This is a genomic window from Streptomyces sp. NPDC003248 (genome assembly GCF_055563235.1).
The window spans coordinates 342903-397989 of record NZ_JBVHDT010000002.1 but is presented as its reverse complement, the minus strand read 5'-3'; the positions used below and the strand labels follow the sequence as shown (position 1 = coordinate 397989).

Below are 55087 nucleotides of genomic sequence, written 5' to 3'. Positions count from 1 at the left end.
AGGTGCCGCGGGCGGTGCGCTACTGAGGGTGGGGCGGGCGGTCAGCCGCGGTCGTCGAAGATGTCCTCCGCCTTCTCCGCACGCATGGCCCGGTCCTGCCACAGGGCGAGTCGGTCGGGGTCGTAGCAGGACTCCACCCTCTCGCGCACCGCGTCGGAGACCGGAATGCCACGGAAGCCGAGAATCCAGACGACCCCCTCCGCCCGCACCTCGATAAGGCCTTCCTTGAAGCCTTCCTCATACGCTTGCCTGAAGGCTTGCTCGCGGATCTTCTCGGCCAGCGGGTGCCGCCAGTCGTTCTGCATCGGCATCAGCTGGGGTCCTCGACGAAGATGTCCTCAGCCTTCTCCACGTGCAAGGCCCGCTTCTGCCACAGGGCGAGTCGGTCGAGGTCGGAGCAGGACTCCACTCGCGCGCGGACGGCGTCGGAGACGGGGACGCCACGGAAACCGAGAATCCGCACGACCGTATCCGCCCTCTCCTGAACACGGACTTCCTCGCGCCCCTCCACTCGCCCCTCCTCGCGCACCTGCTCGGCGAGCGGGTGCCGCCAGAAGTACTGGATCGCCGTCATCAGGTCCCTCCACATCTGCCGGGCCTGGTCGTCCGCCAGGCACGAGTCGACGAACTGCACGAAGACCGCGGCGGTGTCGCGGTCGATGGTCCGCAGGGCTGCCGCCAAGGAGTCCAGTATGGCGGGGGCCTGCCGTCCCCGGCCGTGTGTCATGGCCGAGAGCACCGCGAGGGGGACGTCCTGTCCGGCCTCCCGCTCGTCCTTGATCACCGGCACGTTGTCCGGACCGAGGACGAACGGGCGCACCGTCAGCGACGGACACCCGGTCACCCCGAGGTGAATGGGCTCCGCCGCCCAGCGGGCCGTCGCGCTGTTCTGCGTGACGACGATGAGCACCGGCTCACAGCGGTACTTCTCGTACAGGTAGCTGAGGTAGTACGGCCAGCTGCCGCGCTTCCTCTCGTCCGGCTTCCCCTGCGACTCCACGACCAGCAGGTACGTGCCCTCACCGGTCTCCGCCCGCAGCAGCGTGTCCACGCGGCGTTCGACCGGCTCGATCTCGGTGAGGTCCACGTTCATCGCCGCGAAGTCGTACGGGTCGGGGAACGGGACCTGCAACACCTTCTGGAGGGCACGGGTCAGCAGTGCCGGGTCCTTCTGGAAGATGCGGTGCATGGCCTCGTGCGACGAGCCGACCATCGGCTCTCCTTTCTGTCCGACGTGATCAACGAGCTACGCGGTGACGAGGTCACACCACACGTACTTGCCGCGCCGCCCTAGGCGGGACAGCGGCTGCCAGCCCCACACGTCCGCGCAGGCCCGGACCAGGGCCAGGCCCCGGCCGTCCTCGGCATCGTCGGCGAGGTCGTCGAGCTTCGCGGGCGGATCCGGGGGTTCGGGGTCGGCGTCCCAGGCCCCGACGCGCAGGACACCGTCGGCGTAGCGGATGCGGAGGGCGGCGGGGCCACTGGTGTGCCGCACGGCGTTGGCGAGCAACTCGCTCGCGATCAGCTCGGCGGTGTCGGTGAGGTGGGCGAGGCCGTGCAGGGTGAGGATCAAGCGCAGGGTGCGGCGCGAAACGGGGACGGCTCTCGGGTCGTTGTGCGTCCCACTACGCCTGCACGGACGCCGAGTTCGTCGATGCCCTGGTCGCGATGGCCACCGACCGGACGCGGGGCTGGTGGGAGGAGTACCGCGGCTTGCTGCCGACACCCTTTCTGGACATGTCGGAGCTGGATCACCACGCCACCTTCCACGAGGAGGTGGCCATCCTGCACGTGCCGGGCCGCTTGCAGACGGAGGAGTACGCCCGCGCCATCTTCTCGTCCAGGGTGCCAGAACTGACTTCTGAGGAGATGGAGTTGCGCGTACGGCACCGAATGGCCCGCCAGCAGTTCACCATCCCGTACGAGGTGGTGATCCACGAGGCGGCCCTGCGTATCAGGGTCAGTGACCGCGCTACCTCACGGGCTCAGCTCGCCCGGCTTGCCGCGTTGTCCGAAGCGGACCACATCACTCTGCGCGTCGTTCCTTTCGACCTGGACGGCTTCTCCAGAGCTTCGAGCACCATGATGTACGTGGGTGGCCCGCTGCCGAAACTGGACACGGTGGTGCGTGACACGCCCCACGGCTCGGTCTTCATCGACTCGGAAGCCCAGCTCAGCACCTATCGAACACGCTTCCGTAAGGTGCATGCTGTATCACTCGATACCCAACGGTCCCGCGACGTCATCCACGCACTCGCGAAGGAGCTGTGAGGATCTGCATGACCAGCCCTCGTAACTGGCAGAAGTCGTCATACTCCGGCGAAGGGGACGGCAACAACTGCCTCGAACTCGCCTCCACCCCCACCACCCTCCACCTCCGCGAGTCCGACGACCCCGCCACCGTCCTCACCACCACCCGCACCCCGCTCGACCACCTGCTCAACGCGGTACGCTCCAGGGCCATTTGAGGACCAGCCCGCCAGGAGCGACCGCCGACATGATCTCCCTGCGCGAAGTGCGCGACAGTGACCTGCCCGTCTTCTGGGAGCACCTGTCCGACCCCGCCGCACAGCACGTGGCCGCCGTGACCAGGAGGTACCACTACGACCGGGAGCAGTTCGACGGCTACTGGGCGAGGATCCGCGCCAACCCGGACATCGTGATCCGCACGGTGCTCGCCGACGGGGAGGTGGTCGGCCACGCCTCGGTGTACGGGCCGCCGGACGAGCGCTCGGTCACGTACTGGATCGACCGGTCCCACTGGGGACGCGGCATCGCCACGGCGGCGCTCACGGCACTGGTCGGCCTGGTCGGCACCCGGCCGCTGCACGCCCGCGCGGCGGCCGACAACGCCGGTTCGATCCGGGTGCTGGAGAAGTGCGGCTTCGTCGTCACCGGGCGGGGCAGGGGCTTCGCCCAGGCTCGCGGCGGCGAGATCGACGAGGTCGTCCTCCTCCTGAACTGAGACAGGCTGTGAACTCTCCTGACGCTGAGGCCGAGGAGGCGGGCACGGCCTGTCTGCTCGGTCTCGTCCGTTCACTCGTCACCACGCACGTGTCGTGGAAACCGCTGTTCATCGGTGCGGTCATCACGGACGGCGAACGTATTCGCCTCTATTTCCGTTCGCCCGAGCGGGACCGTACGTACGGTGTGGACGTGAAAATCAGCAATGCCGGACCCGGCCTGCTCGGCGCTCTGGTGTCCCCGGCCTTCCTGGCGAACAAGCATCTGCACCGGCCTTCCGACGATCCGCACTGTGACGTGGTCGTGGATCTCACCGAATACTGAGCCTTCTGCATGGCCACCGATCGGGTGACGCCGACGAGGTGGCCGTCAACACATCGCCGTCAACCCCGCTCCGTCACCACGTCCCCCACCGCCACCTCCCCCTCCCGCACCACCGTGAAGTACGCCCCGAACGCCACGCCCTCCAGCTCGCGCCGATAGGTGGACAGGGTGCGGAGGGGTTCCGGGCCGGCCCGGCGGCCCGTCTCCTGGTCGACCATGGTGACGGCGCAGCGGATCGTGCGTTCGGTGAAGGTCAGTTCCGTGCCGGCGATGGACAGGTGGGCGGTGGTGTCCTCGGTGTGGGGGGCGGTCCAGCCGTCGATGACGAGGTTGGGGCGGAAGCGGTTCATGGGGAGGGGTGGGGCGCCGCGCTCGTGGAGTTTCCGGTTCAGGTGGTTGAGGCTGGCGCGGGAGACGACGTGCAGGCGGTTCATGGCGCCGGTTCCGCCGTCGGCGTCCGGGCGGTCGCGGCGGAGCCGGGTGGGGCGGCCCAGGAGCCGGGTCAGCCAGCGTGCCGCCGCCTCCTCCTCCTGCCCGTCCTTCTCCGCGTCGTGCACGCGCAGTGGTTCGTGGCCGGGGGCCCGGAGGGTCAGGATGCCGGTCGCCGGGTCGTGCTCGGGGGTGATCAGGGCCAGCGCCGGGTCGCCCCACTGCCAGCGCGGCTCCCCGGCCTCGTCGACGATCACGTACGCGCGGTCGTGGGCGAGGCCGGCGGAGGTGAGCCGGGCCCGGGGGACCGGTATGCCGGCGCAGCCCTTCACCGGGTAGTAGGTGAGTTCCGTGACCCTCGCCGTCGTCATGGGCGACGCCCCCTCGGTTCCGTCGGCCGAAATTCCCGCGCGGACCGGTGAATTCCCGCGGCTCCGCGTCCGTACTCCTGTGTGTACGGCCCCGCCGAGCACGGTGTTCGCGTGGCGGGCATCCCCGACCGGGCAGGAGGAACGGTGCGCTTTTCGCGGAACACGGTGGGAACCGCCTTCGTGGGCGGCGCTCTGAGCCTGACCCTCGTGGCCCTCGCCTATCCGTCGATGCTGGGGCTGGAGACGGTGTCCACCTCGAACGACCGGATCATCGCCAACACCCAGTGGGGGCCGCTGACGGAGGGCGACCGGGACTTCGTGGTCAAGGTGCGGGCGGCCGGGCTGTGGGAGTACCCGCTCGGAGTGATCGGGTTGCAGAAGGGGCAGAGCGCGGCGGTCAAGACCGCCAGCGAGCACCTGGTCGACGGGCACGCGGCGCTCGACACGACCTGCCGCAAGATCGCGCCGATGCTGAACATCACCCTGCCCAACGTGGCCAGCCCGCAGCAGGTCGGCTTCGTCAACCAGATCAACGCGAAGACCGGCAAGGACTTCGACGTCGAGTTCGCCAACATCCTGCGCCAGACGCACGGCTCCATCTTCAACACCGTCGCGAAGATCCGCTCCACCACCAAGAACTCGCTGGTGCGGGCGCTGGCCGACCAGGCCAACGACACCGTCCTCGACCACATCACGGTGATGGAGAAGACCGGCCTGGTCGACTTCGACCAGTCGCTGTTCCAGCAGACCAGCCCGCCGAAGCTGCCCGCGTCGGACCTCACCCCGCCGCCCCCGGCCGCCGGCCAGCCGACCGTCGTCCTCACGCCGCCGCCGACCGCCACGTCGACCCCGGTGGACATCGACGCCGCGGCCGTGGTGGGCGGGGCCACCCCGGCGCCGACGCCGACGCCGACGGCCGGGTAGGCCCCTCTCCCGCTACGCCAGCCAGACCGTTGTTACGCCAACCAGACCGTCGTGTCCGGTCCGAGCCGCCCGTCGCCGTCCAGGGGCCCGCTGCTCAGCAGCACCTCCCCGGGCGGCAGCGGCACCGGCGCGTCCGACAGGTTGGCGACGCACCGCCAGCCGTCGGAGCGGGTGAAGGCGAGCACACCGGGCGGGGTGCCGTCCGCCCAGACGAGTTCCTCGCCGTCCAGCAGCTTGCGGCGCAGTCGCAGGGCCGTGCGGTAGAACTCCAGGGTGGAGCCCTCCGCGCCGTCCTGCGCCGCGACGGCGTACCGCGCGAACGACGACGGCTGCGGCAGCCACGCCCCGCCCGCGCCGAAGCCGTACGACGGACCGGACGTCGTCCACGGCAGCGGCACCCGGCAGCCGTCACGGCCCTTGCGGACCCGGCCCGACTGCTCCCACAGGGGATCCTGGAGGACCTCCACGGGCAGGCCGGCGACCTCCGGCAGCCCCAGTTCCTCACCCTGGTAGAGGTACGACGATCCCGGCAGCGCCAGCATCAGCAGGGTGGCCGCGCGGGCGCGGCGCAGGCCGGCCTCCTCGTCGACGGGCGGGGCGTGGCCGGCGGACAGCAGCCAGGCGTTCGTGTCCGTGCCCGGCGGGAGCGCCAGGCGGGAGGCGTGCCGGACGACGTCGTGGTTGGAGAGCACCCAGGTCGCGGAGGCGCCCACGGCGCGGGCGGTGGCGAGGGAGGACGTGATGACCTCGCGGACCGCCGCCGCGTCCCACGACGCTTGCAGGTACTCGAAGTTGAAGGCCTGGTTCAGTTCGTCGGGGCGGGCGTACAGGGCGCGGCGGGCGCCCGGGACCCAGGCCTCGGCGACCGCCGTGCGGGGCGGTGAGTAGGCGTCCAGGACGCGCCGCCAGTCCCGGTAGACGTCGTGGACCTCGTCGCGGTCGTAGAAGGGGTGGGTGCCCGGTTCCATCCCCTCCAGCGCGTCCTCCGCGCTCAGCGCGGGCGCCCCCAGGTCGCGCAGCGGCTCGCGCAGGTCCTTGACGAGGGCGTGGGCCACGTCGACGCGGAAGCCGTCGACGCCCCGGTCGGACCAGAAGCGCAGGGTGGTGCGGAAGTCCTCGCGGACCTCCTCGTGACTCCAGTCGAGGTCGGGCTGCTCGCGCGCGAAGAGGTGCAGGTACCACTGGCCGTCGGGCACGCGCTGCCAGGCGCTGCCGCCGAAGACGGACTGCCAGTCGGTGGGCGGGAGTTCACCGTGCTCGCCCCGCCCGTCGCGGAAGACGTAGCGGGCGCGGGCGGGCGATCCGGGGCCGGCGGCCAGCGCCTCCTGGAACCAGACGTGCCGGTGGGAGGTGTGGTTGGGGACGACGTCGACGATCACCTTCAGACCGAGCCGGTGCGCCTCGGCGACCAGCGCGTCGAAGTCGTCGAGCGTGCCCAGGCGCGGGTCGACGTCCCGGTAGTCGATGACGTCGTAGCCGCCGTCGGCCAGTTCGGAAGGGTAGAAGGGGCTCAGCCAGAGCGCGTCGACGCCCAGCGCCCCCAGGTGCGCTAAGCGTTCGGTGACGCCCCTGATGTCCCCGAGCCCGTCGCCGTCGGCGTCGGCGAAGCTGCGCGGGTACACCTGGTAGACGACGGCCTGGCGCCACCAGTCGGGGTCTCGGGAGGACAGGTCGGCCATGGGATCGGCCACGGGAGCTGTGTCGTAGTCGGTCACGCACAGAAGCCTGTCCACTTCGCCGGGAAGGACAACGTCCGCGCCGCCGCGCGCGCCCTCCCGGCGCTGCCGTGCGCACCCCCTGCGCGGGGGGCGTGGGGCGTGGGGCGCGCGGGGGCGCGGGGGTCCGTCGTCGGGTGCGGGTCGTGGTGGGGTGCTCGCGCAGTTCCCCGCGCCCCTGGGTGGGACGGGCGGGCGCCGGCTGTGGGGTGCGGGGGCGCCTCCGGGAGGCGGTGGGCCTACGGCTTCTCCACCGTCGTCAGCCACAGGCTCACGTACCGCTCCACGTCCACCCCCAACGCCACGTCCACCAGCCTCCGTTCACGGGCGCCCCCGTGGATCTCGGCCTCGCCCGGCCGCGGGCGGCGGTCGACGACCGTCTGGCCGCGGGCCGGGCCGGGCGCCAGCGACACCTCGACCGGCAGCGGCTCGGTGGTCAGGCCCGCCGGGTCGGCGACCGCGCAGACCGCGCCCGCGTCCCCCAGACCGCCCGTGGGCGTGGGATCGCCGGACGTCGCCGGGTCGCGGTGGGCGAGGAGCTCCCCCGCCAGCCGCAGCCGGGGCTCCGCGCTCGCGCGCAGCCGCTGGACGTCCGCCGCCGGGACCAGGACCTGCCGGAACACGTCCAGGCCGTACATGGTGATCGGCACGTCGGCGGTGAGCAGGATCGCCGCGGCCTCCGGATCGTGCCACACGTTGAACTCCGCGACCGGCGTGGCGTTCCCGGTCTCCACCGCGCCGCCAATGAACACGATCCGCTCGATGTTGCGCACCACCTCCGGGTGCGTACGCAGCAGCAGGGCGATGTTGGTGAGCGGCGCGGTGGGGATCAGCGTGACAGGACGCGGCGAGGCGAGGATCTCGCGGCGCAGCAGCGTCACCGCGTCCACGTCGACCGGGACCCGGGTCGGCGCGGGCAGCCCGAGGTCGCCCATCCCGTCCCGCCCGTGCACGTGCCGGGCGGTGCGGACCGGCTCGATCAGCGGACGCTCGGCGCCCCGGGCGACCGGGATGTCACCCGCGCCCGCCTGCTCCAGCACGGTCAGCGTGTTGCGGACCACCCCGTCCACGTCGGTGTTCCCGGCGACGCAGGTCACCGCCCGCACGTCCAGACCGGGGTGCCGTACGGCGAACAGCAGGGCCAGGGCGTCGTCGACGCCCGTGTCGCAGTCGATGATCACCGGGACGGGGTGGTGACGGGTCACGGCGGTGCTCCTCCCACATCGGGATCGGTATCGGGCTCGGGGTCGGACTCGGGGGTCGGGCTCGGGGTCGAGCTCGGCGTCCGGCGTCCGGCATTACGTAAGTGACCTTACGCAGCCGCCCACAGTTCCGGCCCGCGCGCCGCGACCCGGCCGGTGATCCGGCGCAGCACCTCGTCCACCGACAGTGCCCCCGGCCGGCGCCCATCCCGCAGCCGTACGGCGACCAGCCCGCCGTCGGCCTCCCGCTCGCCGAGCACCGCCTGGTACGGCACCCGGCGCGCCGCCCGGATCCGGGCGGCGAGGGTGCCCTCGCGGGGGCCGTGGACCTCCGCCCGCAGCCCGCGCGCCACCGCTTCCCGCACCACCTCGTGCGCCCGCTCCTCCTGGGCCCGCGCCACCGGCAGCACGGCCAGCTGCACGGGCGCCAGCCACGCCGGGAACGCGCCGCCGTGCGCCTCGACGAGATGGGCCACGGCCCGCTCCACGCTGCCGATCACGCTCCGGTGGACCATGACCGGCCGGTGTTTCGCGCCGTCGGCGCCGATGTAGTGCAGGCCGAAGCGCTCGGGCTGGTGGAAGTCGATCTGGACGGTGGACAGGGTGGCCTCGCGGCCCGCCGGATCGGTGATCTGCACGTCGATCTTGGGGCCGTAGAAGGCGGCCTCCCCCTCGGTCGCCTCGTACTCCAGGCCCGAGGCGTCCAGCACCTCCCTCAGCAGCGCGGTCGCCCGGCGCCACAGCTGCGGGTCGGCCACGTACTTGCCGCCCCCGCCGGACAGGGAGAGACGGTGCCGGGAGGCGCGGATGCCGAGGTCGGCGTAGGCGCGGGCGATCAGGGCGAGCGCCGCGCGGGCCTCCTCCACCGCCTGCTCCGGGGTGCAGAAGACGTGCGCGTCGTTGAGGGTGATGGCCCGCACGCGGGTCAGCCCGCCGAGGACGCCGGACGGTTCCGCGCGGTACATCCCGCCCAGCTCGGCGATCCGGAGCGGGAGGTCCCGGTGGCTGCGGGCGCGGGAGCGGTAGATCAGGGCGTGGTGGGGGCAGAGGCCGGGCCGCAGCACGACCTGCTCGGAGCCCAGCTCCATGGGCGGGAACATGTCGTCGCGGTAGTGGTCCCAGTGGCCCGAGATCTCGTAGAGGTCGCGCTTGCCGAGGACCGGCGAGTACACGTGCCGGTAGCCGGCCGCCCGCTCCAGCTCCCGGACGTACTCCTCCAGGGTGTGGCGGACGACCGCGCCGTCGGGCAGCCAGTACGGCAGGCCCGCGCCCATGAGGGGATCGGTGTCGAACAGGTCGAGCTCACGGCCGAGTCGGCGGTGGTCGTGCATGGCTGCTCCTCCTTGGAGACCAGGAGGGACGAGCACCCACGACGAAGCCCCGGGGCACTCGCCCCGGGGCTTCGGACATCCAGTGGTCAGCGCGCCGGGACACTCTCCGGCGTCGTCGTGGCGGTGGCGGACGGAAGGGCGCGCTTCATGGGGGGAACGTAGCAAGGGGGGCGGGGAGGGGGCGACGGGTTTTCGGGCGGGCGGCGGCACGGGGTCGGGCAGGGGCCCGCTCGGTTTCCGGTCGGCCGGCGGCGGGGGATTCTCGCGGCTCCCGGTCGGCCTTCCGGCGGCGACGCCTCCCGTCCGCCCGCGTTCACCCGTCCGCACCGGCTCCCGTCATCCGGACGGCTCCGCCGCGTGGTCGGGCCGCCTCCTTGATGGTGCCGTGAAGAGGAGGCAGCCCTGCTGACCGCCGGGCCGCCGACCGCCGGCCCGGCCGGGTGGCCGCACGCCCGCACGCCCGGCCCGCCGCCGACCGCCGACCGCCGACCGTCCAACAGACCGCCCTCTCCCGGCAGACCGCCTTTCCCCCGGCAGACCGGCCTTCCCCCGGCAGACCGTCGTTCCTCCAGGAGGCACGCCCCGATGACCCGCCGTCCGCTCCTCGCCTCCGCGCTCTCCGTCACCGGGCTGCTGCTCACCGCCAGCGCCTGCGCCACCCTCGGTCTGGAGCATCCCCCGACCGCGCGGCAGCCGCTCCCCACCGTGGAGAAGCCGTCGGGCAAGCCCTCCACGCCCGCGAACGTCCCCGTCCTCACCGAGGACCAGGCGCACGCCGCGCTGATCACCGACACCGACCTCGGCGCGCCCTGGACGCCGACGCGCGGCACCGCCGCCTGGCGGGACGGCATGCTCAAGGCGACCACGCCGACCGCGGACTGCCAGAAGCTGCTCGACGGCCTGTACACCGACGAGCTGCTCGGGGGCCCCGCCCGCGCCGTCGTCGCCCTCGACGACCCGGACAGCGAGGCCCAGCTGCGCTACCAGCTCGGCGGCCTGCGCCCGGCCGAGGCGGACCGCGTCCTGGCCTGGCTGCGGACGCTGCCCGAGAAGTGCGCGCGGTTCACGGCGACGGCACCGGACGGCACCGTGCTCGACGTGTCGGTCAGGGAGCTGCGCCTGCCGGAGGTCGGCGACGCCCGGCAGGGCCTGCGGGTGACGCTGACCGACTGGAGCACCGACGGCGACCCGGTCTCCCTCGACCTCGACGTCGCCGCCGTCCGCGCCGGCCAGGACACCTTCGCCCTCACCAACGGCAGCCTCAACGACGTGCCGAACGAGGCCACGCAGGCCGCCGTGCAACTGGGCGTGCGGCGGCTTACGGAGGTCAGGCAGCAGGGCCGGGCCCAGGTCTGAGGTGTGCGGGCCCGGCGGGCCTGGTCAGTCCGCGTCGAAGCGGGTCGACCGGGCGACGACGTCGTGCGCCATGTCGAGGACCGTGCGGCCCTCCGCGAACGCGTGGGCGCGCAGGAGGTCCAGCGCCTCGTCGGCGGGGACCCCGCGTTGGGCCATGACCATGCCGACGGCCTGGTACACCTCGTCGTGGCCGGTCGCCAGGGGGCTCAGCCAGAGGCCGTCGCCGAGCCGGCCCGCCTCCTCCCCGCGGGGCAGCGCCATCAGCGCGACCGTGACGACGTCGGCCACGTAGCGGGCCGTACGGACCTCCTGGGGGTCCAGTTCGCCGGGGGCCTCCCGGTAGAGGTCGAGGGTGCCCACGCACACCGCGCTGTCGCCGAGCGGCAACGCGTACACGGCCCGTACCCCGGCGGCCGCCGCCTGCTGGGCGAACACCGGCCAGCGGCCGGCGTCCCGGCCCGCCGTGAGGTCGGAGGCGAACACGGGCGCACCGGTGTCCGCGGCCCGCTGGCAGGGGCCGTCCCCCAGCGTGGCCTGCACCTCCATGAGGTGCGCGGCCAGCTCGCTGCTCGCGCTCAGCGGCACGAGCATCCCGTCCCCGCGCAGGGACACGCTCGCGCCGCTCACCGGCAGCAGCCGCACCGCCGCCGCGCACAGCCGCTCGGGAACCTCTCCGGGTTCCGCGTCGCGTACCTCCTGGGCGATCACGTCGGTGATCCGCTCCCGGTCCCGATCGCGCACGCCGACCACCTCCGCGTACGCCTGCCGCACTGCCCTCTCCGTCGTCCGGCCGGGTACCCCCCGCCCGCCGCGGAAACCGGCGGTCCTACGCGTCCTCGTACGGATCCGCGGGCTGCTCGATCCGCTGGACCGACACCGCGTCGATGACCGGCGGCCAGGCCTTCTCCGAACCGAGGGTGCCCTTCGGATGCCAGGTGCCCGTGACCGTGACCCAGGTGTCGACGGTCGGCGCGTCCGCGTCCCGGACCTCGGCCTTGCCGGTGGTGGCGTCGGCGGCGCAGCAGGCGACGGCGAGGCGGGTGACGTACCAGGCGCCGTCGTCGCCGCGCGTGACGAACCCGGTCAGACGGACGGTACGGCCCTTCAGCGAGCGGTCGCTGTCGTAGATCGCGCGGGAGCTGAACTCGGAGAGAGTGAGGTCCAGCGGGTCCCCGGCCGGGAGCGCGGGGAAGGTCCCGACGCCCTGCGCGGCCTGCTGCGCGGCCTCCCGCTCGGCGCTGTAGGAGCCGAGGGCGGGCGGCGGGAAGAGGAGGAGGGCCAGGGCGGGGAGCGTGAGGAGCCAGGCGATACGGGGGCCGGCGGGGTGATGGGCGTGACCGTGGCCGCAATCGTCGTCCTCGTGGCCGTGGCCCTCCCCGTGTCCGCCGTCCTCGTCGTGTCCGCCGTCCTCCCCGTGTCCGCCGTCCTCCCCGTGTCCGCCGTCCTCGTCGTGACCGCCGTCTTCGTCGTGACCGCCGTCTTCCCCGTGACCGTCCGCTGTGCGGCGGCCGCGGAGCACCGCCGTGACCAGTCCCAGCAGGACGAGCGCCGCCCCGGAGACGATCAGGTAGGGCCGCAGCCCCGCCTGCACGTAGCGCAGGTACAGCTCGCTGAAGAGCGCGATGCGCAGGACCGCCCCGCCCGTCAGCAGGAGCAGCACCGCCGGTCCGTACCGCCGCATCACAGCAGCCACCACCCCACGAGCACACTGGCGGCCACGGCCACCACCCAGGTCACGGACGCGAACCGCACCGCGAAGGCGCGGCCGAAGGTACCGGCCTGGAGAGCGATCAGTTTCAGGTCGACCATCGGCCCGACCACCATGAACGCCAGCCGCGCGGTCGCCGGGAAGGCGCTCAGCGAGGCGGCGACGAAGGCGTCGGCCTCGCTGCACACGCACAGCACCACCGCCAGCAGCGCTAGCAGCAGCACCGACAGCCACGGCGAGCCGGTGAACAGGTCCAGCACGGAGCGCGGGACGGCGATGTTGAAGGTCGCCGCGGCCGCCGCGCCCAGCACGAGGAAGCCGCCGGCGTGCAGGAAGTCGTGCTGGAGGCCGATGAGGAAGGCGCGGGCGCCGGTGGCGTGCGCGGCGGGCCGGCGCGGCAGGCGCAGCCACTTCTCCTGGCCGAACCGCGCCCACAGCCAGCCCATCACCACGGCGGTGCCGAGCGACGCGACCAGCCGGGCCAGGACCATCATCGGCTGCCCCGGGAAGGCGATCGAGGTGGCGACGAGCACGACGGGGTTGATCGCGGGCGCCGAGAGCAGGAAGGCGAGGGCCGCCGCCGGGGCGACCCCGCGCCGCATCAGGCTCCCGGCCACCGGCACGGACGCACACTCGCAGCCCGGCAGGACGACCCCGGCCACCCCGGCGACCGGCACGGCGAACGCCGGCCGGCGCGGCAGCAGCCGTCGCAGCACCCGCTCCGGCACGAACGCGCCGATCGCCGCCGAGACGACCGTACCGAGGAGGAGGAACGGCACGCCCTGGACGGCGATGGCCGTGAAGACCGTCCACCAGGCGGCCACGGGCGGGGTGTACAGGTCGAGCGCGAGCGTCGGGCCGAGCACGGCCACGACGGTCGCGACGGCGAGCAGCGCGGTGCCCCCGAGGACGGCGTACACCAGCGCGCGCACGCCGAGGCGCAGCCCGTCGGCCACTGTTCGTTCGTTCTGCACTCTCCGGTCCCGCCCGTCGTCGTCGCGGGCACGCTAGCCACGGCGACTGTGCGGACCCTCGGAATCGACGAAGAGAACCCTGTGCACACCGCACATCTGCTACGACAGCGGACGTGCGGGTATCCGCCCCAGGGGCGTGGGGAACTGCGCGAACAACCCACCACGACCCGCACCCGGCAGCGAGGCGCGGGGCGCGGGTCCGCCGAGAGCAGCAGCCCGGCACCCGGCAACAGGCGCCCGGCCACCCCACCCAGGGGCGCGGGGAACTGCGCGAACACCCCCCCACAACCCGCACCCGGCCCCGGCCCCGCCCAGGGCAAGCGCGCCGCCGTCCGGCTACAGCGGCGGCTGGGCCGGGGCCGGCCCGAGCGTGGTCGTCCCCGGCGCCGTACGGTGGCCCAGCCCCGTCCGGTACGCGTCGAGGGCGGCCTCCACCCGGCCCGTGCGCCGCAGCAGGTCGCCGAGGAGCCGGCACAGGTCGGCGAGGTCACCGGCGGCCCCGGCCCGCTCCAGCAGGCTCAGCGCGCGGACGTAGTGCTCCTCGGCGGTCTCCGTGTCGCGGGCGTCCTCGGCGATGATGCCGAGCAGCCGGTGCGCGCCCGCCGCGTGCACGGCCCCGCGCTCGGAGGACAGGTCCCCGAGGACACCGTGCAGCAGCGCGGCCGCCTCCTGCGACCTGCCCCGGCGGTGCAGGACGTCGGCCAGCTCGACGGCGACCTGGCTGCTGTAGAGGGCGGCGCGCTGCGCGGAGAGCATCGCCTGCGCCTGCCTCAGCTCGTCCTCGGCCCGCTCCAGCTCGCCGTTCTGGGCGCAGACGTAGCCGCGCATCCAGTGGCAGTTGGCGAGCTCGGTGCGCAGCTGGAGCTGACGGTAGAGCTCGGCGGCCTTGGCGAGGGAGGCGTCGGCCTCGGCGACGCGGCCCTCGGCGAGCAGGGTACGGGCGACGGAGCGGTGCATACGGGCCACGAGGGCCGGATCGCCGACCTTCGGCGCGAGGGCGAGGGCGAACTCGGCGGCCTGCGCGGCACGGGCGTGGGCGCCCATGTCCATGTAGGGGCCGATGACGGAGGCGTAGAGCAGCAGGAGCGCGTCGGGGTCGTGCAGGCCGCCCCGGTTGAGCTCGTCGAGGGTGGATTCCAGCAGGTACACGGCGTAGCGGAGTTCCCCGGCGAGGTAGTGGGCCACGGCCCGGCCGCGCAGGGCCGGCACCCGCGCGGTGAGGGACGCCCCGGCCAGGCACGTCTCCGCCCGCTCGAAGAACCCCCGGGCCGCCTCCAGGTCCCCCGCCTCGATGCCGCACTCGCCGAGCCCGAGCAGGGCGGTGGCCCGTTCCTCGACGAGCACGTGCTCCTCGGCCTCCGCGAGCAGCCCGTCGTACTGCCGGGCCGCCTCCTCCGCCGCCCCGGTGGCGAGGACGCGCTGGGCCTCGGTGAGGCGGAGCCTCAGGTCGGTCACGAGCCGGGCCGGCCGCCCGGTCGCCAGCTCGTCGAAGTCCACCCCGAGCCGCTCGGCGATGTGCCTGAGCGCGTCGTCGGAAGGGCGCACCCGGCCCGCCTCCAGCGTCGAGACGTAGGCAGGGGTGTAGGTCGGCTCGGCCAACTGCCTCTGTGTCAGCCGGCGTTCGACCCGCAGCCGTTGCACCCGGCGTCCGATGACCTCCGGTTTGTCCCGCTCGCGCACGCCCCGACTCCCCCCAACTCCCCCTAGGACCCTTGCCGTTGGGCTTTCCCAGCCCCTAGGTTAAACAGCGAATTAACCATGCTTAATACACGGTTGACAGCAGCAGCCGTGGCAGGAATCGCTTTTTTGCCCGCCGAAGAAGCCGACGTTGCGAGGTTGCCGTGCCCGGACGCACATCCGCACCCTACGGCCGCTCCTCCGGTCGGTACGCCAGGGCCCTGGCCGCGGCCGTCGTCGCCGTGGCGGCCCTCGTCACCGCGGCCAACGCGATCCCGGCCCAGGCGACGTCCGACCGCCCGGTCCCCTCGGCGGCGGTGGAGGACGGGGTGCGGGGGGCGGAGTGACGGGCGGCCGGAACGCCGGGTCCTCCGCCTGACCGGAGGCCCGCTCAGCCCTGGATCTGCAACTGGCGCAGGTGCTGGCGGACGTGGTCCAGGGCGCCCTCGCGGCGGCCCGGGACCCGGCCGCGCAGGTCGGCGAGGTCCGGGCCCAGTTCCCTGGCCCGGTCGGCGTCCGGGATCCGGCCCCACTGGTGGTGCGCCCGGTCCACGGCCGCCTCCACCGCGGGCGCGTCGGCCGGCTGCCCGGCGGCCAGCCGCGCGCTCGCGACCGCCATCCACGTACGGCAGCTGCGCTCCGCGTCCCCCGCGAACATCGCCAGGTCCGCCCGCACCTCGGTCCAGTGCAGCGCCTCCTCCGAACCGGGCCCGTGCGCGGCCGCGGCGGCCCGCTCGCAGCGGGCGGCGAGGGCGTCGGCGTCCGTGTGCTGCCCGGACTGGACGGCGGTGGTGATCGCGGCGTGGGGGTCGTCGTCGGGCGCCGGGGCCGCCGGATCCGGCGCGGCGCTGACGGGGGGCGCGTCGTCCGGGGTGACGTCCGGGGTGACGTCCGGGGTGACGTCCGGCTCGGTGCCTTGCGCGGCGTCCTGCGGAACGTCCGGCGCGGTGTCCTGCACCGTGCCCAGCTGGACGTCCCGCGCGCCCTCCGGCGTCCAGGTGGTGCCGGTGACCGCCGGGACCGCCGGGGCCGGGGCGGGAAGCGCGGAGGCGGGCTCGGGGGCCGCCGGGACGGGCGCCGTCGGAGGGGCGGGGGCGGGGGCGGGGAGCGTGGGGTCGGCGTGGACGGCCGACGGAGAGCCGGGCGCCGGGAAGCCGGGGAAGGCGGAGGCCGGAAGGCTCTGAGCCGCTACGGCGGGGGAGTCCGGGGCCGTGGCCGTGGCCGGGACCGGGACCGGGACCGGGGCCGGGACCGGGGCCGTGGCCGTGGCCGGGACCGGGGCCGTGGCCGGCACGGCACCGCCGGGGAACGGGGAGCCGGGGAAGGGAGCCGCGGCGAACGGAGCGGAGGGGGCGGAGGGGGTACCCGCGGGTCCCACTCCGGACACCACCAGGTCCCCCACCTCCCCCTCCGACGCGATCCGCGCCAACGCCATCTGGTGCAACTGTTCCGCCGGCGGCCGCCCGCCGCTGCGCAATATCGTCGCGACCGCTCTCATGTACGTCGGCGAGGCCACCCGCCGCCGTCCGGGCGGCGGCGCGATCCGCCCGTGCACGGCGACCGACGGCCCGCAGTCCAGGCCCCGCCCCCGCAGCCACTGCCAGGTCTCCGCGTCCGCGTGCAGGTCGACCAGCAGCGTCGTCGCCCCGGCCGGCCGCAGCCGCAGCTCCTCCCGGAACCAGTGCCAGGGGAACGCCGTGTACCGGACGGTCGCCGGTGTCGTACGCGCCAGCGCGAGATGGGGCAGCCGCTGGCGCCGGTCGAGCTGGAGCTGACCGGCGACGAACACGGTCAGCGGCCCGGGGGCGGCCGCGGCGGCCCGCAGCCGGGTGAGGACGGCCTGCGGTTCGAGCGGATCGGCGAGCTCGACGACGTTCGCGGTGTCGGTGCCGGCCAGCACCGCGGGCGGCACCGCCGCGAGCACGGGAAGCACGGAGGCCGCCTCCACCAGGCATCCCTTGCCCACGGGTGAGGCCGCCAGCAGCAGCACGGTTCCGGGCATCGTCCCTCCCCCTGTCGATCACGTACGGCAGCACCGTAACCGCTGCTGCTGCAAAGGTGGGGCCCAGGTCTGCATACGTCCCCGTACGGGGCCTTCGTCGGTCTCGGGCCCCGCACGCCGTACCGCGGGGATCGGCGCCCGGCCCCGAGCGACGGCGGACGACGGCGAACGACGGCGGACGACGGCGGGCGACCGGCCGACTTGCCACCGCCCGCGCCCAGGTGTGCCCTGGAAACCGGGGGCGAGGAGAGAGGAGTGCTCCCATGGCTCATGCGGCACCCGCACCGAGCGTGCGGCCCACGTCCACCGTCACCACCACGACGCCCGACGTCTTCGGGGCGCGGACCCACCAGATCGCGAAGTGGGCGCTACCCGTCACCCTCGGGCTGGTCTACGGCTACTGGGCCGCCGCCAACCAGCGCCACGGCGGCCCGGTCACCGGCTGGAACATCCTGTTCGGCTTCGTGACCGCGCTCGTGTTCGCCGGGCTGTACGCCGCCGTACGCGCCCTGGCCTCGCGCATGCGGCGTGAAGTGCACGCCCTGCTGTGGGCGGCGTTCACCGGCTGCGCGGTGGGCTTCCTGATCAGCCAGACCGGCGCGAGCGTGCTGAACTCGGCGGGCATCGCCGTGGCGTGCGCGGCGGGCTGGTTCGGGGTGCTGTTCTACCGCTACTACACGCACGAGGACGCGGAGGGGCACCGTATCTTCTGACCCGGTCTTCTGACCCGCGGTCCGACCCGTGAGGACATGCGTGGGCCCCGGCGGGTTGTCCGCCGGGGCCCACTTCCCTCATCCCTCCACTCACCGGGCCAGTGGGGTCCACTCCCACTCGCCCGACGAGGTACCGGACGTATCAACGGAGGCCTCGCAGACGCCGACGGTCCAGGAGCTCGAGTAACTGAAGGCGTCGGCCAGGGTGGCACTCCAGTCGTGTCCCAGGACCAGGCAGTCGACGCTGTTCGCTCGTGCTTCGGCGGTGGCCCGCGGGGCTGCCGCCGCCGTGGTGCCCGCCGCCGTGACGGCGAGGGCGCCCCCGGTGAGCAGGACCGCGGCCAGAGCCCGCAGGATCGGAGTGGTGCGCATGGTCACCTCCTTCTCCCCTGATCCATGAGACACCCGTTCGGGTGAACCCTCCACCGGAGGCCGCAAGACCGCCCGCCACCTGCGCGGACGTCAGGCCGACCGGCCGGTCGGCGCTCATGACGGCGGGGCAACCGGCCGTCCACGGGCGGCCGTCACCCCGAGCGGGTCCATGGGCCGCCGTCACCCCGAGCGGGTCCATGGGCGGCCATCACCCCCAGCGGGTCCATGGGCGGCCATCACCCCCAGCGGTTCCGTGGGCCGCCGTCACCCGAGCGGCCCCGCTCCGGTGGCGCACCCGCCGCCGCTCCCGTTGTCTGAGGGCGTGTCCCGACGCCTGCGCACCGCCGTCTCGGCCGTCACCATCGCCCTGGCCTGCCTCCTGCTGCCCTTGGGCGCATTGGCGGCCTGGGCCGCGTACGGCCTGACGGACACGGGCCGTTACGTCACCACGATGGCACCGCTGGCCTCCGACCCCGCCGTCCGGGACGAGGTCGTGGACGCGGTGGCCGCCGGCATCCTGCGGGAGGCCGCCACCGACCGCCACCGCCCCCTGCACCCCGAGGTGACGCCCTTCGTGCACGACGCGGTGCGCTCCTTCACCCGGACCCGCGCCTACCGCCGGGCGTGGGACGCGGGCAACGAGGAGACGCACAAGGCCGTCATGACGGCGCTGCACGACGAACGCGCCCGCGGGATCTCCGTGGACCTGGCTCCGGTGACCACCCGTCTCAAGGCGCAGCTCGTCGCCGACCGGGTGCCGTTCGCCGAGAAGGTGCCGATCCGGCACACCAGCGTCGCCCTGCTCCCGGCGAACGACCTGGCCACGCTCCGGAAGGGCTACCACGTGCTGGACGTCGCCGGTTTCTGGCTTCCGGTCGCGGCGGTGGCCCTGGCCGCCACGGGCATCGCCGTCGCGGTGCACCGCCGCCGCGCCCTCACCGCCACCGCCCTCGGCACGGCCCTCGGCGGCGCGTTCCTGGGCCTGGCGGTGGCGCTCGGCCGCCGGCTCACCCTCGGGGACCTCCCCGACCAGACCCACCGCCCGGCCGCGGCCGCCGTCTACGACGCCCTCACCTCGACCCTGCGGACGGTGTCCTGGCTGCTGCTGGCGGCGGGCCTGACGGTGGCGGGCGCGGTGTGGCTCACCCGGCAGATCCGCATCCGCCGCACGGCACACTCCCGACGGCCGCCGACCGGGCCCACCCCGGCGCCCCCCACCCCCGGAACCCCGCCCACACCCCCGTCCCCGCCCCCGCCCCAGACACCGCTCACGCACCCGCCCAGCCGCCTCGGCTGAACCACCCCCACGCCCCCACGCCGCCTCTCACCCGCCCCCTGACCGCGGCTCACCTCGGTCACGTCCCCGCGCCACCTCCGCCAGAACGCCCAGCGCCCGCCCCAGCTCCCCCTCCGCCGCCGACGCGAGGCCGAGCCGGACCGCGGTCGGGGTGCGGTGCGCGGCGACGGCGAAGGCGGTGCCCGGGGTGACGGCGATGCCGCGGGCGGCGGCCGCGGCGGTGAAGGTGTCCGCCCGCCAGGGCGCGGGCAGCTCCCACCAGGCGAAGTAGGCGTGCGGATCGGTCCGTACGGCGAAGCCGCGCAGGTGCGTCACGAGGAGCCGCTGCCGGCGCGCCGCGTCGGCCCGCTTGGCCGCCACCAGCCGCGCCACGGTCCCGTCCCCGGCCCACCGCACGGACGCCTCCAGCGCGAACCGCCCCGCGCTCCACCCCCCGGACCGCACCGCGCCGGCCACCGCCTCGACCCGGTGCGCCGGCACGACGAGGAATCCGACGGTCAGTCCCGGCGCGACCCGCTTGGACAGGCCGTCGACGACATGGGTCAGCTCGGGGGCGTGGGCGGCGAGCGGAGTGGCGTCCGGCCGCAGGAAGGACCAGATGCGGTCCTCGACCACCGGGAGGGACAGCTCGCCGGCCAGCCGCGCCAGCTCCACCAGCCGCCGGTCGCTCGTCGTCAGCGACGTCGGGTTGTGCAGGGCGGGCTGGACGTAGAGGGCGGAGAGGGGGGCCGCGCGGTGGGCGTCGGCGAGGGCGTCCGGCCGCAGTCCCTCGGCATCACCGGGGACCGGCACCAGCACGATCCCCAGCCGCGCGGCGATCTCCTTGACCAGCGGATACGTCAGTTCCTCCACACCCACCCGGCCGCCCGGCCGGACCAGGGAGGCGAGCACGGCGATGATGGCCTGGCGGGCGTTGCCCGTGAAGAGGAACCGCCCCGGGTCCGGACGCCACCCCGGGAGGCCGAGCAGCCCGGCCGCGGCCGCGCGGGCGGCGGGGGTGCCGTCGACGGCGGCCGGCCGCATCGCCTCGCCCAGCACATCGGGCCGGAGCAGGGGCGCGAGCGCCGGCCCGAGCAGCTCCGACTGCCCCTCGGCGGTCGGGTAGTTGAGCTCCAGGTTGACCGGGGCCGCCGTCGCCGTCTCCACCAGCGCCCGCCCCTGCCCGACGGCCGGCGCGGCCCGTACGAAGGTGCCGCGGCCGACCTCGCCCACCACCAGCCCGCGCCGCACGAGTTCGCCGTAGACCCGCCCGGCCGTCGAGGCGGCGATCCGGTGCCGCCGGGCGAACCACCGCTGCGGCGGCAGCCGCTGGCCGGGGACGAGCCGCCCGGCGGCGATGTCGTCGGCCACCCGGTCGGCCATCCGCCGGTAGTCCTCCACGAGCCCCACCTCCCGCCCCCGCCCCGGCCCCCGCCCTCACCCGCGGCACAGGCACAGGCACAGCACAGGCGCAGACATAGGCATCGACATTGCACCGAGGGCAAAGATCTTATTGCACCGAGGAGTTGGGGGGACCTACCGTCGACCCCATGGCACCCTTCCTCGCATACGTGGACAAAGGCACCGATCGCACCCGTACGCCTCTCGTCCTCGTCCACGGCCACCCCTTCGACCACACCATGTGGGCCCCGCAGACGGAGGCCTTCGCCACCGGCCGCCGTGTCATCGCCCCCGACCTGCGCGGCTACGGCGCCTCCCCCGTCACCCCGGGCATCACCCCGCTCTCCCGCTTCGCCCGGGACATCGAGGAACTCCTGGACGACCTGAAGGTGGACGCCTTCGTGCTGGCCGGCCTGTCGATGGGCGGCCAGATCGCGATGGAGTGCTGCGCCCGCTTCGGGGACCGGGTGCGCGGCCTGGTCCTCGCCGACACCTTCGCGTCCCCCGAGACACCCGCCGGGAGGACCGCACGCCACGAGACGGCCGACCGCCTGCTGCGGGAGGGCATGCGCGGCTACGCCGACGAGGTCCTGGACAAGATGGTCGCCCCCGCCGCCGACGCCCGGGTCCGGGCCCACGTCCACCGCATGATGACGGCCACACCCCCCGAGGGAGCCGCCGCCGCCCTGCGCGGCCGCGCCGAACGCCCCGACTACCGCCCCCTCCTGACCCGCCTCACCGTCCCCACCCTGATCGTCGTCGGCGCGGACGACGAGTTCACCCCCGTCTCCGACGCACAGACCCTGCACGCCCTGGTGCCGGGCTCCGACCTCCGGATCATCGAGGGCTGCGCGCACATGCCGAACCTGGAACGCCCCCAGGAGTTCAACGCGGCCCTGACGGACCTCCTCACACGCGTCGACGGAACCACAGCAACCACACGAACCGGTGAACGCTCCACGGAGCGGGTGGCGGGGCCGGTCGACGGGTAATCCCTTGGCCTGGCCGGCACCCGCCCGGCTACCGTCACCGGGCATGCCCAGCACGACGACGCTCTGGCGTCCCACCGGCCCGGAAGAACTGGCCCTCGTCGAGGCGTCCGGATGGACCGCCTGGCCGCCCCGGCTGCCCGAACAGCCGATCTTCTACCCGGTGCTGAACGAGGACTACGCGGTGCGGATCGCCCGGGACTGGAACGTGCCCGCGTCCGGGGCCGGGTACGTCACCCGGTTCGAGGTCGACAGCGCCTTCCTCCAGCGGTATCCCGTACGGCAGGCCGGGGGAGGGACCATTCTGGAGCTGTGGGTGCCGGCGGAGGAACTGGATGAGTTCAACGCGCACATCGTCGGACGCATCGAGGTCGTACGGGAGTTCCGCTGACGTGCCCGGCGGGCGGCGGTGGTGGACGTTGTCCGGTCGCTGGTGCGCGGGGGCGCTGTGCGCCGGGGTGAGCCTGGTCGTGGCGTGCCGGGCCGCGGACACCGACGCCTTCACGCCCGTACCGCAGCTCCTGGCGTTCCTGCCGTGGCTGCTCGTGCCGGCCGGGCTCGGGCTGGCGCTGTCCCTGCTCGCGCGCTGGTGGACCGGGCTGGTGTGGGGTGCCGTGCTGCTCGCCCTGCTCGCCTGGTTCACCGAGCCGTACGGGAAGGGGAGCCGGCCCGCGGGGGTGCCGGTCGCCCGGGTGCGCGTCCTCACCTCGAACGTCGAGTTCGGCCGGGCGACCGGCGCGCTGATCGCCGCCGTGCGGCGGGAGCGGCCCGACCTGGTGTTCGTCGAGGAGTGCGAGTACGGCTGCCAGGCGGCGGTGGTGCGGGAGCTGGGGGGCGGCTACCCGCACCGGCGGGCCGTGCCGGGGGACACCTCGGTCGGGTCGGTCATCCTCAGCCGGTTCCCGCTCACGCCGGCCGCCGGCGTGCCCGGCCGGATGGGCATGCCCGGGGCGGTCGCCGACGTCGACGGGCACCCCGTACGGCTCCAGCTCGCGCACCCCAAGCCGCCGCTGCCCCGCCAGGTCGCCCTGTGGAAGCGGGAACTCGGCCGGCTGGCGGACTTCGCCGCCGCGCACCGCGCCGACGGGCCGCTGATCCTCGCCGGGGACTTCAACGCCTCCCAGGACCACGCCGCGTTCCGCCGCGTCCTCGACACCGGGCTGCACGACGCCGCCCGCCTCGCCGGGGCGCACCGCGAACCCAGCTGGCCGACCCGGACCACGCCCGCCCTCGGCGCCCAGATCGACCACGTCCTGGTCTCCGGGGAGTTCTCCGCGCGCCGCGCCCGCTTCCTCGACCTGCCCGGCACCGACCACCGCTCACTGCTGGTGGACCTCACGCTCCACCGGCCCCGCTGAACCGGGGACGGTGGAGCGCGAACGGCACCGGCCGCTAGACGCCGATGTCCTCGCCGTCCTGGCGCCACACGGCCACGACCGCCGGGCGGACGATCTTGCCGGCGCCGTCCGGCCAGGTGCTGGCCGGCTTCTCCACGGACGCGCCGTCCACCTCACCCGGGTGCTGGACGGCGACCAGGACACGGCGGTCCTGGATGAGCGGACCGCAGGTCTCGGCGCCGGTCGGCACGGTGAGGAACTGCTTCAGCTCACCGCGCCGCGCACCGCGCGTCGCCACGCCGAACAGACCGTCGTGCGAGCCGAGCTGCGCGCCGTCCGTGGAGATCCACAGGTTGCCGTGCGGGTCGAAGGCCACGTTGTCCGGGCAGGAGATCGGGCTGACGGAGTCCTTCGGGAAGCCCGCGAAGTACGTCGCCGGGTCCTCCGGGTCACCCGCGACGAGGAACAGCGACCAGGCGAACTCCGTCGCCTCCGCGCGGTTGCGGCGCTCGGTCAGCTCCAGGACGTGCCCGTGCTTGTTGGCGTTGCGCGGGTTGGCCTCGTCCGCCTTGGCGTTCGAGCCGACACCGCGGTTGGAGTTGTTGGTGAGGGCGACGTACACCTTGCCGGTGACCGGGCTGGGCTCGATGTCCTCGGGCCGGTCCATCTTCGTCGCGCCGGCCTTGTCACCGGCGAGCCGCGTGAAGACGAAGACCTCCTCCGCCGTCATGCCCTCGACGTGCGAGACGGCGCCCTCGGCGGTGGCGGTGGCCAGCGGGATCCACTCGCCGCTGCCGTCGAACTCGCCGTCGGCCGGCAGCGTGCCGGTGCCGTCGATCTCCACGGCCGGGGAGTCGCCGGTGAGCCTGGCGACGTACAGGGTGCCCTCGTCGAGCAGCGAGAGGTTGTGCTCGCGGACGGCGCGGGAGCTGCCGTGCTTCATCCGCTTGCTGCCGACGAACTTGTAGAAGTAGTCGAAGCGCTCGTCGTCACCGGTGTAGACGACGGGCCGGCCGTCGGAGGTCAGCCGCACGGTCGCGGCCTCGTGCTTGAACCGGCCGAGGGCGGTGTGCTTGCGGGGCGTGGACGTCGGGTCGTACGGGTCGAACTCGACGACGTACCCGAACCGGTGCACCTCGTTCGGCTCCTGGGCGACGTCGAACCGCCTGTCGAACCGTTCCCACTTACGCTCGGTGGCGCCGGTGCCGATGCCGTACCGCTTGTCCGTCGTCCGGCTGCTGTTGGCGAAGTACTGGTTGAAGTTCTCCTCGCCGTGCAGGGTGGTGCCCCACGGGGTGGTGCCGCCGGAGCAGTTGTTGAGCGTGCCGAGCACCTTGGTGCCCGTCGGGTCGGCGGACGTCTTCAGCAGGTCGGAGCCGGCGGCGGGACCGGTCAGGCGGAACTCGGTGGTGGCGGTGACGCGCCGGTTCAGCGAGTGCCGGGGGACGGCGACGAGCTTGCCGGTCCTGCGGTCCTCCTCCACGACGACGGCGGACAGGCCGTGCGCGGCCCAGGCGATCTCGACCTGCTGCCGGGTCGGGTTGGCGGCGTCGTACCCCCGGAACATCAGGATCTCGTCCGTGTACTCGTGGTTCGCGACGAGCAGCTGCCTGTTCCGCTCCCCCGTCAGCGGCAGCAGCGCGAGGAAGTCGTTGTTGTAGCCGAACTGGCCCGCCTGGGCGGCCGGCGTCTGGTTCTCCGGGTCGAAGGCCGGCGCGCCCCGCAGGATGGGCTCGCCCCAGCGGATCACGACGTTCTGCCCGTACCCGTCCGGGACGACCACGGCGTCGGTCGTGTTCGGCGCGACGCTGCTGTAGCGCAGCCCCTTCGCGGCCTTGCCGCCCGGTTTCGAGGTCTTCTGCGCCGCGGAGGCCGCGGACGCCGCGGACGACTCCTGGGCCGCCGCGGCGGCGGGACGCGCCCCGGCGACGCCCGTCGCTCCGGCGGCGCCCGCGACGGTGACGACGGCGGCGGCGCGCATCATCGAGCGGCGGCTCAGGGCGCCGGCGACGACGTCACCGACGTATGCGTTGGCGCTGGTGTTGGGCACCTCGTGGAAGCAGGCGTCACCACACCGGAAACGGCAGGTCATGGCGGATCGTCCGCCGGGATGCGACTGGGACGGCGTTCCGATCAGCGGCAGAAGCTTGCGCACCTTTACTCTCCCCTTGCGTGCCCGTGGTGTGACCGTGACGGTAGGGGTACATATGTGCGGAAGCGCTGACGCTGAGTGAACGGCGGGTGAATCCCCGGCCGCCACAAGGAGGTTGACGGAATGCCGAGGCGGTGTTGACACACCTACCTTCCGCCCACTCACCCCTCCCCAAGATCACCGCTCAGGGCCGCTAACCTTACGTGTCCGTCCTGGCCAGGGATTGACGGGCATCAACTCACGCGAAGGGTTGCGCATATGGGCATTCTCACTCTCCTGCGGAACGCGTTCGGCCGCTCACGCAAGACGCGCACGGCCGAGGCAGAGGGTGCGGAACGGGTTCCTTCGCAGGAGGCGCCGAGGCAGGAGGCACCGGCGCAGGAGCCCCCCGCGCAGGAAGCCCCCGCCACCCCCGAGGCGACCGAGCCGGCCGCCCCCACCCCCCACGTCCCCGAGCCCCGCACCGCGTCCCACGCCGAACACGACCTGGTCGCAGCAGCCTTCGACAACGTAACGGTCCCCAAACCGTCCCGCCCCGCAGAGGACACCCCCTCCGCGACGGAGAAGCGGGAGGAGACGCCGGCGGAAGCGGCGGAGGAACCGGCGGCGGAAGCGGCGGAGGCGGAGCCGACGGCTCCGCCCGCGACGGCTCCGGCCGCTGAGGCCGTCGAGGCGGCTGAGGCGGCTGAGGAGCCGACCGTGGTGGAGGCGGAGCCGGCTCCGGTGACGGAGGAGACGGCTCCGGTCGCGGAGGAGGCCACGGCGGTCGCGTCGGAACCGGCCCCGGTCGCGGCTGAGGCCGCACCGGTGACGGAGGAAGCCGCTCCGGCCGTGGAGGAGCCCGCTGCGGCGGTGGAGGAGTCCGCTGCCGTCACGGAGGAACCGGCCCAGGCCTCGGAAGAGCCGACGCCGGTCGCCGGGGAACCCACTCCGGTGGCCGAAGAGGCGGCTCCGGCCGTGGAGGAGCCCGCTGCGGTCACGGAAGAGCCGACGCCGGTTGCGGACGAGGCCTCGCCCGAAATCGAGGCCGAGGCCGAGACCGAGCCGACGGCGGTCTCAGAGACGGCCGCGCCGGGCACCGAGTCCGGCGCGGAGGAGACGACCGACGCGCCCTCCACCGAGCCGGAGGCCGAGCCCTTGGTTGCCGCGGAGGCCGCGGAAGAGCCGGAGGCCGCACCGGAGACGGAGCCGGTCACCGAGGCTCCGGCGGCGGAGCCGCAGCCCGAACCCGAGACGGCTCCCACCGCCGAAGAGTCCGCCCCGGCGACCAGCCCGGAGACCGAGCCCGAGCCCTCCGCCGAGGAGCCGGCGCCGACCCCCGAACCGGAGCCGGTCGCCGAGAACCCCGAGCCCGTCACGGAGCCGGCCGCCGAGGAGGCCACCCCCGAGCCCGTCACGGGGGCGGCCGCCCCCGCAGCCACCGACGGCGAGGAAGCCCCGCAGGGGCCACCCGCACCCGACGACGAGACCCGCACGGGTGGTGCGGGTGGGAACGAACCGGCCGAAGGCGAAGCCGAGGCCGAGACCGAGCTCCCGACAGCCACCCCCGGCACCCCCCACACCACCCTCGCGAACCTCAACCTCACCGGCACCCACGCCGACGTCTACCTCGTCCTCGACCGCTCCGCGTCCATGCGCCCGTACTACAAGGACGGCTCCGCCCAGGCCCTCGCCGACCAGACCCTCGCCCTCGCCGCCCACCTCACCCCGGAGGGCACGGAGCCCAAGGTCCACGTCGTCTTCTTCTCGACGGAGGTCGACGGCACCGCCGACCTGACCCCCGCCGACCCGGAGAACAGGATCGACGAGCTGCACGCCGGCCTCGGCCGCATGGGCCGTACCAGCTACCACGCCGCCGTGGAGGCCGTCGTGTCCCACCACGAGCGGCACCGGGCATCGGCGCAGTCCCCCGCGCTGGTGATCTTCCAGACGGACGGCGCGCCGGACGCCAAGACCCCCGCCACCCAGTCCCTCACCGACGCCGCGAAGAACCACCCCACGGTCTTCTTCTCCTTCGTCGCGTTCGGCGAGCACGACAACAAGGCCTTCGACTACCTGCGCAAGCTGAAGACCCCCAACACGGCGTTCTTCCACGCGGGCCCCACCCCACGGGAGCTCACGGACCAGGAGCTCTACGAGGGCGTCCTGGCGTCCTGGCGCCCGTAACCACCCGCCCGCACCCGCACGACCACCCACCCCACACCAGCCCCCGGGGGGTGGACGGACCGCCGCGCAGGCCCCGTCCACCCCCCAAACGCAGGTGAGTGGACCTTCCGGGGGCCAGTAGGATTCCGGGCATGGCGGCCACTGGAACCGAGAAGCAGGGGACGAAGGCTTACTACGTCTCGACCCCCATCTACTACGTCAACGACGCTCCTCACCTGGGCCACGCCTACACGACCGTCGCAGGGGACGTGCTCACGCGCTGGCACCGTCAGCGCGGCGAGAAGGTGTGGTACCTCACCGGCACGGACGAGCACGGTCAGAAGATCATGCGCACGGCCGAGGCCAACGGCGTCACCCCGCAGGAGTGGGCGGACAAGCTCGTCGACGAGGCCTGGCGCCCCCTCTGGGAGCACCTCGAGGTCGCGAACGACGATTTCATCCGCACCACGCAGAAGCGGCACACCGACCGCGTCCAGGAGTTCGTGCAGGACCTGTACGACAAGGGCGAGATCTACAAGGGCGGCTACGAGGGCCCGTACTGCGTGGGCTGCGAGGAGTACAAGCTCCCCGGCGAGCTGCTCGACGGCGAGGGCGACTTCGCGGGTCAGAAGCTCTGCCCGATCCACAAGAAGCCCGTGGAGATCCTCAGCGAGGAGAACTACTTCTTCAAGCTGAGCGAGTACGGCGAGAAGCTCCTCGCCCACTACGAGGCGAACCCCGGCTTCATCCAGCCCGAGTCCGCGCGCAACGAGGTCCTGAATTTCGTCCGGCAGGGGCTCCAGGACCTCTCCATCTCCCGCTCGACGTTCGACTGGGGCATCCCGATCCCCTGGGACACCAAGCACGTGATCTACGTGTGGGTCGACGCGCTGCTGAACTACGCCACGGCGGTCGGCTACAACGAGAACGAGGAGAAGTTCGAGGCCACCTTCCCGGCCGACGTCCACCTGGTCGGCAAGGACATCCTCCGCTTCCACGCGGTGATCTGGCCCGCGATGCTGATGGCGCAGGGCCTGCCCCTGCCCGGCAAGGTCGCCGCGAACGGCTGGCTGATGGTCGGCGGCGAGAAGATGTCGAAGTCGAACCTGACCGGCATCAAGCCGCAGGACCTCACCTCGCACTTCGGCGTGGACGCCTACCGCTGGTACTTCCTGCGCGCGATCGCGTTCGGCCAGGACGGCTCCTTCTCCTGGGAGGACTTCTCCGCCCGCTACACCAGCGAGCTGGCGAACGACTACGGCAACCTCGCCTCCCGCGTCGCCGCCATGGTCGGCAAGTACTTCGACGGCCGGCTGCCCGAGGCCACCGCCGACGGCGAGGCCGAGAAGGCGCTGCACGACGGGCTGGCCAAGGCGGTCGCCGAGGCCGACCGGAAGATCGGCGACGAGCTGGACTTCCAGGGCGGCATCCTGGCCGTCTTCGACTTCGTCAAGCAGGTCAACGGCTACATCACGGAGCAGGAGCCGTGGAAGGTGGCCAAGGACACCTCGGACGAGGGCCAGGCCCGCCTCGCCACCGTCCTGTACACGGCCGCCGAGTCGCTGCGCGCGGTCGCCGTCCTGCTCAACCCCGTCATGCCGGACACCTCCCAGAAGCTCTGGGACTCCCTGGGCGCCGAGGCGACCCTGGGCGCGCTCGCCGAGCAGCGGGTGCAGGAGGCCGGCGCGTGGGGCCGGCTGCCCGCCGGTTCCACGGTCACCAAGGGCGCGGTGCTCTTCCCGCGCCTGGAGGAGAAGCCCACCGCGTAGGCCGTAGGGCCGCGGTGGACAGGGCCCGGGAAGCGTACGGCTTTCCGGGCCCCGCCCGTTCCGCGCCCCGCGCTCCACGCCCCCCGGGGCCCGAAGCCCGCGCCCCCAGGACCCCGCGCCCGCGAGCCTGCCGGGGCCCGCGTTTCGCCATGTTCCCGCCAACCCGTATGGTTTTCGCCATGGCAGTCCCCGACGTCATCCCGATCGGCTACCGGCCGAAGCAGCGCACCGAGTCCATCGGCCGGTACGCGGACGGTCAGTTCCTCGCGTCGATCACGTACGCCTTCCCCGAGGGGTTCGGCCTCGACGAGGGGTGGGAGGAGCACAAACGCCTCTACACGGTGCTCCACACCTTCGACGCCGACGGCCGCTACCGCGACTCGCAGTTCCGGTGCGCCGGCACCTGGGCCGACCACCTGCGCGACCCGCACGGCGAGGACTCGGTCCTCACCCGCGCCCGCGTCCACCTGGCCCACCTGCTGCGCAGCCTCCCGGGCCGGTCCTACACGGACATCGCGATCCGTCCGTTCCAGGTCACCCACGAGGACGTCGTGTTCGGCCTGGTGGTGAGGAAAGACGAGGACGAGAGCTGGGCCGAGCTCTACCCGGACCGCCTGGCCTTCGCCGCACCGTGGGACGGCACGTACGACACCTGACCGCCCGGCGCCGCACCACCCGGCGCCGCACCGTCCGGCACCTGACCCGTCGGCGGCTCACCGCCCGGCGGCTCACCGCCCGCCCGGCGCCGGATCCGCGTCCGGCGCCGCGGGCCCCGCAGCCCCCTCGCCCGGCGCCGCCCCCTCGCCCCGCGTCTCGCCCTCGCCCCGCGCCGCCGCCCGCCGCGCCCTGATCCGGTTGGCGGCGACCCCCGCCACGGCGAGCAGGACACCCGCACCGAGCGAACCGAGGAACTCCGGCAGGGCGTCGCGCACCAGCGAGTGCTCGGACGTCACCGGGGCCGGTGCCGTCACCGAGGACCGTGCCGGCGTCGGGGCCGCGGGAGACGCCGGTGAGGCGGCCGTCGCGGGCCCGGCGGCGAGCCACAGGAGCCCGAGGGCGCAGAGGAGGGAGGAACGGTACCGCAGAGCCGCCTCCCGGCCACCGCTTTGGCGGGGAACGGCCCCCCGCGCACACGTCCGCCGTAGCTTGAACATATCGCCCCTTTGAATGAAGTGGGTGGGAGAGACCGGGCCGTCGCGGACCAGCAGGCAGCAGGAAGCGCGGCCCGGTCTCGGCCGACCGGCCCGCCGATGACCAGCCGGTCTCTCCAGTCGACACCCACCGGCAGGGGCACTGACGCGTCTGACGGGGCAGATCTTCCGCCGTCGCGCTCTGACACACGCCCCCGTGCGCCGTCTGCCGAACGGCTGACATATGGGATGCTCTGGCCCTCTCATCTGACACAGCCTTGACACAGCGGAGGAGCCGCGGCCATGACGGCAGGGGCGCCGGACGACCAGGAGCCACAGGGCGCGCTGCACCGCATCGCCCGGGAGGTGGCGGCCCTGCGGGCGTCCGCGGGAAACCCGTCGCTGCGCCGGATCGAAGACCGTGTCAGAGCGGACGAGAAGGAAGCGACCGCCAGCCGTCAGACGATCTCCGTCATCCTCCGCGCCAAGCAGCGGACGAGACTGGACACGCTCCGCGCCGTCGTGCTCCACCTGGTGCGGCTGGACGGCACCCGGGGCACGCCCGAGGAGGAGCAGCGCGTCTGGTCCAGGATCGAGGCCCTGTGGTACGACGCGCTGCGGGAGGAGACGTCGGAGGCCGACCCCGAGGCCACCGCCGCCGTCCAGCGGTTCGCCGCCCGGCTGCGCGCGAGCGTCCTCACCCCGCTGGGCGGCGACTTCGACGACATCGGCGGCAGGCTGCGCCCCCTGCTCGCCGACGGGGAACCGGACGACGGGGTGACGCCGGCCGCGCTGTCAGCGGTCGCCCAGGGCACTCGGACACCGCGGCACCGGGAGGTCGCGCTCCTCCTCGACCTGCTGGCGCGGGACGGCCGGCCCCTGTCCCCGCGGGAACGCCAGTCACTCATGCTCGACTACGTCGAGGTGCTCCGGCGCCGCGCGCCGGCTCTGTACGACCGGTTCATGACGGACGAACTGCTCGACGCCTACCGCGACCACGCCGCACGGCTCGGGGAGCGGGCCCGTGCCGCGGACGCCGAACGTGAGGAACGCCGACGTCAGAAACTGTCACACCGCGCGGACCAGGCGCGTCTCGCCGCCCGTCTGAAGCGCCTGGAGGGCGACGCGGCCGCGGCCCACGACCGGGCGACGCGGGCCGACGTCGCCCGCGAGGAAGCGGTGGGGGCCCTGGTCAGCCTGCGGGAGGAGCGGGACAAGCTCGCCGCGCTGACGACGGCGCAGCAGCCGGCCACGCACACGCTGCCGTCGTGGAACAGCCTCGCGCCCCAGGCCGTCATCGCGGACTTCGCGGACCCGGACGCGCAGTACGGCTACTCGGCCGCCCAGTACGACCGGTCGTCCGCGCCGTACGACCACGCGCCGTACGACCACGGGCTGTACGACCACGCGCCGTACGACCCGACACCGTTCGCCCTCAGCCGGCCCTCCTACGACCCTTACGCCCCGTACGACCCGTACGCCCCGTACGGGTCGTACGGTCCCGGTGCCGGCCATGAGTTCACGAGCCATGACACCGCGCCCTACGGCCTCACCGCGTCCACGCACCAGACCGTCCGTCCGAGCACGCCCGTGCCGACACTGCCCGCCCCCGCGGCCGCCGTCCCCTCCCGGCGCCTGGTGATCGTCGCCTTCCCGGAGGTGCCGCTGCCGGACGTCCGGCCGCCGGCCCCCGCCCCCGCGCCGCCCACCTCCCGCGGCTTCCTGCGCACCGTCGTCGCCCACTTCCGCCGCAGTCACGGGCGTCACGCGCGCGGCCGTCAGAACTGACCGGCGGTGGAACGCCGACGCGGCCGGGGCGCACACCCCGGCCGCGTCGACTCGCCGGACCGGCCGGGCCGGACCGGCCGGCGGGTCGGACCGGCACCGCCGTGCCGGATCAGCTCGCGGAGGACGACGGGGACGCCGTCGCGCCCCCGCCACCCGGCTGGACGGCGTCGTCGGTGCCGTCGTGGGTGGCGTCCGGGTCGACGCCGACGGTGATCGACGCCCGCACCCCCTTGGCGATGTTCTTCTTGTCGTACTTGAGGGTGAGCAGGCCGCCCGCGGTGCCGCTCTGGTCGTAGATCGTGTCCTCGGTGAGCGTGGTCCGCTCGGTGGTGCTGGTGGAGTACGGCTCCACCTCGGCGGAGGCGAGGACCGACTCCTCGTCGAAGAAGAACTGGCCGGTGTGGCAGGTGTGGCCGCCCTCGTACCCGGCGTCGGTCCACTCGCCGTCCACGTGCACCTTGGTGTGGATGTGCACGCAGCGGCCCTGGTACCAGCCGGGGAAGACGGTCGTGAAGGTGACCCGCCCCTGCTTGTCGGTCTTCCAGGTGCCGCGCAGGTACCGCTCGTCGTCGGTGGGCTCCTCGTGGATGCCGCCACCGCCGGTCCCGCCGGACGGCGCACCCGTCGGCGGCTCACCGGTGGGGCTGCCCGAGGGGGCGCCGGACGGCAGGCCGCCTCCGCCCGTGGACAGGCTCTCGTAGCCGGAGTAGATGCCCAGCGCGTCGCAGTGCCAGATGTCCACGGCCACGTTCCGCAGCGGCTTGCAGGTCTCGGAGTCGATGACCTTCAGGTCGAGGGTGAGGGGGATGCCCTCCTTGTCCTCGGTGATGTCCTGGCGGAGCTTGTCCGCGTCGATGTAGTAGGGGCCCTCGGTGGTCTCGGAGGTGAGCCGGTAGCAGACCTCGGAGTCACTGGCGCTGCTGGTCGCCGAGGCGCTCTTCGCCTTGCCGTTCTCCCCGGCGAAAGCACCCGCGGCGAGCGTGGCGCCCGCGCCGACGGCCACAGCCGCACCGGCGCTCGCGACGACCACCTTGCGGCGGGTCAGATCGCGTTTGTGCTTGGGTCCCTGCTCGTTCTCAATGTTTCCCGTCATGGGCCAGGAAACTAGGAGGCGGGCCTGTCAGAGACGTGGGAAAGGCCTGTGCAGTCCCAGAATTCAGCGCCGTCCACCCGGAAACACACAGCTTTTCGGCCGACGGCCGACAACACGTCACCAAATCCACATACGGCCTGAACAATTTCCCGTCCCGGGTAAAGCACGGGAAAAGGGGAGCGCCCTAAGCAGCGGCCGGGCGGCTGACGGTCGCCGGGGTCATGTCGTCGGCCGGGGGCCGGTCGAGGCCCAGTGCCGTGCGGGCCGTGCGCAGGTGGTCCAGGCCCTCCCCGGCCAGCCGCGTCACCTCGCCGTACTCCTGTGCCGTCCGCGCCGCCGCCAGCCGGGCGCGAGCCGTACGGTGGCACTCAGCCGCACGGCTCAACGCCCGCCCCGCCGCCTCGTCCGCCTCGGCCCAGGCGCGGACGTCGGTGGGGACGAGGCCGCCGCCGAGGCGGACGAGCCACTGGTTCGCCTCCGCCTCGGCGTCCAGGTCGGACAGGTGCGCGGACGGCCGGAGGCGGGGTGCGGCCCGGCGCAGGGCCACCACACCGGCGACCGCACCGGCGACCGCACCGGCGATCAGCAGTACCGCGATCACGATCATGAGCCCCATGGTGGCTTCCTCCCTGCGCGCAGACCTGTGCCGACTCACGTCGGCTCCGTCCGGTTCCGTCCGGTTCCGTTCCGTCTCCACCATGAGACGACAGGCCGCTGTGGGCTCCATCGGGATACCTGTGGGGCGCCGGTGAGATGCCGGGAAGGGCCGTCCGGACGGTCGGGCGCGCCGCCGGGCGGGCGGCCGGGAGGAGGGGCGCGTGCCGTCAGCTCGCCGAGGCCGAGGGCGAGGTGCTCGGAGCCGGTGTCCCCGGGGTGTCCTGGCCGTCCTCCGTCGCCTCCGGATCGACCCCGACCGTCAGCGACGCGCGCACCCCCCTGCCGATGTCCTCCTTGTCGTAGCGGAGCCTCAGCAGACCGCCCTGCGCACCGCTCTGGTCGTAGATCGTGTCCTCGGTGAGCGTGGTCCGCTCGGCGGTGTTGCCGCTGTAGGGGGCGAGCTCGGCGGAGGCGAGGACCGACTCCTCGTCGAAGAAGAACTGGCCGGTGTGGCAGGTGTGGCCGCCCTCGTACCCGGCGTCGGTCCACTCGCCGTCCACGTGCACCTTGGTGTGGATGTGCACGCAGCGGCCCCGGTACCAGCCCGGGAAGACCGTCCGGAAGGCGACCCGGCCCTGCCGGTCGGTCCGCCAGGTGCCGCGCAAGTAGCGGGTGTCGTCCGTCGGTTCCTGGTGCCCCCCGCCGGGAGGCGCGCCCGTGGGGGCGTCGGTCGGGGTGCCGGTCGGGGGCTCGCCGGTGGGAGCCGGGCCGCCCCCGCCGCCGTTGCCCTGGTCCTCGTACCCCGAGTACACGCCGACCGCGTCGCAGTGCCAGATGTCCACGGCCGCGTTCCGGATCGGCCGGCACGTCTCCGAGTCGATCACCTTGAGGCTGAGCAGCAGGGGGATCCCCTCGCGGTCCTCGGTGATGTCCTGGCGGATCTTGTCGGCGTCGATGTAGTACGGGCCCTCGACCGTCTCCGAGGTCAGCCGGTAGCAGAGATCGGCGTCGGCTTCGTCGCCGGCGGTTCTCGTGCCGTCACCGGCGAACGCGCTCGTCGCGAAGGCGCTGCCGCCCAGTCCCGCCACGGCGAGGGCGCCCGCGCCCACGGCCACCACTTTGCGGCGCGTCAGTGCATCGGTCGTGTCGTACTCGTTGTACTCGTTGTTCTCGTTGTACTCGTTGTTCTCGGTGTTCTCGTTGCGCTCCTGAGGCTGTTCCTTCGCTGTCATGGCGCTGGAAGCTAGGCAGGAAGCCTGTCAGCGAGCTGAGAAAACGGCCTTCTTCCGCCGCGCATGCGAAAGGGACCTGAAATCGACGTCGACTTCAGGTCCCTTTTCACGGCGCTATGCGAAAGGCTTGCCTTACTTCGGCTGCGGCTTGCGCACCGTCAGGTGCAGCTCGCGCAGACGCGCCTCGTCCAGTTCGGTCGGCGCGCCCATCATCAGGTCCTGGGCGTTGCCGTTGAGCGGGAAGGCGATGGTCTCGCGGATGTTGGGCTCGTCGGCCAGCAGCATCACGATGCGGTCGACGCCCGGCGCGATGCCACCGTGCGGCGGAGCGCCGAAGCGGAACGCGCGCAGCATGCCCGCGAACTGCTCCTCGACGGTGTCCCGGTCGTAGCCGGCGATCTCGAAGGCCTTGAGCATGATCTCCGGCTCGTGGTTCCGGATCGCGCCGGAGGACAGCTCGACGCCGTTGCAGACGATGTCGTACTGCCAGCCGAGGATGTCCAGCGGGTCCTGGGTCTCCAGTGCCTCGAGGCCGCCCTGCGGCATCGAGAACGGGTTGTGCGAGAAGTCGATCTTCCCGGTGTCCTCGTCCTTCTCGTACATCGGGAAGTCGACGATCCAGCAGAACCGGAAGACGCCCTCTTCGAAGTGCCCGGCGCGCTTGGCGGCCTCGACCCGGACGGCGCCCATGATCTTGGAGACCTCGTCGAACTCGCCCGCGCCGAAGAACACGGCGTGGCCGGCGGCCAGCGACAGGCGCTTGGTCAGCTCGGCGACGTTCTCCTCGGTGAGGAACTTGGCGATCGGGCCGGTCAGCGAACCGTCCTCGGCCACGCGCACCCAGGCCAGGCCCTTGGCGCCGAGCGAGACCGCGAAGTCACCGAGCTGGTCGAAGAACTTCCGCGGCTGGTCCTGCACGGCGGGAACGGGCAGCGCGCGCACGTGCTTGCCGGCGAACGCCTTGAACTCCGAGCCCTCGAAGACGTCGGTGATGTCCACCAGCTCGAGCTGGGCGCGCAGGTCCGGCTTGTCGGAGCCGTACTTCAGCATCGCCTCGCGGAACGGGATCCGCGGGAACGGCGAGGTGACGTGACGGCCGTTGCCGAACTCCTCGAACAGCTCCGTCATGAGCTTCTCGATCGGCTGGAAGACGTCCTCCTGCTCGACGAAGCTCATCTCCACGTCGAGCTGGTAGAACTCGCCCGGCGAACGGTCGGCGCGGGCGTCCTCGTCGCGGAAGCAGGGCGCGATCTGGAAGTAGCGGTCGAAGCCGGAGATCATCAGCAGCTGCTTGAACTGCTGCGGCGCCTGGGGCAGGGCGTAGAACTTGCCCGGGTTCAGGCGGGAGGGCACCACGAAGTCGCGGGCGCCCTCGGGAGAGGTCGCCGACAGGATCGGGGTCGCCATCTCGTTGAAGCCGAGGGCCGTCATCTTGTGCCGGATGGCCGAGATGACCGCCGTGCGCAGCATGATGTTGCGGTGCATGCGCTCGCGGCGCAGGTCCAGGAAGCGGTACTCCAGGCGCCGCTCCTCGTTGACCCCGTCCTCGGTGTTGATGGTGAAGGGGAGCGGCTGGGCGGCGCCGAGCAGCTCGACCTCGGCCACCTCGACCTCGACCTCACCGGTGGGCAGGTCCGCGTTGACGTTCTCGGCGCCACGCGAGACGACCTTGCCGTCGATCCGGACGGTCGACTCCTTGGTCAGCTTGTCGAGGGCCTCGTACGCGGGCGTGCCGGGACGGGCGACCAGCTGCGTGATGCCGTAATGGTCGCGCAGATCGATGAAGAGGATGCCGCCCAGGTCGCGCCGATTGTGCAGCCAGCCACTCAGCCGGACGTCGGTGCCGACGTCAGAGGCGCGGAGCTCGCCGCAGGTGTGGGACCTGTACCGATGCATCGTCGTTCATCCAGTCTTCGCGGATCGGGGTCTGTGGATCGGCCAGTGCTTCAGGCCGGTGTTTCACGTGAAACACCCCCAGCGTACCGGGCAGGCCACCATCGCCTCTCCCCACTTACAGCGCTGATGATCAGCCGTCGGCCGGGGACACCCCACAGACCACGATCAGTGGCAGACGTCGTTCGCATGTTCTTAAAGTGGGGCAATGCGCACTGGTGAGCCCCTGCCCGCCGTGGAGCAGGTCCTCGCCTCCCTCGCGACCGGCCTGTGGCACTGGAGCACGGCCTCCGGGCTGGTCACGGTCGACGCCGAGGCCGCCCGGCTGCTCGGGCTGCCCGCCGAGGCGACCGTCCTCACCGAGGTGCGGGCCCGAGCCCGGATCCACCCGGTCGACTGGAACGAGATCACCGGAGTGATCCAGCTCGCCGTCGCCGAGGGCACCCTCGCCGAGGTCCGCATCCGGATCGTGGACGACCAGGGCCGGACCCTGCGGGTGGTCCGCAGCCGGTCCAAGCCGTCGTTCGACCCGGTGAAGAAGGCGTACGAGCTGACCGGCACCCTCCAGGAGGTCACCGAGCCGCGTCCCGGTACCCCGTCCGACCGCACCGCCGTCACCGGCGACTGGCGGCGCTCCCGGGAGGCGTTCCTGCTGGACGCGGGCCGGGCGCTGGCGGAGGCCCGCTCCACGGAGGAGGTGCTGCGGGTCGCGGCGGGGCTGTCGATGCCGGGCTTCACACCGGACGGCCTGACGGTCTTCGGGGTGGAGGGCGACCGGCTGACGATCATCGGCCACCACGGACAGCCGCCCGGCGACATCCCCTTCACCCAGTTGTCCCTGCGGACGGACTATCCGGCGGCCGAGGCGATACGCACCGGCCGGGCCGTCTACCTGTCCTCGCCCGAGCAGTACCGGGAGCGCTACCCGCTCATCTGGCCGCGGATCGCGCACTACGGCCGGCAGTCCTGGGCGTACCTGCCGCTGACCGTGGGGGGCCGCCCCATGGGCGCCTGGATGGCCGCCTTCACCTATCCGGTGGCCTTCACCCCCGACGAGCGGTCCGTCCTGACCACCGTGGCCCGCATGCTCGCCCAGGCCCTCAGCAGGGCGGGCGCCGCCGAGACCCAGCGGGAGCTGACGGACGGCCTCCAGCGCACGATGCTGCCCACGCTCGGCCCCGAGATCCCGGGCATGACCCTCGCCGCCCGCTACATCCCCACCGGCGGCGGCCTCCAGGTCGGCGGCGACTGGTACGACATGATCCCGCTGCCCGGGGGCAGGTTCGCGCTGGTCATCGGGGACGTGCAGGGGCACGACGTGCGCGCCGCCGGTCTCATGGGCCAGCTGCGCATCGCCCTGCGGGCGTACGCCGCCGAGGGCCACCGCCCCGACGCCGTCCTCTCCCGCGCCTCCCGCTTCCTCTACGGCCTCACCCACACCGGCGAGCCCGGCACCGGCCCCGACCTGCGTTTCGCGACCTGTCTGTACGTCGAGGTCGACCCGGTGACCGGGGTCCTGGAGACCGCGCGGGCCGGTCATCTCGACCCGGCGGTCCGGCTGGCCGACGGCACCGTCCTGGTCCGCGCCACGGCGGGCGGACTGCCCCTGGGCGTCGACCCGGACGCCGACTACCCGATCACCCGCCTCGGCCTGGAACCCGGCGAGGCGCTGATGATGTGCACCGACGGGCTGCTGGAGACCGGCGGGCACGACCTCGACACCGGCTGGCGGCGCGTCCGCAACATCCTGGAGTCCCACCAGGGCGGCCTGGAGGAGCTGGCGGACGCACTGGTCCAGGCGGTGCACGGGCCGTCGTCCCACCACACCCCCGGCCCCTTCGCCGACCGGCGGGAGGACGACATCGCCCTCCTGCTCGTCTGCCGCCAGGGAGGCACCTGCGACCTCGGCGCCGCCGTGCCCCTGCGACCGTCGGTGCGGCGCACCATGATGACGGTGGCGCAGGCCGAGCCCGAGCGGGTCTCCGAGGCCCGGCGGGAGGTGCGCGATCTGCTGCACGACTGGCCCTCCGAGGACCAGGTCGACTCGGCGGTGCTGCTGGTCTCCGAGACGCTGACGAACGTCCTCGTGCACACCGACACCGACGCGCTGCTGGTCGTCGAGGTGACCGGCGATCCCGGCAAGCGGCGGATGCGGTTCGAGGTGACCGACAGCAGCGACGACCTGCCGCACAAGCGCCGCCCCGGGGAACTGGCCTCCTCGGGCCGCGGCCTGGTCCTCATCGAGCTCCTCGCCCACAAGTGGGGGGTGGCGCCGCGGGGCGAGGGCAAGAGCATCTGGTTCGAGCTCTACGAGTCGCTCTCGTCGGCGGCCGCCGGATAGCGCTCCCGCAGTTCGTCCGCGACCCCGAAGGCGGCCGCGGTGAGCGGTACGGCGAGCAGCATGCCGAGGATCCCCGCGACGGACGCCCCCGCCGTGATCGCCAGCATCACCACCGCCGGGTGCATCTGCACGGTCCGGCTCTGGATCACCGGCTGGAGCACATGCCCCTCCAGCACCTGCACGGCGAGCACCACCCCGAGCGCCCACAGCGCGATGACGAAGCCGCGGTCGGCGAGCGCGACGAGCACGGCGACCGCGCCGGAGAGGAAGGCGCCGAGGTAGGGGATGTACGCCCCGACGAAGACGAGCGCGCCGAGTCCCGCGGCCCCCGGCACCCGGAGGACCAGCAGCCCGACGGTGATGCACACGGCGTCGATGAACGCGATGAGCGTCGTCCCCCGCATGAACCCCTCGACGGCGCGGAACGCCTTGCGGGCCATGGCCTCCACGGTGTCCGCGCCCCCGTCCGGCGCGACCGCCCGCAGGGCGCCGACGGCCCGGTCGGAGTCGCGCAGGAAGAAGAAGACGAGCAGCAGCGCGAGGACGGCCATGGCGATGCTCTCGCCCACGACGCTGACCCCGCTGATGACTCCGGAGGCGGCGGTCCCGCCGAACTTGCCCAGCAGCTCCCTGGCGTTGGACGCGAGGTCCTCCAGTGAGGTCCCGGCCGCCCCGAAGTGCCGGGCGAGGTCCCGCGCCGCGGCCCGCAGCGACGCGATGATCTGGTCCCCGCTGTCGACCAGCACGGCGGCGACGATGTACACGGCCCCGCCGACCACCGCCAGGACGGCCACACAGGTGGCGGCGGCGGAGACCGACCGGTTGACGCCCGCCCTGACGAGCCGCCGGTGGAACGGCCCGAGCAGCGCGGTGCCGAGCAGCGCGAGCAGCACGGGCACGACGGCCGTCCGGAACTCCACGCACAGCCGGATCCCGACGTAGACGACGCCCGACACGAGCAGGATGACGGCGCACCAGGCGGCGAGGCGGCGGACGGGGAGGGGCAGCAGGCGCACGCCTCCAGCGGATCACGTGCCCGCCCGGTTGTCCCTCCGTGCCGGTCCGCCCGGGTGACGGCGTGTCACCCGGGCGGACGGCGACGGACGGCGCCTGACGACGCCTGACGACGCCTGGCGACGCCTGACGGCGGATCAGGCCTCCTCGGGACCGCTCTCCGTCATCCCGTGGACGGCCGGGACGGTGCCCAGGCGGCCCTTCTGGAAGTCCTCGAAGGCCTGCATGAGTTCGTCCTTGGTGTTCATGACGAACGGGCCGTAGTGGACCATGGGCTCACGGATGGGCCGGCCGCCGAGGAGGACGACCTCCAGGTCCGGCGTATGGGAGTCCTGCTTCTCGTCCGCGCGGACGGTCAGCGAGGAGCCGGCGCCGAAGACGGCGGTCTGGCCCAGGTGGATCGGCCGCTGCTGGGTGCCGACCGAGCCCTTGCCGGCCATCACGTAGGCGAGGGCGTTGAAGTCCTCGCGCCACGGCAGGGTCAGCTCGGCGCCCGGCGCCAGCGTCGCGTGGATCATCGTGATCGGCGTGTGGGTGGCTCCGGGGCCCTGGTGGCCGTCCAGGTCACCGGCGATGACGCGGATCAGCGCGCCGCCGTCCGGCGAGGTCAGCAGGGCGACCTGCCCGCTGCGCAGGTCCTGGTACCTCGGCGCCATCATCTTGTCCTTGGCCGGCAGGTTCACCCACAGCTGGAGGCCGTGGAAGAGACCGCCCGACATGACCAGGTGCTCCGGCGGCGCCTCGATGTGCAGCAGGCCCGAGCCGGCCGTCATCCACTGGGTGTCGCCGTTGGTGATCGTGCCGCCGCCACCGTTGCTGTCCTGGTGGTCGAAGATCCCGTCGATGATGTAGGTGACGGTCTCGAAGCCGCGGTGCGGGTGCCAGGGGGTGCCCTTCGGCTCACCCGGCGCGTACTCCACCTCGCCCATCTGGTCCATCATGATGAACGGGTCGAGGTGACGGTAGTGGATCCCGGCGAACGCGCGGCGCACCGGGAAGCCCTCACCCTCGTAACCGCTGGGCGCGGTCGTGACGGTGAGCACGGGGCGGGCCACGGCATCGGCCGGCGCGGTCACGCGCGGCAGCGTCAACGGGTTCTCGACGGTCACGGCGGGCATGTCGGTACCTCCTTGGGCGACGTGCGTCCCACTTTAGTTGAGCGTTGAACTTTCCGCCACTCATAACGACACGAGCCCGGAGGGCATTCCCTCCGGGCTCGGACACTGGCGGGCCGCGGCGGTGCGGCACGTGCGGTCGGTCGTCAGCCGTACATCCGGCGCATCGCGAAGTCGACCATCTGCTCGACCGCCTTCGCGTCGAAGACCATCCGGTGCTCGCCCTCCATGTCGAGGACGAAGCCGTAGCCGGTGGGCAGCAGGTCGAGCACCTCGGCACCCGTGATCACGAAGTACTTGGACTCCTTGCCGGCGTACCGGCGCAGTTCCTTGAGCGTGGTGAACATCGGGATCACCGGCTGCTGGGTGTTGTGCAGGGCGAGGAAGCCGGGGTTGTCGCCGCGCGGGCAGTAGACCTTCGAGGTCGCGAAGACCTGCTGGAAGTCCTCGGCGGCCAACTGCCCGGTGGTGAAGGCCCGCACCGCGTCCGCGAGCGAGGGCGGGGACGGCTCGGGGTACAGGGGCGGCTGCTGGCCGTACCCGCCGCCCATGGGCTGCTGCGGCGGGGCGTACTGCTGCTGAGCGCCGACGTTCTGGTCGTAGCCGTACATGGGCGCAAGCGTACCGAGAGCGGTGTTCGGGCGCGGCGCCACCCGGGAGTAAGCGGGACCCCGGGGAGGGAGAGCCCGCCCCGGGGCGGGGCGGAGGCCGTCCGCGGGGCGGGGCGGAGGCCGTCCGCGGGGCGGGGCGGAGGCCGTCCGCGGGGCGGGGCGGAGGCCGTCCGCAGGGCGGGGCGGAGGCCGTCCGCAGGGCGGGCGGAACCCGCCCACCGGCCACGGGGAAGCCGCCCTCGGGCCGGGCGGAAGCCGCCCACGGGCCACGCGGAGGCCGCCCTGCGGGCCACGCGGAGGCCGTCCCGCGGGCCACGCGGAGGCCGTCCACGGCCCGTGCGGAACCCGCCCGCCCGCCGCGCGGAACCCGCCCGCGGCCCGCGCGGGCGCCGTCCTCGGGCTGCGGGAACGCGGCGATCGTCACAGATCGGGGATCGGGGTTGCGGCTTATTACCGGCGGGTAGCATCATCGTAGCTACTTGTTGGTACGTGAACTAGCGCGAGGATCCAGTGCCTCGCCGATCTCTCTACGGATCCGGGAGCCGTCGCCATGGGGCACTACAAGTCGAATCTCCGCGACATCGAGTTCAACCTCTTCGAGGTGCTGGGCCGCGACAAGCTGTACGGCAGCGGCCCCTTCGAGGAGATGGACACCGAGACCGCCAAGAGCATCCTCGAGGAGCTGACCCGCCTCGCGGAGAACGAGCTGGCCGAGTCCTTCGCCGACGCCGACCGCAACCCGCCGGTCTTCGACCCGGAGACCAGCACCGCGCCGGTCCCCGCGTCCTTCAAGAAGAGCTACCAGGCCTTCATGGACTCCGAGTACTGGCGCCTCGGCCTGCCCGAGGAGATCGGCGGCACCACCGCCCCGCCGTCCCTGATCTGGGCGTACGCCGAGCTGGTCCTGGGCGCCAACCCGGCCGTGTGGATGTACTCCTCCGGCCCGGCCTTCGCGGGGATCCTCTTCGACGAGGGCAACGAGGTCCAGAAGAAGATCGCGCGGATCGCCGTCGAGCGCCAGTGGGGCTCCACCATGGTCCTCACCGAGCCCGACGCGGGCTCCGACGTGGGCGCCGGCCGCACCAAGGCGGTGCGGCAGGAGGACGGCTCCTGGCACATCGAGGGCGTGAAGCGCTTCATCACCTCGGGCGAGCACGACATGTCGGAGAACATCCTCCACTACGTGCTGGCCCGCCCCGAGGGCGCCGGCCCCGGCACCAAGGGCCTGTCCCTCTTCCTCGTCCCGAAGTACCTCGTCGACGCCGAGACCGGCGAGCTGGGCGAGCGCAACGGCGTCTACGCCACCAACGTCGAGCACAAGATGGGCCTGAAGGCCTCCAACACCTGCGAGATGACCTTCGGCGACCGCCACCCCGCCAAGGGCTGGCTGATCGGCGACAAGCACGACGGCATCCGCCAGATGTTCCGCATCATCGAGTTCGCCCGCATGATGGTCGGCACGAAGGCGATCTCCACCCTGTCGACGGGCTACCTCAACGCGCTGGAATACGCCAAGGAGCGCGTCCAGGGCCCCGACCTGGCGAACTTCATGGACAAGACCGCGCCCAAGGTCACCATCACCCACCACCCCGACGTACGCCGCTCGCTGATCACCCAGAAGGCGTACGCGGAGGGCATGCGGGCGCTGGTGCTGTACACCGCCTCCGTCCAGGACGCGATCGCGGTGAAGGAGGCGAACGACGAGGACGCCTCCGCCGAGCACGCGCTGAACGACCTGCTCCTGCCGATCGTCAAGGGCTACGGCTCCGAGAAGGGCTACGAGCAGCTCGCCCAGTCGCTCCAGACCTTCGGCGGCTCCGGCTTCCTCCAGGAGTACCCGATCGAGCAGTACATCCGCGACGCCAAGATCGACACCCTGTACGAGGGCACCACGGCGATCCAGGGCCAGGACTACTTCTTCCGGAAGATCGTCCGCAACCAGGGCGCGGCCCTGAACTCCCTCGCCGAGGACATCAAGAAGTTCCTGGCCCTCGGCACCGGCGGCGAGGAGCTGGCGGGCGCCCGCGAGCACCTGGCCAAGGCGGCCGTGGAGCTGGAGGCGATCGTCGGCCTGATGCTGACCGACCTCGCGGCCACCGAGCAGGACGTCAAGAACATCTACAAGGTGGGCCTGAACACCACCCGCCTGCTGCTGGCCTCCGGTGACGTGGTCGTCGGCTACCTGCTGCTGAAGGGCGCGGCGGTCGCGGCGGAGAAGCTTCAGACGGCCTCCGCCAAGGCTGTGTCGTCCAAGGACGTGGCGTTCTACACCGGCAAGATCGCCGCGGCGAAGTTCTTCGCGGCGAACGTCCTGCCGGGCGTCACCCTGGCCCGCAAGGTGGCCTCGGGCGTCGACCTGGACCTGATGGAGCTGGACGAGGCAGCCTTCTAGCCACCGCCCCGGGAGACACCCGAGGCGCGGCGGGCCGGGCGAGCACCCGACTCACCGCCCCGGTGAAGCACCCGCGGCGGCCGCGAACTGCACACCGTCCTCACGAGGGCCCGCTCCTTTCGCCAGGAGCGGGCTTTCGTACGTCGTTAAGGTGAACTCCATGAGCGAACCTGCCCGCCCGTCCTCCGGCGCCACCCCTCCAGGAAGTGCCTCGCGCACTCCTGCGGCCTTCGACCGCGGCCACACCGACGACCTGATGTCCTTCCTCTCGGCGAGCCCGTCGCCGTACCACGCCGTGGCGAACGCCGCCGAACGGCTGGAGAAGGCCGGGTTCCGCCAGGTCGCCGAGACGGACGCCTGGGACGGGACCAGCGGCGGGAAGTACGTACTGCGCGGGGGCGCCATCGTCGCCTGGTACGTCCCCGAGGGCGCCGCCCCGCACACCCCCTTCCGGATCGTCGGCGCGCACACCGACTCCCCCAACCTGCGCGTCAAGCCGCTGCCCGACACCGGTGCGCACGGCTGGCGCCAGGTCGCCGTGGAGATCTACGGCGGGCCGCTGCTCAACTCCTGGCTCGACCGCGACCTGGGCATCGCCGGCCGCCTCACCCTGCGCGACGGCTCCACCCGCCTGATCGACGTCGGCCGGCCGCTGCTGCGGGTGCCGCAGCTCGCCATCCACCTGGACCGCGCGGTGAGCAGCGAAGGACTCAAGCTCGACAAGCAGCGCCACCTCCAGCCCGTGTGGGGACTGGGCAACGACGTCCGCGACGGCGACCTGATCGCCTTCCTGGCGGAGTCGGCCGGCCTCGCCGCCGACCAGGTCACCGGCTGGGACCTGATGACGCACTCCGTCGAGCCGCCCGCCTACCTGGGCCGCGACGAGGAGCTGGTGGCCGGGCCGCGCATGGACAACCTGCTGTCCGTGCACGCCGGCACGGCGGCGCTGGCGGCCGTGGCGACCGGCGGCACCGACCTCCCCTGCATCCCCGTGCTCGCCGCCTTCGACCACGAGGAGAACGGCTCGCAGTCGGACACCGGCGCGGACGGACCGCTGCTCGGCAGCGTCCTGGAGCGCTCGGTGTTCGCGCGCGGGGGGACGTACGAGGACCGGGCGAGGGCCTTCGCCGGCACCGTCTGTCTCTCCTCCGACACCGGGCACGCGGTCCACCCCAACTACGCGGAGCGGCACGACCCGACGCACCACCCGCGCGTCAACGGCGGCCCCATCCTCAAGGTCAACGTCAACAACCGCTACGCCACGGACGGTACGGGCCGCGCGGTCTTCGCCGCCGCCTGCGAGAAGGCGGGCGTCCCCTTCCAGTCGTTCGTCTCCAACAACTCCATGCCGTGCGGCACGACGATCGGCCCGATCACCGCGGCCCGGCACGGCATCCGCACCGTCGACATCGGCGTGGCGATCCTGTCGATGCACAGCGCACGGGAGTTGAGCGGCGCGGACGACCCGTACCTGCTGGCGAACGCCCTGACGGCCTTCCTGGAGGGCTGAGACGCCGTCGACGGAGCACCGGCCGACGGTCCGTGAGGATCCGTCACCGCATGGGCGTCGACCGCCGGGGTACACGGGTTCGGGGAACCGGAACGACCGGTACACCGGACAGGGAGGCGACACTCATGGGCCTCGGCGGGTGCATCATCCTCATCGCCGTGGGAGCCATCCTCACGTTCGCGACCGACTGGGACATGCAGGGGGTCAACCTCGACCTGGTCGGAGTCATCCTGATGATCGTCGGCCTGATCGGCGTGACGACCTTCAGCAGCATCGCCCGGCGCCGCCGCGTGATGGTGCCGCCGGCCTCGACCACCGTGGTCGAGACGGACCGGCACCACCGCGACGGATACGGCGACGGGTACGGCGTGTGACCGCTCCCGGGATCAGGCGTCCAGGCCTGCCAGCACCAGCGGCAGCCGGTCGGCGCCTGACTCGGTGAGCACCACCGGAACACCCCAGTCCTGCTGGTGGACATGGCAGGCGGGGTACTCGGCCGCGGGGTCGTCGTCGCAGGACGCGGCCATCGCGGAGACGTGCAGCACCCCCTCCGGCACCGCCGGGTCCAGCTCCAGCACGCGCGCCAGATCGGTGTCCGCGCCCGCCCCCGACAGCAGCAGCTCGGGCGGGGTGGCGGAGACCAGCAGACGGGTGGACGGGCCGTAGCGGGTGTCGAGCTTCTGACCGGCCGGCGCCTGGAAGATCACGTCCAGCCGGAGCGTGCCCGGCGCCACCTCGGTGGCGGCCCGCTGCGTCCGGTGGGCGACCGCCTCGACGCGGACCGCCTCCTCCGGCAGCCGCAGCCGGGTCAGCCGGTGCCGGGCCGACTCCACGACCACGATGTCGTCGCCGACGAGCACCGCGTCGCTGGGCTCGCGCAGGTCCGTGGCGAGCGTGGTGACCTCGCCCGTCGCCGGGTCGTAGCGGCGCAGGGCGTGGTTGTAGGTGTCGCTGACGGCGACCGAGCCGTCGGGCAGGACGGTGACACCCAGCGGATGCTGGAGCAGCGCCTGCCCCGCCGCGCCGTCCCGGTGACCGAAGTCGAACAGCCCGGTGCCGACGGCGGTGCGGACCACGCCGCCGGAATCCACCCAGCGCAGGGCCGAGGTCTCGGAGTCGGCCAGCCAGAGCCGCTCCCCGTCGGGGGAGACCGCGAGCCCGGACGGCTGCGCGAACCAGGCCTCGGCGGCGGGCCCGTCCACGAGCCCCTCGTTGGTGGTCCCGGCGGCGACACCGACGGTCCCGGCGACCGGATCGTACGCCCACAGCTGGTGCACGCCCGCCATCGCGATCCACACCCGGCCGCCGAACAGGGCCACGTCCCACGGCGAGGACAGATCGACCGACCGGGCCGGACCGGACGTCGGTGACCCCTGCCACCACTGCTTCCCGGTACCGGCGAGCGTGGTCACCTCACCGGAGCCGAGATCGAGGCGGCGCAGGGCGTGGTTGACGGTGTCCGCGACGATCACGGACGAGCCGTCGAGGAGGGCGAGCCCCTGCGGCTCGTTGAAGGAGGCCGTCTCCGCCGTGCCGTCGGCGAAGCCGCGCACCCCGGACCCGATCCGCCGCACGACGCTCTCCCCGTCCTCCGCCAGCTCCACGAGCTGATGCCGGGTGGTGTCGCTGACCAGCAGGTTCCCGGACGGCAGCAGGACCGCCTTGCCGGGGAAGCGGAGATCCGTCGGCTCCGGCTCGGGCGCCACGTACGGCCCGTCACCGCGCCGCAGCGTCCCCTTCGCCGCGTGCTCGGCCTCCAGCTCCGTCACCAGCCGCTCGATGGCGTGCACATGCCCCTCACCGGCGTGCTGGGCGACGACGTACCCCTCGGGGTCGATCACGACGAGCGTCGGCCACGCCCGCACCGCGTACTGCTTCCAGGTGGCGAGCTCGGGGTCGTCGAGCACCGGGTGTTCGACGCCGTACCGCTCCACCGCGTCCACGACCGCCGCGTGCTCCGCCTCGTGCACGAACTTCGGCGAGTGCACGCCGACGACGACCACGGTGTCCCGGTGCTTCTCCTCCAGCTCGCGCAGCTCGTCCAGGACGTGCAGACAGTTCACGCAGCAGAACGTCCAAAAATCAACGACGACGCACTTACCTCGGAGGCCTGCGAGGGTGAGCTCCTTGCCCCCGGTGTTGAGCCAGCCCCCCTTGCCGATCAGCTCGGGGGCGCGGACACGGGCGCGGCGGCGTGGGGGCGCGGGGGTGGGCGCGGAGGCGGCATCGTGCATGCTTCAAGCTTGCCATCGGGGCGTAAGCGCGGGTTCACACGTGTACGGCACGATTCACGGCGGTGGGACCACGGACGGCTGTGGACGAGAACGAGACGACTGCCGGCAGGGCGCGGCGCTCCGTAAGCGGCGGGCGGCTGTGCGGCCGTGTCAGTGGGTTCCTCTACGGTCCCGATGTGACGCATTGGATACACGGCCCGCTCCCGCACCATGAGGAGACCAACGTCGTCTTCTTCCGGGGGATGTCTCTGGACGCCCTCACCCAGCGACTCCTCGCCGCGCGGCGCATGCCACTCGCGTACGGCAAGGGAGCCGGCTGGGGCGTGATCATGCACGACATGCTCAGCTGGGAGAGCGGCGACTACGACCTGGCTGATTACCGACAACTGTGCCCGGACGGCGGCGAACTCGCCGTTTTCGTGACCGAACCATGCATCGCCAAAGCCCACGGCCCCTCGTTCGAGTACCACCGCGATGGACGCCTGATCACCGCTTTCAGCTTCGAAGCCCCTGACTACCGGGTAGGCGAGGAGCCCGACCGGCTGCTGCCCGTTCTCACGGCGGCGCATCTGATCGGGCCGCAAGCGGACTTGGACGGGGATGACATCGACGAGCGGATCGTTCAGGCGATCAGCGGTTTCTTCTCTCTGCCCGAACTCGAAATACCTTGACCCAGGCTCGGTATCGCCCACCCGCCCATACCGCGGTCAGGGTGCCGCCCGTAGCCGGACGGGCAGGTCGAACCAGACCGCCTTGCCGTCCGGGTACGGGTACCGGTGCCCGCCGTACGGGAGATCCGGGCCGTGCCCCCAGCGGCCGCCGGTGAGGGCGTCCACCAGGTAGAGGCCCCGGCCGCCGCCCCGCTCCCACGTCTCGGCGGTCACCTCTCTCAGCACCGGCGGATTGTCGTCCCCGTCGTACACCGCCACCCGCAGCCGCCCCTCCTCCACGGCCAGCCACAGCATCGCGCCGTCCCCGCCCTTCGCGTGCACACAGGCGTTGGTGACGATCTCCGAGGTGCAGAGCGTCGCGTCGTCGATCAGGTCGCCGTCCAGTTCGAGCGCGCGCAGCACGGTGGCGACGAAGTCGCGGGCGATGTGGGGCGAGCTGTCGAGAGGCGGACAGATGAGGGTGTACGAGGGCATGGGGCATCAACTCCGGTGAGGTGAGGGGGGTTGTGCAAGCCTGGCCGCGTTGCTGTCCGGCGCCCCGGGGTCCGTGGCCGGGGTGGCGCTTCCAACGGGTTTCCGACATGCCCGAGTTGCGGACGAGTGACCGTACGGGCACCCTCCGTGAGGCACGCCACGACGGTACCGAATCAGCCTGATACGCCTCAACTGATCCGGAAAAGTACGACGAACGAGGAGAACGCCATGCCGCCGAGGGTCAACCCCACTGCTCGCCAAGGCCGCCTCGGCGCCGAACTGCGCAGGTTGCGTGAGGCAGCGGGCATCGAGTCACGTGACGCGGCAGCCTTCCTGGGCGTGAACCAGACTCAGATCAGCCACATCGAATCCGGCCGTTTCGGAATCAGTGAGGTCCGGCTTCGCAGGCTGGTCGAGTTCTACGAGTGCGTCGACGGCCCGCTCGTAGAAGCCCTGGTCGCGATGGCGACTCCGCGGCACAAGGGATGGTGGGAGGAGTACCGAGGTGTCATGCGTCCCGGGGCACTCGACCTCGCCGAACTCGAGCACTACGCGTCGTACGTCCGCACGTTCCAGGTCGTGCACATCCCCGGAGTCCTACAGACCGAGGAACACGTGCGCGCAGCTGCGACCTTCGTGGATCCACACCGCTCCGAGAGCGACCGCGAGGCTCGCGTCGCCTTCCGGATACAGCGCCAGAGGGTGCTGGACGCCGGAACGCCGTACGACGTGATCATCCACGAAGCCGCGCTACGGATGCGTGTCGGTGGCTCGGAAGTGGCCCGCGGTCAGCTCGACCACCTCCTGAAAGCCTCCGAGCGGGAGCACCTCACCCTTCGCGTCATCCCGTTCAGAGCCGAAGGCTTCGCGGGGGCGGGCTTCCCCATGCAGTACGTTGGCGGGGTCGTCCCCCAACTGGACACTGTGCAGATCGACACCACACACGGCGCCGAGTTCATCGACGCCAGCGCCCAACTGAGCCGCTACCAAGCCCGGCTCGAACGAGTCGACAGCGCCGCCCTTCCCCAGGACGCCTCCGTCGACTTCATCCGCCGTATCGCCCAGGAGCTCTGACATGTCGCTCGCCCCTCAGACCCTCCAGTGGCAGAAGTCGTCGTTCTCGGGAGGGGACGAAGACACCGACTGCCTGGAGATAGCCGCCACCCCCACCACCCTCCACCTCCGCGAGAGCGACACCCCCGCCACCGTCCTCACCCCCGCCCCCACCGCTATGAACGCCCTGCTCACGGCCGTACGCGACGCACCCGCGCCTGGCCTATCCCTGTGAAGGAACTGCCTGTGCCCGACGCCCTCCACTGGCAGAAGTCGTCGTTCTCCGCCGGCGCCGATACCAACTGCCTGGAGATAGCCACCGCCACCGGCGCGATACACCTCCGCGAGAGCGACACCCCCACCACCGTCCTCACGCCCACCCCCACCGCCGTCAGCGCCCTGCTCACCGCCGTGCGGAAGGCGGGGGTCAGCCCGTCGGGCTAGCGGCTGCGTCCCGTTCGGGCCGTCGGGGGTACCCGTAGAGCCATGAGATTCCTCGTGCGCGACCGCATCCTCGGCTTCGGTGACGACTACTGGATCGAGGACGACCACGGCAACCGGGTCTACCTCGTCGACGGCAAGGCGATCCGGATGCGGGACACCTTCGAGCTGAAGGACACCGAGGGGCGGGTCCTGATCGACATCCGACAGAAGATGTTCGCCCTGCGCGACACGATGGTGATCGAACGGGACGGCGAGCCCCTGGCGACGATCCGCCGGAAGCGGCTGTCGCTGCTGCGCAACCACTACCGGGTCGCCCTGGCGGACGGCCGTACCGAGCTGGACGTCAGCGGCAAGATCCTCGACCGGGAGTTCGCCGTGGAGTACGACGGCGAACTGCTGGCCGTGATCTCACGGCGGTGGCTGCACGTGCGGGACACGTACGGCGTCGACGTCGTCCGCGAGGACGCCGACGCGGCGTTGCTGATCGCGGTGGCGGTGTGCGTAATCCACCTGGCGGAGAAGGAGCGGGAGGACTGAGCGCCCGGAGGGGCGGGGGCTCAGCGCCTGGAGGGGCGGGGCTCAGCGCCGGGGTGCCGCCACGCCGAGGACGCGGTCCTTCAGGGCCGGGAACTGCTCCCGGGTCGTCGCGACCTTCGCCGGGTCGAAGTCGACGGTGAGGACCTCCTCGCCCGCGCCGGCCTCCGCGAGGACCTCGCCCCACGGATCGACCACGATCGAGTGACCCGCCTGGGGAACCCCGGCGTGCGTGCCGGCCGTTCCACACGCGAGCACGAACGCCTGGTTCTCCACCGCCCGCGCCTGAGCCAGCAGCGTCCAGTGCGACCGGCGGCGCTCCGGCCAGCCCGCCGGAATCACCAGGGTCTCGGCGCCGGCGTCGACGAGGCCGCGGAAGAGCTCGGGGAAACGGAGGTCGTAGCAGGTGGCCACACCGATGGTGGTCTCCGGCAGCGTCACGGTCACCAGGTCGCCGCCCGCGCCCATCAGGACGGCCTCGCCCTTGTCGAAGCCGAAGCGGTGGATCTTGCGGTAGGCGGCGGCGAGATCGCCGGTGGGGGAGAAGACGAGGGAGGTGTTGTAGAGGGTGCCGTCCGGGTCCCGTTCGGGGATCGAGCCGGCGTGCAGCCACACGCCCGCGTCGCTCGCCGCCTTGGCCATCGCCTCGTGGGTCGGGCCCTGGAGCGGCTCGGATGCGGTGCCGAACCGCTGGTAGGCGAAGGCTCCGGTCGTCCACAGCTCCGGCAGCACCACGAGGTCGGCCGAGCCGGCCTGCTCCCGCACCAGCGAGGCGACCCGCGCCCGCCGTACGTCGACCGATTCGCCCTCATCCACGGCGATCTGGATCAGAGAGGCGCGCACACTACCACCGTCCTGGCATTCGAGTAGTCCACACGGGCCTACGATCGTCACACGAAAGCACTGCCGGGGTGCCTCACAGCAGCGTAACTTAGCGTCTCAAGACACCCGCCGACAGCCACCTCCCGCTGGCACCGCCGCCGCCACCATCCTGCCCGCCCGTGTACCGACCGCCGAGGGGTCCCGTTCCGTGAGTCTGCATCCCACCCTCCAGCCCTACGCCGACGCCTGGACCCACTCCATCGAAGCGATAACCGAGCTGGTGCAGCCGCTGGTGGAGGCGGACTGGAACCGCCGCACCCCGTGCCCGGGCTGGTCGGTCCGCGACATCGTGTCGCACGTCATCGGGCTGGACTGCGAGATGTACGGCGACCCGCGGCCGATCCACTCCCTGCCCCGGGACCTCTTTCACGTCACCACCGACCTCCAGCGCTACATGGAGATACAGGTGGACGTCCGCCGGCACCACACGTCACCGGAGATGACGTCGGAGCTGGAGTACACGATCATCCGCCGCAACCGGCAGCTGCGGAACGAGTCGCGCGACCCCGGCGCCAAGGTGCGCGGCCCCCTCGGCACCGAGCTGACGCTGGAGGAGTCCATGCGCAACCACGCGTTCAACGTGTGGGTGCACGAGCAGGACCTGCGCGCCGCCCTCGGCCGCCCCGGCAACCTCGACTCCCCCGGCGCGCACATCGCCCGGGACGTGCTCCTCTCCGAGCTCCCCGGCGTCGTCGCCACCCGGTCCGACGCCCCGCGCAGCTCCGCCGTCGTCTTCGACGTCCACGGCCCGATCGAGTTCCTGCGCACCATCCGCGTCGACATCCAGGGCCGCGGCACCCTGGAGACGGCCCCCGCCCTCGGGCCCGCCGCCTCCTTCGCCCTCGACTGGGAGACGTACGTCCGCCTCGCCTGCGGCCGGGTATCCCCGGATGCGGTCGCGGACCGCGTCAAGGCGGAGGGCGAGCCGGAGCTGACGGCCGCGATCCTGCGCAACTTCGCGGTGACGCGCTAGACCGCACGGCCGCACGGCTGCAAGTCCGCACGGCCGTGCGGCCGTACAACGGAACGGGCCCGTCGTGAACGTCACGACGGGCCCGTCCGCACACGGGTGGGTGCGCGTCAGCTGATCTTGGCGTAGCCGTAGTTGATGAGCTTCTTCACGTCGGCCGTGCGGTTCGCCGCATCGGGAGCCGTGAGGACGGTGCCCACGACCGACTCGCCGTTGAGCGTGGCGGCAAAGATGAGGCAGTACTTGGCCTGGGTGCCGGAGCCGGTCTTGATGCCGAGCGTGCCGTTCCAGCCGAGCAGCGTGTTGGTGTTGGTCCAAGCGGCCATGGTGCGGGTGGCACCCGTCTTGGTGATCGTCTTCGCCGTGTAGGACTTGGTCTTCACGACGGCCTTGAACGTGGAACTCTTCATCACGCTGCGGCCGAGCTTCGTCAGGTCGCGCGGCGTCGAGTAGTTGGAGCCGTTGCTGAGGCCGTCGAACGAGTCGAAGTGCGTGTTCGTCATGCCCAGGTTCTTGGCCATGGTGTTCATCTTGGCGATGAAGTTCTTGGTGCGAGCCGCGACGGTCGTACCCGTGCCGAACTTGTCGGCGAGGACCATCGCTGCGTCACAGCCGGACGGCAGCATCATCCCGTACAGCAGCTGACGGACCGTGACCTTGTCGCCGACGATCAGTTTGGCCGACGAAGGGTAGCCCTCGCGGACCATGTAGTCGCTGACCGCCTGCTTGACCGTGACCTTGGTGTCGAGGTTCAGGTTCGACTGCGAGAGCACGACCTTCGCGGTCATGACCTTCGTGGTGGAGGCGGTGAGCCTCTTGTAGTCGGCGGACTTGCTGTAGAGCGTCGCGCCGGTCGCGCTGTTCATCAGGTACGCGCCCTTGGCGGTGATGGTGGGCGTCGTCACAGCCTGCGCGGGCGCCGCGGTGAGAGCTCCGGTGGCGAGCACTGCGCCGGTCGTCACGACGACGGCAGCGGCCCTGCGGACACGGAAGCCCTTGGTGGCGGTTATCAACTGAAATACCCCGATTACGTCGAATGCCCCTGAGGTGCGGCCGAGTTGCAGGGGAAAGCAGAAGGGGCCGCATGTGTGTGACACGTAAGTAGCACAGATAGTTGTGCGCTTGCTGCGAGGGGACCCCCTTACGCCTCAACCGTGACCCGTTCGGAGGCTCCTGGCCCGGAGACCGCCCCGACACCACGCCGGGGTCCGTCCCGGGGCCACGCCGAAGTCCGTCCCGGGGCCACGCCGGGGTCCGCATGATGGACGCGGACCACCCATGCGTACGTGTTGTATCTATCCTGTGGACATGCCATCCGCGCCGCCCGCCCCCCTCAAGCAGCCACCCGCCGCCGACCGCGTCTACACCCACGTCAAGCAGGGAGTCCTGGACCGCCGTTACGAGGGCGGCACGCTCCTCACCGAAGGCGAGCTCGCCGAGGCCGTCGGGGTCTCGCGCACGCCGGTGCGCGAGGCGCTGCTGCGCCTGGAGGTGGAGGGGCTGATCAAGCTCTACCCGAAGAAGGGCGCCCTGGTCCTGCCGGTGTCCGCGCAGGAGATCGCGGACGTCGTGGAGACCCGGCTGCTGGTGGAGGAGCACGCGGCGCGCAAGGCCGTCCCCGCGCCGCCGGGGCTCATCGAGCGGCTGGAGGAGCTGCTCGCGCGGCAGCGGACGCAGGCGGCCGCCGGCGACCTGGCCGGGGCCGCCGTCACCGACCGCTGCTTCCACGCCGAGATCGTCCGCAGCGGCGGCAACGAGATCCTCTCCCGGCTCTACGACCAACTGCGCGACCGGCAGCTGCGGATGGGCGTCGCGGTCCTGCACTCCCACCCCGACCGGATCGCCAAGACCCTCACCGAGCACGCCGAGATCCTGGAGGCGCTGCGCTCCGGCGACGCGGAGGCGGCCGTCGGGATCGTCCACCGGCACGTCGGCTGGTTCTCGCACCTGGCCCGGGGGGAGGTCCGATGAGCCCGGC

At 72.6% G+C, this 55087-nt stretch carries 55 protein-coding genes and 1 pseudogene (2 of these 56 only partly in view); 29 read left to right on the top strand and 27 right to left on the bottom strand.

All coding sequences use genetic code 11. The features are described 5' to 3' along the window. Nucleotides 1-26 carry the end of a hypothetical protein gene (locus ACZ3KJ_RS07135; protein WP_467525254.1) on the top strand. It extends 487 nt beyond the left edge of the window, so 26 of the gene's 513 nt are visible here — the last part of the coding sequence; its start codon lies beyond the left edge, outside the window; it ends in the stop codon at nucleotides 24-26. A 15-nt stretch (nucleotides 27-41) separates the two neighbouring features. On the opposite strand, the gene ACZ3KJ_RS07130 is transcribed toward ACZ3KJ_RS07135, so the two are convergent. The 3 genes from ACZ3KJ_RS07130 to ACZ3KJ_RS07120 are packed head-to-tail and all read right to left on the bottom strand — an operon-like array spanning nucleotide 42 to nucleotide 1573. Continuing rightward, nucleotides 42-311: a hypothetical protein gene (locus tag ACZ3KJ_RS07130; protein WP_467525252.1), complete on the bottom strand. Its 270-nt coding sequence runs from the start codon at nucleotides 309-311 to the stop codon at nucleotides 42-44. Further along, a complete protein-coding gene (locus tag ACZ3KJ_RS07125) occupies nucleotides 311-1213 on the bottom strand; it encodes a hypothetical protein (protein WP_467525250.1) in 903 nt (300 codons plus the stop codon). Before ACZ3KJ_RS07125 ends, ACZ3KJ_RS07130 begins: the two co-directional genes overlap by 1 nt. A gap of 33 nt (nucleotides 1214-1246) precedes the next feature. Beyond that, nucleotides 1247-1573, bottom strand: a complete 327-nt coding sequence (locus ACZ3KJ_RS07120) for an ATP-binding protein (RefSeq protein WP_467525248.1) — start codon at nucleotides 1571-1573, stop codon at nucleotides 1247-1249. 38 nt (nucleotides 1574-1611) lie between these two features. Here ACZ3KJ_RS07120 and ACZ3KJ_RS07115 point away from each other — a divergent pair. From ACZ3KJ_RS07115 to ACZ3KJ_RS07100, 4 genes and pseudogenes are all read left to right on the top strand, one after another. Further along, a pseudogene (locus ACZ3KJ_RS07115) lies at nucleotides 1612-2271 on the top strand (DUF5753 domain-containing protein); the annotation flags it as partial. An 8-nt stretch (nucleotides 2272-2279) separates the two neighbouring features. Continuing rightward, entirely contained in the window at nucleotides 2280-2468 is a 189-nt protein-coding gene (locus tag ACZ3KJ_RS07110; RefSeq protein ID WP_467525247.1) for a DUF397 domain-containing protein, read from the top strand. Nucleotides 2469-2497: 29 nt separating this feature from the next. Then, nucleotides 2498-2965 (top strand): GNAT family N-acetyltransferase, encoded by a 468-nt coding sequence (locus ACZ3KJ_RS07105; protein ID WP_467525245.1) that lies wholly within the window; start codon nucleotides 2498-2500, stop codon nucleotides 2963-2965. 8 nt (nucleotides 2966-2973) lie between these two features. Next, the gene (locus ACZ3KJ_RS07100; RefSeq protein ID WP_467525243.1) at nucleotides 2974-3288 is read left to right on the top strand and encodes a hypothetical protein; all 315 of its coding nucleotides are present in this window, start codon (nucleotides 2974-2976) and stop codon (nucleotides 3286-3288) included. A gap of 59 nt (nucleotides 3289-3347) precedes the next feature. On the opposite strand, the gene ACZ3KJ_RS07095 is transcribed toward ACZ3KJ_RS07100, so the two are convergent. Then, nucleotides 3348-4088, bottom strand: a complete 741-nt coding sequence (locus ACZ3KJ_RS07095) for an MOSC domain-containing protein (RefSeq protein ID WP_467525241.1) — start codon at nucleotides 4086-4088, stop codon at nucleotides 3348-3350. Between the two features lie 144 nt (nucleotides 4089-4232). On the opposite strand from ACZ3KJ_RS07095, the gene ACZ3KJ_RS07090 reads away from it, so the two are divergent. Then, nucleotides 4233-5012: a DUF4142 domain-containing protein gene (locus ACZ3KJ_RS07090; protein ID WP_467525239.1), complete on the top strand. Its 780-nt coding sequence runs from the start codon at nucleotides 4233-4235 to the stop codon at nucleotides 5010-5012. A 32-nt stretch (nucleotides 5013-5044) separates the two neighbouring features. Here the strand turns inward: ACZ3KJ_RS07090 and ACZ3KJ_RS07085 are convergent, their stop codons facing one another. From ACZ3KJ_RS07085 to thrS, 3 genes are all read right to left on the bottom strand, one after another. Continuing rightward, nucleotides 5045-6691: a glycoside hydrolase family 13 protein gene (locus ACZ3KJ_RS07085; RefSeq protein ID WP_467525765.1), complete on the bottom strand. Its 1647-nt coding sequence runs from the start codon at nucleotides 6689-6691 to the stop codon at nucleotides 5045-5047. A gap of 275 nt (nucleotides 6692-6966) precedes the next feature. Continuing rightward, on the bottom strand, nucleotides 6967-7932 hold the full coding sequence (locus ACZ3KJ_RS07080; protein ID WP_467525238.1) for a nucleoside hydrolase: 966 nt from the start codon (nucleotides 7930-7932) through the stop codon (nucleotides 6967-6969). Nucleotides 7933-8039: 107 nt separating this feature from the next. Further along, the gene (gene thrS, locus ACZ3KJ_RS07075; RefSeq protein WP_467525236.1) at nucleotides 8040-9260 is read right to left on the bottom strand and encodes a threonine--tRNA ligase; all 1221 of its coding nucleotides are present in this window, start codon (nucleotides 9258-9260) and stop codon (nucleotides 8040-8042) included. A 585-nt stretch (nucleotides 9261-9845) separates the two neighbouring features. On the opposite strand from thrS, the gene ACZ3KJ_RS07070 reads away from it, so the two are divergent. Next, the gene (locus tag ACZ3KJ_RS07070) at nucleotides 9846-10616 is read left to right on the top strand and encodes a hypothetical protein (protein WP_467525234.1); all 771 of its coding nucleotides are present in this window, start codon (nucleotides 9846-9848) and stop codon (nucleotides 10614-10616) included. 24 nt (nucleotides 10617-10640) lie between these two features. Here ACZ3KJ_RS07070 and ACZ3KJ_RS07065 read toward each other — a convergent pair whose 3' ends face one another. The 4 genes from ACZ3KJ_RS07065 to ACZ3KJ_RS07050 all read right to left on the bottom strand — a co-directional run bounded on the left by ACZ3KJ_RS07065 (nucleotide 10641) and on the right by ACZ3KJ_RS07050 (nucleotide 14978). Continuing rightward, on the bottom strand, nucleotides 10641-11357 hold the full coding sequence (locus tag ACZ3KJ_RS07065) for a GAF and ANTAR domain-containing protein (protein ID WP_389519110.1): 717 nt from the start codon (nucleotides 11355-11357) through the stop codon (nucleotides 10641-10643). Between the two features lie 85 nt (nucleotides 11358-11442). Then, the gene (locus ACZ3KJ_RS07060) at nucleotides 11443-12297 is read right to left on the bottom strand and encodes a TIGR03943 family putative permease subunit (RefSeq protein WP_467525763.1); all 855 of its coding nucleotides are present in this window, start codon (nucleotides 12295-12297) and stop codon (nucleotides 11443-11445) included. Next, a complete protein-coding gene (locus ACZ3KJ_RS07055) occupies nucleotides 12297-13298 on the bottom strand; it encodes a permease (protein WP_467525232.1) in 1002 nt (333 codons plus the stop codon). The genes ACZ3KJ_RS07060 and ACZ3KJ_RS07055 overlap by 1 nt, the downstream gene beginning before the upstream one ends. Before the next feature lie 336 nt (nucleotides 13299-13634). Next, the gene (locus ACZ3KJ_RS07050) at nucleotides 13635-14978 is read right to left on the bottom strand and encodes a helix-turn-helix domain-containing protein (RefSeq protein ID WP_467525230.1); all 1344 of its coding nucleotides are present in this window, start codon (nucleotides 14976-14978) and stop codon (nucleotides 13635-13637) included. A gap of 161 nt (nucleotides 14979-15139) precedes the next feature. Between ACZ3KJ_RS07050 and ACZ3KJ_RS07045 the strand changes: the two genes are divergently transcribed. Next, nucleotides 15140-15322, top strand: a complete 183-nt coding sequence (locus ACZ3KJ_RS07045; protein ID WP_389519107.1) for a hypothetical protein — start codon at nucleotides 15140-15142, stop codon at nucleotides 15320-15322. Between the two features lie 44 nt (nucleotides 15323-15366). Here the strand turns inward: ACZ3KJ_RS07045 and ACZ3KJ_RS07040 are convergent, their stop codons facing one another. After that, the gene (locus ACZ3KJ_RS07040) at nucleotides 15367-16977 is read right to left on the bottom strand and encodes a hypothetical protein (protein ID WP_467525229.1); all 1611 of its coding nucleotides are present in this window, start codon (nucleotides 16975-16977) and stop codon (nucleotides 15367-15369) included. Nucleotides 16978-17240: 263 nt separating this feature from the next. Here ACZ3KJ_RS07040 and ACZ3KJ_RS07035 point away from each other — a divergent pair, with 263 nt between their 5' ends. Then, nucleotides 17241-17690, top strand: coding sequence for a hypothetical protein (locus ACZ3KJ_RS07035; RefSeq protein WP_467525228.1), 450 nt, complete (start codon nucleotides 17241-17243; stop codon nucleotides 17688-17690). 90 nt (nucleotides 17691-17780) lie between these two features. Here ACZ3KJ_RS07035 and ACZ3KJ_RS07030 read toward each other — a convergent pair whose 3' ends face one another. Continuing rightward, nucleotides 17781-18062: a hypothetical protein gene (locus tag ACZ3KJ_RS07030; protein WP_467525227.1), complete on the bottom strand. Its 282-nt coding sequence runs from the start codon at nucleotides 18060-18062 to the stop codon at nucleotides 17781-17783. 322 nt (nucleotides 18063-18384) lie between these two features. Here ACZ3KJ_RS07030 and ACZ3KJ_RS07025 point away from each other — a divergent pair, with 322 nt between their 5' ends. Continuing rightward, on the top strand, nucleotides 18385-19359 hold the full coding sequence (locus ACZ3KJ_RS07025; RefSeq protein ID WP_467525225.1) for a hypothetical protein: 975 nt from the start codon (nucleotides 18385-18387) through the stop codon (nucleotides 19357-19359). A gap of 27 nt (nucleotides 19360-19386) precedes the next feature. Here ACZ3KJ_RS07025 and ACZ3KJ_RS07020 read toward each other — a convergent pair whose 3' ends face one another. After that, nucleotides 19387-20739 (bottom strand): aminotransferase-like domain-containing protein, encoded by a 1353-nt coding sequence (locus ACZ3KJ_RS07020; RefSeq protein ID WP_467525224.1) that lies wholly within the window; start codon nucleotides 20737-20739, stop codon nucleotides 19387-19389. Between the two features lie 149 nt (nucleotides 20740-20888). Between ACZ3KJ_RS07020 and ACZ3KJ_RS07015 the strand changes: the two genes are divergently transcribed. From ACZ3KJ_RS07015 to ACZ3KJ_RS07005, 3 genes are read left to right on the top strand one after another with little or no spacing between them, the layout of a single operon-like run. Beyond that, nucleotides 20889-21731: an alpha/beta fold hydrolase gene (locus ACZ3KJ_RS07015; protein WP_467525222.1), complete on the top strand. Its 843-nt coding sequence runs from the start codon at nucleotides 20889-20891 to the stop codon at nucleotides 21729-21731. A 43-nt stretch (nucleotides 21732-21774) separates the two neighbouring features. After that, the gene (locus ACZ3KJ_RS07010) at nucleotides 21775-22119 is read left to right on the top strand and encodes a hypothetical protein (RefSeq protein ID WP_467525221.1); all 345 of its coding nucleotides are present in this window, start codon (nucleotides 21775-21777) and stop codon (nucleotides 22117-22119) included. Beyond that, complete coding sequence (locus tag ACZ3KJ_RS07005) at nucleotides 22064-23086, top strand: endonuclease/exonuclease/phosphatase family protein (protein ID WP_467525220.1); 1023 nt, start codon at nucleotides 22064-22066, stop codon at nucleotides 23084-23086. The genes ACZ3KJ_RS07010 and ACZ3KJ_RS07005 overlap by 56 nt, the downstream gene beginning before the upstream one ends. 34 nt (nucleotides 23087-23120) lie before the next feature. On the opposite strand, the gene ACZ3KJ_RS07000 is transcribed toward ACZ3KJ_RS07005, so the two are convergent. After that, on the bottom strand, nucleotides 23121-25220 hold the full coding sequence (locus ACZ3KJ_RS07000; RefSeq protein ID WP_467525218.1) for a PhoX family protein: 2100 nt from the start codon (nucleotides 25218-25220) through the stop codon (nucleotides 23121-23123). Between the two features lie 255 nt (nucleotides 25221-25475). On the opposite strand from ACZ3KJ_RS07000, the gene ACZ3KJ_RS06995 reads away from it, so the two are divergent. The 3 genes from ACZ3KJ_RS06995 (at nucleotide 25476) to ACZ3KJ_RS06985 (ending at nucleotide 29787) form a co-directional block, all read left to right on the top strand. Further along, nucleotides 25476-27383, top strand: a complete 1908-nt coding sequence (locus tag ACZ3KJ_RS06995; protein WP_467525217.1) for a VWA domain-containing protein — start codon at nucleotides 25476-25478, stop codon at nucleotides 27381-27383. Between the two features lie 131 nt (nucleotides 27384-27514). Continuing rightward, a complete protein-coding gene (gene metG / locus ACZ3KJ_RS06990; RefSeq protein WP_467525215.1) occupies nucleotides 27515-29131 on the top strand; it encodes a methionine--tRNA ligase in 1617 nt (538 codons plus the stop codon). A 179-nt stretch (nucleotides 29132-29310) separates the two neighbouring features. Further along, nucleotides 29311-29787 carry a hypothetical protein gene (locus tag ACZ3KJ_RS06985; RefSeq protein ID WP_467525214.1) on the top strand — a complete coding sequence of 159 codons (477 nt, stop codon included), beginning with the start codon at nucleotides 29311-29313 and terminating at the stop codon, nucleotides 29785-29787. 72 nt (nucleotides 29788-29859) lie between these two features. Here ACZ3KJ_RS06985 and ACZ3KJ_RS06980 read toward each other — a convergent pair whose 3' ends face one another. Then, a complete protein-coding gene (locus ACZ3KJ_RS06980; protein ID WP_467525213.1) occupies nucleotides 29860-30102 on the bottom strand; it encodes a hypothetical protein in 243 nt (80 codons plus the stop codon). Nucleotides 30103-30564: 462 nt separating this feature from the next. Between ACZ3KJ_RS06980 and ACZ3KJ_RS06975 the strand changes: the two genes are divergently transcribed. Then, nucleotides 30565-32049, top strand: a complete 1485-nt coding sequence (locus tag ACZ3KJ_RS06975; protein ID WP_467525212.1) for a hypothetical protein — start codon at nucleotides 30565-30567, stop codon at nucleotides 32047-32049. 109 nt (nucleotides 32050-32158) lie between these two features. Here ACZ3KJ_RS06975 and ACZ3KJ_RS06970 read toward each other — a convergent pair whose 3' ends face one another. The 4 genes from ACZ3KJ_RS06970 to aspS form a co-directional block, all read right to left on the bottom strand. Beyond that, a complete protein-coding gene (locus ACZ3KJ_RS06970; protein ID WP_467525211.1) occupies nucleotides 32159-33142 on the bottom strand; it encodes an intradiol ring-cleavage dioxygenase in 984 nt (327 codons plus the stop codon). Nucleotides 33143-33326: 184 nt separating this feature from the next. Further along, nucleotides 33327-33758, bottom strand: a complete 432-nt coding sequence (locus tag ACZ3KJ_RS06965; RefSeq protein WP_467525209.1) for a hypothetical protein — start codon at nucleotides 33756-33758, stop codon at nucleotides 33327-33329. 208 nt (nucleotides 33759-33966) lie between these two features. After that, nucleotides 33967-34872: an intradiol ring-cleavage dioxygenase gene (locus tag ACZ3KJ_RS06960; RefSeq protein ID WP_467525761.1), complete on the bottom strand. Its 906-nt coding sequence runs from the start codon at nucleotides 34870-34872 to the stop codon at nucleotides 33967-33969. Between the two features lie 231 nt (nucleotides 34873-35103). Next, nucleotides 35104-36867, bottom strand: coding sequence for an aspartate--tRNA ligase (gene aspS, locus ACZ3KJ_RS06955; RefSeq protein ID WP_467525207.1), 1764 nt, complete (start codon nucleotides 36865-36867; stop codon nucleotides 35104-35106). 205 nt (nucleotides 36868-37072) lie between these two features. Between aspS and ACZ3KJ_RS06950 the strand changes: the two genes are divergently transcribed. Next, nucleotides 37073-39205, top strand: coding sequence for a SpoIIE family protein phosphatase (locus tag ACZ3KJ_RS06950; RefSeq protein ID WP_467525206.1), 2133 nt, complete (start codon nucleotides 37073-37075; stop codon nucleotides 39203-39205). Here the strand turns inward: ACZ3KJ_RS06950 and ACZ3KJ_RS06945 are convergent. The 3 genes from ACZ3KJ_RS06945 to ACZ3KJ_RS06935 form a co-directional block, all read right to left on the bottom strand. Then, nucleotides 39172-40221, bottom strand: coding sequence for an AI-2E family transporter (locus ACZ3KJ_RS06945; RefSeq protein WP_467525205.1), 1050 nt, complete (start codon nucleotides 40219-40221; stop codon nucleotides 39172-39174). The genes ACZ3KJ_RS06950 and ACZ3KJ_RS06945 overlap by 34 nt on opposite strands. A 135-nt stretch (nucleotides 40222-40356) precedes the next feature. Next, a complete protein-coding gene (locus tag ACZ3KJ_RS06940; protein WP_467525204.1) occupies nucleotides 40357-41337 on the bottom strand; it encodes a pirin family protein in 981 nt (326 codons plus the stop codon). A gap of 143 nt (nucleotides 41338-41480) precedes the next feature. After that, complete coding sequence (locus ACZ3KJ_RS06935) at nucleotides 41481-41945, bottom strand: SseB family protein (protein WP_385069453.1); 465 nt, start codon at nucleotides 41943-41945, stop codon at nucleotides 41481-41483. A gap of 550 nt (nucleotides 41946-42495) precedes the next feature. Here ACZ3KJ_RS06935 and ACZ3KJ_RS06930 point away from each other — a divergent pair. The 3 genes from ACZ3KJ_RS06930 to ACZ3KJ_RS06920 all read left to right on the top strand — a co-directional run bounded on the left by ACZ3KJ_RS06930 (nucleotide 42496) and on the right by ACZ3KJ_RS06920 (nucleotide 46221). Beyond that, on the top strand, nucleotides 42496-44337 hold the full coding sequence (locus ACZ3KJ_RS06930; RefSeq protein ID WP_467525202.1) for an acyl-CoA dehydrogenase: 1842 nt from the start codon (nucleotides 42496-42498) through the stop codon (nucleotides 44335-44337). Nucleotides 44338-44497: 160 nt separating this feature from the next. Then, complete coding sequence (locus ACZ3KJ_RS06925) at nucleotides 44498-45847, top strand: M18 family aminopeptidase (protein WP_467525200.1); 1350 nt, start codon at nucleotides 44498-44500, stop codon at nucleotides 45845-45847. Nucleotides 45848-45972: 125 nt separating this feature from the next. Next, a complete protein-coding gene (locus tag ACZ3KJ_RS06920) occupies nucleotides 45973-46221 on the top strand; it encodes a DUF6458 family protein (protein WP_467525199.1) in 249 nt (82 codons plus the stop codon). 12 nt (nucleotides 46222-46233) lie between these two features. Here ACZ3KJ_RS06920 and ACZ3KJ_RS06915 read toward each other — a convergent pair whose 3' ends face one another. Continuing rightward, nucleotides 46234-48081, bottom strand: a complete 1848-nt coding sequence (locus ACZ3KJ_RS06915; RefSeq protein ID WP_467525198.1) for an NHL domain-containing thioredoxin family protein — start codon at nucleotides 48079-48081, stop codon at nucleotides 46234-46236. 80 nt (nucleotides 48082-48161) lie between these two features. On the opposite strand from ACZ3KJ_RS06915, the gene ACZ3KJ_RS06910 reads away from it, so the two are divergent. Next, nucleotides 48162-48752, top strand: coding sequence for a hypothetical protein (locus ACZ3KJ_RS06910; protein ID WP_467525197.1), 591 nt, complete (start codon nucleotides 48162-48164; stop codon nucleotides 48750-48752). A 36-nt stretch (nucleotides 48753-48788) separates the two neighbouring features. Here the strand turns inward: ACZ3KJ_RS06910 and ACZ3KJ_RS06905 are convergent, their stop codons facing one another. Then, nucleotides 48789-49226, bottom strand: a complete 438-nt coding sequence (locus ACZ3KJ_RS06905) for an ATP-binding protein (RefSeq protein ID WP_467525195.1) — start codon at nucleotides 49224-49226, stop codon at nucleotides 48789-48791. Nucleotides 49227-49454: 228 nt separating this feature from the next. Here ACZ3KJ_RS06905 and ACZ3KJ_RS06900 point away from each other — a divergent pair, with 228 nt between their 5' ends. Genes ACZ3KJ_RS06900 through ACZ3KJ_RS06885 form a run of 4 tightly spaced genes read left to right on the top strand, consistent with a single transcriptional unit; the run spans nucleotide 49455 to nucleotide 51260 of the window. Next, the gene (locus tag ACZ3KJ_RS06900) at nucleotides 49455-50300 is read left to right on the top strand and encodes a helix-turn-helix domain-containing protein (RefSeq protein ID WP_467525193.1); all 846 of its coding nucleotides are present in this window, start codon (nucleotides 49455-49457) and stop codon (nucleotides 50298-50300) included. Nucleotide 50301: 1 nt separating this feature from the next. Continuing rightward, nucleotides 50302-50514 carry a DUF397 domain-containing protein gene (locus tag ACZ3KJ_RS06895; RefSeq protein WP_467525192.1) on the top strand — a complete coding sequence of 71 codons (213 nt, stop codon included), beginning with the start codon at nucleotides 50302-50304 and terminating at the stop codon, nucleotides 50512-50514. An 11-nt stretch (nucleotides 50515-50525) separates the two neighbouring features. After that, nucleotides 50526-50723 (top strand): DUF397 domain-containing protein, encoded by a 198-nt coding sequence (locus ACZ3KJ_RS06890; protein WP_467525190.1) that lies wholly within the window; start codon nucleotides 50526-50528, stop codon nucleotides 50721-50723. Between the two features lie 42 nt (nucleotides 50724-50765). Beyond that, nucleotides 50766-51260 carry an LURP-one-related/scramblase family protein gene (locus tag ACZ3KJ_RS06885; RefSeq protein WP_467525188.1) on the top strand — a complete coding sequence of 165 codons (495 nt, stop codon included), beginning with the start codon at nucleotides 50766-50768 and terminating at the stop codon, nucleotides 51258-51260. A gap of 42 nt (nucleotides 51261-51302) precedes the next feature. Here the strand turns inward: ACZ3KJ_RS06885 and ACZ3KJ_RS06880 are convergent, their stop codons facing one another. Next, nucleotides 51303-52100: a carbon-nitrogen family hydrolase gene (locus ACZ3KJ_RS06880; RefSeq protein WP_467525187.1), complete on the bottom strand. Its 798-nt coding sequence runs from the start codon at nucleotides 52098-52100 to the stop codon at nucleotides 51303-51305. A 187-nt stretch (nucleotides 52101-52287) separates the two neighbouring features. Between ACZ3KJ_RS06880 and ACZ3KJ_RS06875 the strand changes: the two genes are divergently transcribed. Continuing rightward, nucleotides 52288-53112, top strand: a complete 825-nt coding sequence (locus tag ACZ3KJ_RS06875; protein ID WP_467525185.1) for a maleylpyruvate isomerase family mycothiol-dependent enzyme — start codon at nucleotides 52288-52290, stop codon at nucleotides 53110-53112. Nucleotides 53113-53219: 107 nt separating this feature from the next. Here ACZ3KJ_RS06875 and ACZ3KJ_RS06870 read toward each other — a convergent pair whose 3' ends face one another. Further along, nucleotides 53220-54122 (bottom strand): D-alanyl-D-alanine carboxypeptidase family protein, encoded by a 903-nt coding sequence (locus ACZ3KJ_RS06870; RefSeq protein ID WP_467525184.1) that lies wholly within the window; start codon nucleotides 54120-54122, stop codon nucleotides 53220-53222. A 295-nt stretch (nucleotides 54123-54417) separates the two neighbouring features. Between ACZ3KJ_RS06870 and ACZ3KJ_RS06865 the strand changes: the two genes are divergently transcribed. Beyond that, nucleotides 54418-55080 (top strand): GntR family transcriptional regulator, encoded by a 663-nt coding sequence (locus tag ACZ3KJ_RS06865; protein WP_467525183.1) that lies wholly within the window; start codon nucleotides 54418-54420, stop codon nucleotides 55078-55080. Next, on the top strand, nucleotides 55077-55087 hold the 5' end (the start) of the coding sequence (locus tag ACZ3KJ_RS06860) for an MFS transporter (protein ID WP_467525182.1). 1303 nt of this gene lie beyond the right edge of the window; the window shows 11 of its 1314 coding nt (coding positions 1-11); it begins with the start codon at nucleotides 55077-55079; its stop codon lies off the right edge, out of view. The genes ACZ3KJ_RS06865 and ACZ3KJ_RS06860 overlap by 4 nt, the downstream gene beginning before the upstream one ends.

Coding starts and splice junctions, on each gene's coding strand:
- ACZ3KJ_RS07110 (WP_467525247.1), top strand. CDS start 2,280: ATGACCAGCCCTCGTAACTGGCAGAAGTCGTCATACTCCGGCGAAGGG.
- aspS (WP_467525207.1), bottom strand. CDS start 36,867: ATGCATCGGTACAGGTCCCACACCTGCGGCGAGCTCCGCGCCTCTGAC.
- ACZ3KJ_RS06930 (WP_467525202.1), top strand. CDS start 42,496: ATGGGGCACTACAAGTCGAATCTCCGCGACATCGAGTTCAACCTCTTC.
- ACZ3KJ_RS06905 (WP_467525195.1), bottom strand. CDS start 49,226: ATGCCCTCGTACACCCTCATCTGTCCGCCTCTCGACAGCTCGCCCCAC.
- ACZ3KJ_RS07040 (WP_467525229.1), bottom strand. CDS start 16,977: ATGCCCGGAACCGTGCTGCTGCTGGCGGCCTCACCCGTGGGCAAGGGA.
- ACZ3KJ_RS07060 (WP_467525763.1), bottom strand. CDS start 12,297: ATGCGGCGGTACGGACCGGCGGTGCTGCTCCTGCTGACGGGCGGGGCG.
- ACZ3KJ_RS07005 (WP_467525220.1), top strand. CDS start 22,064: ATGAGTTCAACGCGCACATCGTCGGACGCATCGAGGTCGTACGGGAGT.
- ACZ3KJ_RS06915 (WP_467525198.1), bottom strand. CDS start 48,081: ATGCACGATGCCGCCTCCGCGCCCACCCCCGCGCCCCCACGCCGCCGC.
- ACZ3KJ_RS07095 (WP_467525241.1), bottom strand. CDS start 4,088: ATGACGACGGCGAGGGTCACGGAACTCACCTACTACCCGGTGAAGGGC.
- ACZ3KJ_RS07125 (WP_467525250.1), bottom strand. CDS start 1,213: ATGGTCGGCTCGTCGCACGAGGCCATGCACCGCATCTTCCAGAAGGAC.
- metG (WP_467525215.1), top strand. CDS start 27,515: ATGGCGGCCACTGGAACCGAGAAGCAGGGGACGAAGGCTTACTACGTC.
- ACZ3KJ_RS06865 (WP_467525183.1), top strand. CDS start 54,418: ATGCCATCCGCGCCGCCCGCCCCCCTCAAGCAGCCACCCGCCGCCGAC.
- ACZ3KJ_RS06975 (WP_467525212.1), top strand. CDS start 30,565: ATGACGGCAGGGGCGCCGGACGACCAGGAGCCACAGGGCGCGCTGCAC.
- ACZ3KJ_RS06985 (WP_467525214.1), top strand. CDS start 29,311: ATGGCAGTCCCCGACGTCATCCCGATCGGCTACCGGCCGAAGCAGCGC.
- ACZ3KJ_RS06965 (WP_467525209.1), bottom strand. CDS start 33,758: ATGGGGCTCATGATCGTGATCGCGGTACTGCTGATCGCCGGTGCGGTC.
- ACZ3KJ_RS06970 (WP_467525211.1), bottom strand. CDS start 33,142: ATGACGGGAAACATTGAGAACGAGCAGGGACCCAAGCACAAACGCGAT.
- ACZ3KJ_RS07130 (WP_467525252.1), bottom strand. CDS start 311: ATGCCGATGCAGAACGACTGGCGGCACCCGCTGGCCGAGAAGATCCGC.
- thrS (WP_467525236.1), bottom strand. CDS start 9,260: ATGCACGACCACCGCCGACTCGGCCGTGAGCTCGACCTGTTCGACACC.
- ACZ3KJ_RS06925 (WP_467525200.1), top strand. CDS start 44,498: ATGAGCGAACCTGCCCGCCCGTCCTCCGGCGCCACCCCTCCAGGAAGT.
- ACZ3KJ_RS07085 (WP_467525765.1), bottom strand. CDS start 6,691: ATGGCCGACCTGTCCTCCCGAGACCCCGACTGGTGGCGCCAGGCCGTC.
- ACZ3KJ_RS06935 (WP_385069453.1), bottom strand. CDS start 41,945: ATGTACGGCTACGACCAGAACGTCGGCGCTCAGCAGCAGTACGCCCCG.
- ACZ3KJ_RS07105 (WP_467525245.1), top strand. CDS start 2,498: ATGATCTCCCTGCGCGAAGTGCGCGACAGTGACCTGCCCGTCTTCTGG.
- ACZ3KJ_RS07010 (WP_467525221.1), top strand. CDS start 21,775: ATGCCCAGCACGACGACGCTCTGGCGTCCCACCGGCCCGGAAGAACTG.
- ACZ3KJ_RS06900 (WP_467525193.1), top strand. CDS start 49,455: ATGCCGCCGAGGGTCAACCCCACTGCTCGCCAAGGCCGCCTCGGCGCC.
- ACZ3KJ_RS07035 (WP_467525228.1), top strand. CDS start 17,241: ATGGCTCATGCGGCACCCGCACCGAGCGTGCGGCCCACGTCCACCGTC.
- ACZ3KJ_RS07070 (WP_467525234.1), top strand. CDS start 9,846: ATGACCCGCCGTCCGCTCCTCGCCTCCGCGCTCTCCGTCACCGGGCTG.
- ACZ3KJ_RS06920 (WP_467525199.1), top strand. CDS start 45,973: ATGGGCCTCGGCGGGTGCATCATCCTCATCGCCGTGGGAGCCATCCTC.
- ACZ3KJ_RS06950 (WP_467525206.1), top strand. CDS start 37,073: ATGCGCACTGGTGAGCCCCTGCCCGCCGTGGAGCAGGTCCTCGCCTCC.
- ACZ3KJ_RS07015 (WP_467525222.1), top strand. CDS start 20,889: ATGGCACCCTTCCTCGCATACGTGGACAAAGGCACCGATCGCACCCGT.
- ACZ3KJ_RS07030 (WP_467525227.1), bottom strand. CDS start 18,062: ATGCGCACCACTCCGATCCTGCGGGCTCTGGCCGCGGTCCTGCTCACC.
- ACZ3KJ_RS06995 (WP_467525217.1), top strand. CDS start 25,476: ATGGGCATTCTCACTCTCCTGCGGAACGCGTTCGGCCGCTCACGCAAG.
- ACZ3KJ_RS06885 (WP_467525188.1), top strand. CDS start 50,766: ATGAGATTCCTCGTGCGCGACCGCATCCTCGGCTTCGGTGACGACTAC.
- ACZ3KJ_RS06895 (WP_467525192.1), top strand. CDS start 50,302: ATGTCGCTCGCCCCTCAGACCCTCCAGTGGCAGAAGTCGTCGTTCTCG.
- ACZ3KJ_RS06940 (WP_467525204.1), bottom strand. CDS start 41,337: ATGCCCGCCGTGACCGTCGAGAACCCGTTGACGCTGCCGCGCGTGACC.